55 protein-coding genes and 2 tRNA genes (2 of these 57 only partly in view) are annotated in these 55147 nt (G+C 68.9%); 30 read left to right on the top strand and 27 right to left on the bottom strand.

The window, feature by feature from the left end; translation table 11 throughout:
* Positions 1-913, bottom strand: the 5' portion of a protein-coding gene (locus QZH52_RS13535) for a bifunctional helix-turn-helix transcriptional regulator/GNAT family N-acetyltransferase (protein ID WP_301809668.1). 77 nt of this gene lie to the left of the window's left edge; only the first 913 of its 990 coding nucleotides appear in the window; it begins with the start codon at positions 911-913; the stop codon falls past the left edge of the window.
* A 166-nt stretch (positions 914-1079) separates the two neighbouring features.
* On the opposite strand from QZH52_RS13535, the gene QZH52_RS13540 reads away from it, so the two are divergent.
* Positions 1080-3428 (top strand): YgiQ family radical SAM protein, encoded by a 2349-nt coding sequence (locus QZH52_RS13540; protein ID WP_301809670.1) that lies wholly within the window; start codon positions 1080-1082, stop codon positions 3426-3428.
* 34 nt (positions 3429-3462) lie between these two features.
* The gene (locus QZH52_RS13545) at positions 3463-4380 is read left to right on the top strand and encodes a hypothetical protein (protein WP_301809672.1); all 918 of its coding nucleotides are present in this window, start codon (positions 3463-3465) and stop codon (positions 4378-4380) included.
* 17 nt (positions 4381-4397) lie between these two features.
* Here the strand turns inward: QZH52_RS13545 and QZH52_RS13550 are convergent, their stop codons facing one another.
* Complete coding sequence (locus QZH52_RS13550; protein ID WP_301809673.1) at positions 4398-4844, bottom strand: universal stress protein; 447 nt, start codon at positions 4842-4844, stop codon at positions 4398-4400.
* Between the two features lie 224 nt (positions 4845-5068).
* Between QZH52_RS13550 and QZH52_RS13555 the strand changes: the two genes are divergently transcribed.
* The 3 genes from QZH52_RS13555 to QZH52_RS13565 all read left to right on the top strand — a co-directional run bounded on the left by QZH52_RS13555 (position 5069) and on the right by QZH52_RS13565 (position 8470).
* The gene (locus QZH52_RS13555; protein WP_301809674.1) at positions 5069-5365 is read left to right on the top strand and encodes a type II toxin-antitoxin system RelE/ParE family toxin; all 297 of its coding nucleotides are present in this window, start codon (positions 5069-5071) and stop codon (positions 5363-5365) included.
* Positions 5366-5478: 113 nt separating this feature from the next.
* Positions 5479-7608: an esterase-like activity of phytase family protein gene (locus QZH52_RS13560; RefSeq protein WP_301809677.1), complete on the top strand. Its 2130-nt coding sequence runs from the start codon at positions 5479-5481 to the stop codon at positions 7606-7608.
* A gap of 148 nt (positions 7609-7756) precedes the next feature.
* Positions 7757-8470, top strand: coding sequence for a hemerythrin domain-containing protein (locus QZH52_RS13565; protein ID WP_301809679.1), 714 nt, complete (start codon positions 7757-7759; stop codon positions 8468-8470).
* Here the strand turns inward: QZH52_RS13565 and QZH52_RS13570 are convergent.
* The 3 genes from QZH52_RS13570 to QZH52_RS13580 all read right to left on the bottom strand — a co-directional run bounded on the left by QZH52_RS13570 (position 8467) and on the right by QZH52_RS13580 (position 11398).
* Positions 8467-9825: a GAF domain-containing protein gene (locus QZH52_RS13570; RefSeq protein WP_301809681.1), complete on the bottom strand. Its 1359-nt coding sequence runs from the start codon at positions 9823-9825 to the stop codon at positions 8467-8469. The genes QZH52_RS13565 and QZH52_RS13570 overlap by 4 nt on opposite strands.
* A 6-nt stretch (positions 9826-9831) precedes the next feature.
* The gene (locus tag QZH52_RS13575; RefSeq protein WP_301809684.1) at positions 9832-10326 is read right to left on the bottom strand and encodes a hypothetical protein; all 495 of its coding nucleotides are present in this window, start codon (positions 10324-10326) and stop codon (positions 9832-9834) included.
* A 100-nt stretch (positions 10327-10426) separates the two neighbouring features.
* The gene (locus tag QZH52_RS13580) at positions 10427-11398 is read right to left on the bottom strand and encodes a LysR family transcriptional regulator (protein WP_286524028.1); all 972 of its coding nucleotides are present in this window, start codon (positions 11396-11398) and stop codon (positions 10427-10429) included.
* 157 nt (positions 11399-11555) lie between these two features.
* On the opposite strand from QZH52_RS13580, the gene QZH52_RS13585 reads away from it, so the two are divergent.
* From QZH52_RS13585 to QZH52_RS13600, 4 genes are all read left to right on the top strand, one after another.
* A complete protein-coding gene (locus tag QZH52_RS13585) occupies positions 11556-12542 on the top strand; it encodes a Bug family tripartite tricarboxylate transporter substrate binding protein (protein ID WP_301809689.1) in 987 nt (328 codons plus the stop codon).
* Between the two features lie 78 nt (positions 12543-12620).
* On the top strand, positions 12621-13364 hold the full coding sequence (locus tag QZH52_RS13590; protein ID WP_301809692.1) for an NADPH-dependent F420 reductase: 744 nt from the start codon (positions 12621-12623) through the stop codon (positions 13362-13364).
* Positions 13361-14701, top strand: coding sequence for an NTP/NDP exchange transporter (locus tag QZH52_RS13595; RefSeq protein WP_301809695.1), 1341 nt, complete (start codon positions 13361-13363; stop codon positions 14699-14701). The genes QZH52_RS13590 and QZH52_RS13595 overlap by 4 nt, the downstream gene beginning before the upstream one ends.
* Positions 14698-14955 (top strand): hypothetical protein, encoded by a 258-nt coding sequence (locus QZH52_RS13600; RefSeq protein WP_301809697.1) that lies wholly within the window; start codon positions 14698-14700, stop codon positions 14953-14955. The genes QZH52_RS13595 and QZH52_RS13600 overlap by 4 nt, the downstream gene beginning before the upstream one ends.
* Here QZH52_RS13600 and QZH52_RS13605 read toward each other — a convergent pair.
* Positions 14939-15820, bottom strand: coding sequence for a CoA transferase (locus QZH52_RS13605; RefSeq protein WP_301809699.1), 882 nt, complete (start codon positions 15818-15820; stop codon positions 14939-14941). The two genes, QZH52_RS13600 and QZH52_RS13605, sit on opposite strands and share 17 nt — an antisense overlap.
* Before the next feature lie 116 nt (positions 15821-15936).
* On the opposite strand from QZH52_RS13605, the gene QZH52_RS13610 reads away from it, so the two are divergent.
* A complete protein-coding gene (locus tag QZH52_RS13610; RefSeq protein ID WP_301809702.1) occupies positions 15937-16839 on the top strand; it encodes an SDR family oxidoreductase in 903 nt (300 codons plus the stop codon).
* Here QZH52_RS13610 and QZH52_RS13615 read toward each other — a convergent pair.
* From QZH52_RS13615 to QZH52_RS13635, 5 genes are read right to left on the bottom strand one after another with little or no spacing between them, the layout of a single operon-like run.
* Entirely contained in the window at positions 16836-17771 is a 936-nt protein-coding gene (locus QZH52_RS13615; RefSeq protein ID WP_301809704.1) for an EamA family transporter, read from the bottom strand. The genes QZH52_RS13610 and QZH52_RS13615 overlap by 4 nt on opposite strands.
* Positions 17768-18760 carry an SDR family oxidoreductase gene (locus QZH52_RS13620; RefSeq protein WP_301809707.1) on the bottom strand — a complete coding sequence of 331 codons (993 nt, stop codon included), beginning with the start codon at positions 18758-18760 and terminating at the stop codon, positions 17768-17770. The genes QZH52_RS13615 and QZH52_RS13620 overlap by 4 nt, the downstream gene beginning before the upstream one ends.
* A gap of 5 nt (positions 18761-18765) precedes the next feature.
* Positions 18766-19686 carry a bile acid:sodium symporter family protein gene (locus QZH52_RS13625; RefSeq protein ID WP_301809710.1) on the bottom strand — a complete coding sequence of 307 codons (921 nt, stop codon included), beginning with the start codon at positions 19684-19686 and terminating at the stop codon, positions 18766-18768.
* 11 nt (positions 19687-19697) lie between these two features.
* Positions 19698-21029: a flavin-containing monooxygenase gene (locus QZH52_RS13630; RefSeq protein ID WP_301809712.1), complete on the bottom strand. Its 1332-nt coding sequence runs from the start codon at positions 21027-21029 to the stop codon at positions 19698-19700.
* 34 nt (positions 21030-21063) lie between these two features.
* On the bottom strand, positions 21064-21918 hold the full coding sequence (locus QZH52_RS13635) for an SDR family oxidoreductase (RefSeq protein WP_301809715.1): 855 nt from the start codon (positions 21916-21918) through the stop codon (positions 21064-21066).
* Between the two features lie 93 nt (positions 21919-22011).
* On the opposite strand from QZH52_RS13635, the gene QZH52_RS13640 reads away from it, so the two are divergent.
* A complete protein-coding gene (locus tag QZH52_RS13640) occupies positions 22012-22803 on the top strand; it encodes an IclR family transcriptional regulator (RefSeq protein WP_301809718.1) in 792 nt (263 codons plus the stop codon).
* Between the two features lie 341 nt (positions 22804-23144).
* Positions 23145-24422: an EAL domain-containing response regulator gene (locus tag QZH52_RS13645; protein ID WP_301809722.1), complete on the top strand. Its 1278-nt coding sequence runs from the start codon at positions 23145-23147 to the stop codon at positions 24420-24422.
* Here QZH52_RS13645 and QZH52_RS13650 read toward each other — a convergent pair.
* From QZH52_RS13650 to QZH52_RS13660, 3 genes are read right to left on the bottom strand one after another with little or no spacing between them, the layout of a single operon-like run.
* Positions 24419-25021 carry a hypothetical protein gene (locus tag QZH52_RS13650; RefSeq protein ID WP_301809724.1) on the bottom strand — a complete coding sequence of 201 codons (603 nt, stop codon included), beginning with the start codon at positions 25019-25021 and terminating at the stop codon, positions 24419-24421. The two genes, QZH52_RS13645 and QZH52_RS13650, sit on opposite strands and share 4 nt — an antisense overlap.
* Positions 25022-25025: 4 nt before the next feature.
* The gene (locus QZH52_RS13655) at positions 25026-25424 is read right to left on the bottom strand and encodes a DUF488 domain-containing protein (RefSeq protein WP_286533083.1); all 399 of its coding nucleotides are present in this window, start codon (positions 25422-25424) and stop codon (positions 25026-25028) included.
* 27 nt (positions 25425-25451) lie between these two features.
* Positions 25452-27293 carry a PhoX family protein gene (locus QZH52_RS13660; RefSeq protein ID WP_301809729.1) on the bottom strand — a complete coding sequence of 614 codons (1842 nt, stop codon included), beginning with the start codon at positions 27291-27293 and terminating at the stop codon, positions 25452-25454.
* 87 nt (positions 27294-27380) lie between these two features.
* On the opposite strand from QZH52_RS13660, the gene QZH52_RS13665 reads away from it, so the two are divergent.
* Positions 27381-28217, top strand: a complete 837-nt coding sequence (locus tag QZH52_RS13665) for a crotonase/enoyl-CoA hydratase family protein (protein WP_301809734.1) — start codon at positions 27381-27383, stop codon at positions 28215-28217.
* A 4-nt stretch (positions 28218-28221) separates the two neighbouring features.
* Here the strand turns inward: QZH52_RS13665 and QZH52_RS13670 are convergent, their stop codons facing one another.
* Positions 28222-28893: a nitroreductase gene (locus tag QZH52_RS13670; RefSeq protein WP_301809737.1), complete on the bottom strand. Its 672-nt coding sequence runs from the start codon at positions 28891-28893 to the stop codon at positions 28222-28224.
* 75 nt (positions 28894-28968) lie between these two features.
* Here QZH52_RS13670 and QZH52_RS13675 point away from each other — a divergent pair, with 75 nt between their 5' ends.
* Entirely contained in the window at positions 28969-29187 is a 219-nt protein-coding gene (locus QZH52_RS13675) for a hypothetical protein (protein ID WP_286533089.1), read from the top strand.
* A gap of 63 nt (positions 29188-29250) precedes the next feature.
* On the opposite strand, the gene QZH52_RS13680 is transcribed toward QZH52_RS13675, so the two are convergent.
* Positions 29251-31773, bottom strand: a complete 2523-nt coding sequence (locus QZH52_RS13680) for a hypothetical protein (RefSeq protein ID WP_301809742.1) — start codon at positions 31771-31773, stop codon at positions 29251-29253.
* Between the two features lie 493 nt (positions 31774-32266).
* Here QZH52_RS13680 and QZH52_RS13685 point away from each other — a divergent pair, with 493 nt between their 5' ends.
* The gene (locus QZH52_RS13685; RefSeq protein ID WP_301809743.1) at positions 32267-32755 is read left to right on the top strand and encodes a BON domain-containing protein; all 489 of its coding nucleotides are present in this window, start codon (positions 32267-32269) and stop codon (positions 32753-32755) included.
* A 1-nt stretch (position 32756) separates the two neighbouring features.
* Here QZH52_RS13685 and dkgB read toward each other — a convergent pair whose 3' ends face one another.
* Both dkgB and QZH52_RS13695 read right to left on the bottom strand, forming a co-directional pair.
* On the bottom strand, positions 32757-33566 hold the full coding sequence (dkgB, locus tag QZH52_RS13690; protein WP_436411580.1) for a 2,5-didehydrogluconate reductase DkgB: 810 nt from the start codon (positions 33564-33566) through the stop codon (positions 32757-32759).
* Positions 33563-34777, bottom strand: coding sequence for an MFS transporter (locus tag QZH52_RS13695; RefSeq protein ID WP_301809747.1), 1215 nt, complete (start codon positions 34775-34777; stop codon positions 33563-33565). Before QZH52_RS13695 ends, dkgB begins: the two co-directional genes overlap by 4 nt.
* A 106-nt stretch (positions 34778-34883) precedes the next feature.
* On the opposite strand from QZH52_RS13695, the gene QZH52_RS13700 reads away from it, so the two are divergent.
* The gene (locus QZH52_RS13700) at positions 34884-35768 is read left to right on the top strand and encodes a LysR substrate-binding domain-containing protein (RefSeq protein ID WP_301809749.1); all 885 of its coding nucleotides are present in this window, start codon (positions 34884-34886) and stop codon (positions 35766-35768) included.
* Between the two features lie 180 nt (positions 35769-35948).
* Positions 35949-36188 carry a DNA-directed RNA polymerase subunit alpha C-terminal domain-containing protein gene (locus QZH52_RS13705; protein ID WP_301809752.1) on the top strand — a complete coding sequence of 80 codons (240 nt, stop codon included), beginning with the start codon at positions 35949-35951 and terminating at the stop codon, positions 36186-36188.
* Positions 36189-36212: 24 nt separating this feature from the next.
* Here the strand turns inward: QZH52_RS13705 and QZH52_RS13710 are convergent, their stop codons facing one another.
* On the bottom strand, positions 36213-36410 hold the full coding sequence (locus QZH52_RS13710; RefSeq protein WP_286523989.1) for a hypothetical protein: 198 nt from the start codon (positions 36408-36410) through the stop codon (positions 36213-36215).
* 102 nt (positions 36411-36512) lie between these two features.
* Here QZH52_RS13710 and QZH52_RS13715 point away from each other — a divergent pair, with 102 nt between their 5' ends.
* Entirely contained in the window at positions 36513-37754 is a 1242-nt protein-coding gene (locus QZH52_RS13715) for an NUDIX hydrolase (RefSeq protein ID WP_301809754.1), read from the top strand.
* Positions 37755-37798: 44 nt separating this feature from the next.
* On the opposite strand, the gene QZH52_RS13720 is transcribed toward QZH52_RS13715, so the two are convergent.
* Complete coding sequence (locus QZH52_RS13720; RefSeq protein WP_301809756.1) at positions 37799-38173, bottom strand: VOC family protein; 375 nt, start codon at positions 38171-38173, stop codon at positions 37799-37801.
* A 30-nt stretch (positions 38174-38203) separates the two neighbouring features.
* Positions 38204-38280, bottom strand: a tRNA-Arg gene (locus QZH52_RS13725).
* On the opposite strand from QZH52_RS13725, the gene QZH52_RS13730 reads away from it, so the two are divergent.
* Both QZH52_RS13730 and QZH52_RS13735 read left to right on the top strand, forming a co-directional pair.
* Positions 38266-39246 carry a class I SAM-dependent methyltransferase gene (locus QZH52_RS13730; RefSeq protein WP_301809758.1) on the top strand — a complete coding sequence of 327 codons (981 nt, stop codon included), beginning with the start codon at positions 38266-38268 and terminating at the stop codon, positions 39244-39246. The two genes, QZH52_RS13725 and QZH52_RS13730, sit on opposite strands and share 15 nt — an antisense overlap.
* Positions 39247-39313: 67 nt before the next feature.
* Positions 39314-39673: an SPW repeat protein gene (locus QZH52_RS13735; RefSeq protein WP_286523985.1), complete on the top strand. Its 360-nt coding sequence runs from the start codon at positions 39314-39316 to the stop codon at positions 39671-39673.
* A gap of 120 nt (positions 39674-39793) precedes the next feature.
* Here the strand turns inward: QZH52_RS13735 and QZH52_RS13740 are convergent.
* From QZH52_RS13740 to QZH52_RS13755, 4 genes are all read right to left on the bottom strand, one after another.
* Positions 39794-39870: transfer RNA gene (locus tag QZH52_RS13740), tRNA-Pro, on the bottom strand.
* A gap of 51 nt (positions 39871-39921) precedes the next feature.
* Positions 39922-40626: a glutathione binding-like protein gene (locus QZH52_RS13745; RefSeq protein WP_286532121.1), complete on the bottom strand. Its 705-nt coding sequence runs from the start codon at positions 40624-40626 to the stop codon at positions 39922-39924.
* Positions 40627-40699: 73 nt separating this feature from the next.
* Positions 40700-40960, bottom strand: a complete 261-nt coding sequence (locus QZH52_RS13750; protein WP_301809766.1) for a UBP-type zinc finger domain-containing protein — start codon at positions 40958-40960, stop codon at positions 40700-40702.
* A gap of 28 nt (positions 40961-40988) precedes the next feature.
* Positions 40989-42671, bottom strand: a complete 1683-nt coding sequence (locus QZH52_RS13755; protein ID WP_301809769.1) for an FAD-dependent oxidoreductase — start codon at positions 42669-42671, stop codon at positions 40989-40991.
* Positions 42672-42805: 134 nt separating this feature from the next.
* Here QZH52_RS13755 and QZH52_RS13760 point away from each other — a divergent pair, with 134 nt between their 5' ends.
* The 3 genes from QZH52_RS13760 to QZH52_RS13770 all read left to right on the top strand — a co-directional run bounded on the left by QZH52_RS13760 (position 42806) and on the right by QZH52_RS13770 (position 46393).
* Positions 42806-43669 carry a GNAT family N-acetyltransferase gene (locus QZH52_RS13760; protein ID WP_301809772.1) on the top strand — a complete coding sequence of 288 codons (864 nt, stop codon included), beginning with the start codon at positions 42806-42808 and terminating at the stop codon, positions 43667-43669.
* Between the two features lie 121 nt (positions 43670-43790).
* A complete protein-coding gene (gene ppk1 / locus QZH52_RS13765) occupies positions 43791-45929 on the top strand; it encodes a polyphosphate kinase 1 (RefSeq protein WP_301809775.1) in 2139 nt (712 codons plus the stop codon).
* A gap of 2 nt (positions 45930-45931) precedes the next feature.
* Positions 45932-46393 carry a SixA phosphatase family protein gene (locus QZH52_RS13770; RefSeq protein WP_301809779.1) on the top strand — a complete coding sequence of 154 codons (462 nt, stop codon included), beginning with the start codon at positions 45932-45934 and terminating at the stop codon, positions 46391-46393.
* 10 nt (positions 46394-46403) lie between these two features.
* On the opposite strand, the gene QZH52_RS13775 is transcribed toward QZH52_RS13770, so the two are convergent.
* The gene (locus QZH52_RS13775) at positions 46404-47921 is read right to left on the bottom strand and encodes a Ppx/GppA phosphatase family protein (RefSeq protein WP_301809782.1); all 1518 of its coding nucleotides are present in this window, start codon (positions 47919-47921) and stop codon (positions 46404-46406) included.
* Between the two features lie 212 nt (positions 47922-48133).
* Here QZH52_RS13775 and pstS point away from each other — a divergent pair, with 212 nt between their 5' ends.
* The 7 genes from pstS to phoR all read left to right on the top strand — a co-directional run bounded on the left by pstS (position 48134) and on the right by phoR (position 54802).
* Positions 48134-49171: a phosphate ABC transporter substrate-binding protein PstS gene (gene pstS, locus QZH52_RS13780; protein WP_301809786.1), complete on the top strand. Its 1038-nt coding sequence runs from the start codon at positions 48134-48136 to the stop codon at positions 49169-49171.
* Positions 49172-49189: 18 nt separating this feature from the next.
* Positions 49190-50260: a phosphate ABC transporter permease subunit PstC gene (gene pstC / locus QZH52_RS13785; RefSeq protein ID WP_286532106.1), complete on the top strand. Its 1071-nt coding sequence runs from the start codon at positions 49190-49192 to the stop codon at positions 50258-50260.
* Positions 50257-51141 (top strand): phosphate ABC transporter permease PstA, encoded by an 885-nt coding sequence (gene pstA, locus QZH52_RS13790; protein ID WP_286528685.1) that lies wholly within the window; start codon positions 50257-50259, stop codon positions 51139-51141. Before pstC ends, pstA begins: the two co-directional genes overlap by 4 nt.
* Before the next feature lie 8 nt (positions 51142-51149).
* On the top strand, positions 51150-51932 hold the full coding sequence (gene pstB, locus QZH52_RS13795; RefSeq protein WP_286528688.1) for a phosphate ABC transporter ATP-binding protein PstB: 783 nt from the start codon (positions 51150-51152) through the stop codon (positions 51930-51932).
* Positions 51933-51941: 9 nt separating this feature from the next.
* Positions 51942-52643 carry a phosphate signaling complex protein PhoU gene (gene phoU, locus QZH52_RS13800; protein ID WP_286528690.1) on the top strand — a complete coding sequence of 234 codons (702 nt, stop codon included), beginning with the start codon at positions 51942-51944 and terminating at the stop codon, positions 52641-52643.
* Positions 52644-52661: 18 nt separating this feature from the next.
* Entirely contained in the window at positions 52662-53354 is a 693-nt protein-coding gene (gene phoB / locus QZH52_RS13805) for a phosphate regulon transcriptional regulator PhoB (protein ID WP_286532102.1), read from the top strand.
* Between the two features lie 113 nt (positions 53355-53467).
* Positions 53468-54802, top strand: coding sequence for a phosphate regulon sensor histidine kinase PhoR (gene phoR, locus QZH52_RS13810; RefSeq protein WP_301809807.1), 1335 nt, complete (start codon positions 53468-53470; stop codon positions 54800-54802).
* Here phoR and QZH52_RS13815 read toward each other — a convergent pair.
* Positions 54786-55147: the 3' end of an MATE family efflux transporter gene (locus QZH52_RS13815; protein WP_301809808.1), read on the bottom strand. Its footprint extends 997 nt past the window's final position; only the last 362 of its 1359 coding nucleotides appear in the window; the start codon falls outside the window, past its right edge; it ends in the stop codon at positions 54786-54788. The genes phoR and QZH52_RS13815 overlap by 17 nt on opposite strands.

Consider the following 55147-nt stretch of genomic DNA (forward strand, 5'->3'; position numbering starts at 1 on the left):
AGCCTTCGTAGGCTTCCGACTTGACCAGCTTGAACCCGCGGGCAGCGTAGATGCCGCGCGCCGCCGCGAGGCAGCTGTTGGTCCACAGCACCATCTTCTTGTAGCCCTTGGCGCGGGCGAAGGCGATGCACTCATCGGTCAGGCGGGCACCCAGGCCAAGTCCGCGGGCCTTCGGGCTCAGGATCAGCATGCGCAGCTGCGCGGTCGTGGGCGACTTGCGCACCACGAAGACCGCGCCGACCCGCTCGCCATCGAGCTCTGCGATCCAGCAGCGCTCCCAGCCGGGCTGGAACTTGCGCAGGAACTGGGCCGCGATGTCGGCCACCAGCGCCTCGAACTCGCTGTTCCAGCCGTATTCGCGGGCATAGATCTCGCCGTGCTGCTGCACCACCCAGCCGATGTCGCCCGGCGCCGCATCGCGCAGCACGGCGGCCTGGTGCCGGGCCGGCGGCTGAGCAGCCGGCTCGAGCAGCGCCTGCAGCGTGCCCATCGCATCGATCAGCTGGCGCCGCGCGGCGAGGGGCAGCGGGGCAAGCAGGGCGCGGGCCTCGTCGCGCGACTTCTGCTGCAGCGGCGCGAAAACCGCGTGGCCGGCTTCGGTCAGGGCCAGCAGGCTTTGGCGCGCATCGCGCGGGTGGGGACGGCGCTGCAGCCAGCCCTGCGATTCGAAGCGGCGCAGGATGCGGCTCAGGTAGCCGCCATCGAGTCGCAGGTCGCGGCCGATCTCGCTGGCGACCGGCTCCGCCCGGTGCGCCAGCTCGTAGAGCACGCGGACGTCGGTCAGGGACATCTCGCTGCCCAGATAGGGGTCGAGGATCCCGATCGTGCGGGTATAGAAGCGGTTGAAGCGGCGGATCGCCTTGACCTGGGCGACCTCCGGATCGGGGAGGGTGGCGGCTGACATGGTTGCCATTGTCATTTAATTGATTGACAAAAGCAATCACTTGATAGGCCTCGGCCTGGGTTGCCTTTGCCCTTTAGGGCGACAGATCCAATGGAAAACCCTAAAATCGCGGGTTGCCCACCACGGGCCCACCCGGCCCGCAGGCCTGCGCGGCAAACCTTGTCGCATACCCTCGATGAACGCCCCCGTTGACGTCTCCTTTTTCGCGCGTGCCGCCAAGCCGCTGACCAGCTACCGCAAGTACTGGGCGGCCCGCTTCGGCACGGCGAAGTTCCTGCCGACCACACGCGCCGAGATGGACGCTCTCGGCTGGGACAGCTGCGACATCATCGTGGTCACGGGCGACGCCTATGTCGACCATCCGAGCTTCGGCATGGCCGTGATCGGCCGCATGCTCGAGGCGCAGGGCTTCCGGGTCGGCATCATCGCCCAGCCCGACTGGCAGAGCGCCGACCCGTTCAAGGTGCTCGGCCGCCCGAACCTGTTCTTCGGCGTCACCGCCGGCAACATGGATTCGATGATCAACCGCTACACGGCCGACCGCAAGGTACGCAGCGATGACGCCTACACGCCCGGCGACGTCGGCGGCCGGCGGCCCGACCGGGCGGCCATCGTCTATTCGCAGCGCTGCAAGGAAGCCTGGAGCGATGTGCCGATCGTGCTCGGCGGCATCGAAGGCTCGCTGCGACGCATCGCGCACTACGACTACTGGCAGGACAAGGTGCGCCGCTCGATCGTGGTCGATTCGAAGTGCGACCTGCTGCTGTACGGCAACGCCGAGCGCGCGATCGTCGAGATCGCGCACCGCCTCGCCGCGCGCGAGCCGGTGCACCAGATCACCGACGTGCGCGGCACCGCCTTCGTGCGGCGGGAGACGCCCGAGAGCTGGTTCGAGATCAACTCGACCAGCGTCGACGAACCCGGCCGCGTCGAGGCGCATGTCAACCCGTACTTGATGGTGTCGGAGCAGGCCAAGGCCAACGGCGCGACCTGCGCCAAGGAAGACGAGGCGCAGGCCGTCGCCGCCGCTGCCGAATCCGCCGGATCGGTCAACCCGGCCATCAAGCCGCTGACATTCGTTCCCAATCCGGCCCTGCAAGGCCGCGAGCGAATCAAGGTGCCGCCGCGCGATCGTTCGGTGATCCGGCTGCCCTCCTACGAGCAGGTGCGCGCCGACCCGGTGCTCTATGCCCACGCCAACCGCGTGCTGCACCTCGAGACCAATCCGGGCAATGCGCGCGCGCTGGTGCAGGCGCACGGCGAAGGCACGACCGCGCGCGATGTCTGGATCAACCCGCCGCCGATCCCGCTCACCACGGCCGAGATGGACCATGTGTTCGATCTGCCGTATGCGCGCAGCCCGCATCCACGCTATGCCGACGAAAACGGCAGCCACGACGGCGCGACCAAGATCCCCGCGTGGGAAATGATCCGCTTCAGCGTCAACATCATGCGCGGCTGCTTCGGCGGCTGCACCTTCTGCTCGATCACCGAGCATGAGGGCCGCATCATCCAGAGCCGCTCCGAAGAATCGATCATCAAGGAGGTCGAGGCGATCCGCGACAGCGTGAAGGGCTTCACCGGCACCATCTCCGACCTTGGCGGGCCGACCGCCAACATGTACCGCATCGGCTGCAAGTCGCCCGAGATCGAGTCGGCCTGCCGCAAGCCCAGCTGCGTCTACCCGGGCATCTGCCCGAACCTCAACACCAACCACGATCCGCTGATCAAGATCTACCGCCGGGCGCGCGCGCTGAAGGGCATCAAGAAGATCCTGATCGGCTCCGGCCTGCGCTACGACCTGGCCGTGCAGTCGCCCGAGTACGTCAAGGAACTGGTGCAGCACCACGTCGGCGGCTACCTCAAGATCGCGCCCGAGCACACCGAGCAGGGCCCGCTCACGAAGATGATGAAGCCCGGCATCGGCAGCTACGACAAGTTCAAGCAGATGTTCGAGAAGTACTCGGCCGAGGCGGGCAAGAAGCAGTACCTGATTCCGTACTTCATCGCCGCGCATCCGGGCACCAGCGACGAGGACATGATGAACCTCGCGATCTGGCTCAAGAAGAACGGCTTCCGCGCCGACCAGGTGCAGACCTTCTATCCGTCGCCGATGGCCACCGCGACGACGATGTACCACACCAACAAGAACCCGCTGCGCAAGATCACGCGCGAGAGCGAGACGGTGGACATCGTGCGCGGCGACAAGCGCCGCCGCCTGCACAAGGCCTTCCTGCGCTACCACGACGCCAACAACTGGCCGCTGCTGCGCGAGGCATTGAAGTCGATGGGCCGGGCCGACCTGATCGGCAACGGCAAGCACCACCTGATCCCGACCTGGCAGCCGCTGACCGATGGCAGCTACCAGAGTGCCCGGCGCAAGAATTCGACGGTGGTCGCGGCCAAGCCCGCGGCCCCGGTCAAGGGCCGCATCCTGACCCAGCACACCGGCCTGCCGCCGCGTGACACCGGGGCCGGGCGCGCCAGGCCCGCCGCGGCCAAGCCGATCCGCAAGGGCCGCTGAACTGCCGCTGGCGCGGTCGCTGTATCGTGTCGGCATGAACACACCGCCGGCTGCTCCGTTCCCGTGGTTCCGCATCGGCATCGGCCTCGGGCTGGTGCTCTGGCTGCTGGCCTTCGCCGCCCAGGCCGCGCCGCTGGAGGCCGGTTCGGCGCAGGCCCTGCGCGAGCGGCACCAGAAGCTGGGCGAAGCCCTGGCCCACAGCCCCCTGAAGCGGCCCATCGTGCTGGACTCGCAAGAAACCGAGGGCGGCCTCCAGGGGGACGTCTACGCGGTGGTCAACCATTCGCTGGAAGACGTGCGGCGGTCGCTCGATCAATCGGCGCAGTGGTGCGAGATGCTGCTGCTGCATGTCAACAACCGCCGCTGCCGGGTCGCGCCGGGGGCCGCCGGCGAGACGCTCACGTTGAGCGTGGTGCCGCGCTACGACAAGCCGATCGAACAGGCCTTCGAACTGTCCTTCGTGCGTCGCACCGCGCAGGCCCCGCGCGACTACCTGTTGATCGACCTGACGGCCGATTCGGGGCCCATGGGCACCAGCGGCTACCGGGTGATGGTCGAGGGCATACCGCTCGGCGAGCACCAGTCCTTCCTGCACTTCGCCTATTCCTATGACCACAACATGGTGGCCCGGCTCGCCACCATGGCCTACCTCGCGACTTTCGGCAGCGAGAAAGTCGGCTTCACCGTGGTCGGCAAGAAGTCGAATGGCGATCCCGACTACATCCGCGGCCTGCGCGGCCTGGTGGAACGCAACGCGATGCGCTACTTCCTGGCGCTGGAGGCCTCCCTCGACGGCCTGTCGATGCCGGCGGCGGAGCGCGCCGAGAAGCGCCAGATTCGCTGGTTCGAGGCGGTCGAGCGCTACCCTGTGCAGTTGCACGAGATCGACCTGGCCACGTACCTGGCCGCCAAGCGCGAAGACCGTCAGCGCGACGGTCCCCCGGCCCGCTGAGGCTGGCGGCTCGACCCTCAGCGGAGCACCAGCACCGGCGTGTGCGAATGCGTGAGCACGTGCAGCGTCTCGCTGCCCATCAGCAGGCGCTTGATGCCGCGCCGGCCGTGCGAGGCCATCACGATGAGATCGCAATGGTGGACCCGGGCCGCTTCGATGATCGCCTCCGACACCCCTTCGGCGCGCATGACGATGCCCGTGGTGCGCTTCACGCCCCGGGAGTCGGCCTTGCCCTTGACCGCATCGACCACCCGCTGGGACTCGGCGTCCGCCTCGTCGCGCAGGCGCGAGACCTCCATCTGGCTGAGCAGCAGCGAGCCCTCGAAGTAGCTTGCGGCATGGTGGTGGGAGACCTTGACGGCGAACAGTTCGGACTGCGTGAGCAAGGCGAGGTCGATGGCGGCGGTCACGGCCTGCTCCGACAACTCCGAGCCGTCGGTGGCGACGAGGATGCGTTCGTACATGGCTCGCTCCCGGGCGGGTGGGGCCCGCCCCCGCTTTCAGATTAGTCCGGCCGGTGCATCGTTACAAGGCGCGGCCGATGTTCTAGGCGGGATCACCTAGGCCGGGACCGCATGGTCTTGCAAAATTTGCAATGTGACTAGGGTCGTGCCATGCGCACGATGTACATATCCCTGCCCGATGCGCTCAAGGCCTTCGTGGACTCGTCCCGGGCGAGCAGGCCCACTTGGACGTCGACGAGGTCATCGCGCACCACTTGGCGGAGCACGCCAGGCAGGCCGCCCTGGGATTCATCGAAGCCTTGGAGCGGGCCTACGCGAACATCGGCCGGCATCCCGCCAACGGGTCCTCGCGTTTCGCCCACGAGCTGAACCTGCCCGGTGTTCGCTTCTGGACCCTGACCTGGTATTCCTGTTCGGTGTTCTACGTCGAGCGCGACGACCACATCGACGTCTGGCGCGTGCTGCATGGTCGACGAGACGTCCCCGTCTGGATGGAGGACCCAGCCCAGCGCGCCTCTTAGCGCCATTCGCCCTGGGCGTCGGCCACTCATTCACGCCGCCGTCACAAACATCCGCGCTAATGCCGGGGGCTCGCGCGCGTTGCGCGGGCTTCACTCTGCAGGAACAACCAACAATGAACGAGCGATCGAGGATGACGTGGCTGGCGGCGGTGGGCGCCGGCCTCGTGGTGGCCGCATGCGGCGGCGGGAGCGGCGGCGGGTTCGCGCTGCCGGCGGGAGGCGCGAGCACCGGCGGCACGGGAGGCAGCACGGGCAGCGGCGGCAACGTGACGGCGGGCCAGAGCGTGAGCGGTGTCTTCCTCGATGCCGCGGTAGAGGGCCTGGACTACGTCGCGGGCACGGCCGCCAAGGCCGTCACCTCCGCCAAGGGCGAGTTCGCCTGCAAGGCGGGCGAGACCGTGAGCTTCAGCCTCGGCGCGCTCGCCATCGGCAGCGCCGCCTGCGGCACGTCGATCACCCCGCTGGCGCTCGCCGGCCAGCAGGCCACGGCCGACGGCCTGAAGGCCGACGCCGTCGTCAACCGCCTGGTCGCTCTGCAAAGCTTCGACGAAGACGGCGACCCGAGCAACGGCATCCGCATCACGGACGCAATGAAGAACGCACTGAAGGCCGGCGCGCTCGATTTCTCGGCATCGGCCGCGAGCTTCGACACGGCGCTCAGCACGCTGCTGGCCACGCTGCCCGCGCCCTACGCAACCCGGGTGTCCGACGCCGGCCGACGCGCCCTGGCACGCGAGCATTTCGAGAACACGCTGGCTTCGCAGCTCGGTGCGCCAGTGGTCGAGACCGCGACCCAGACCAACGCGCTGGGCAGCATCGCGGTCAGCGTCACCCGTCATCAACTGCAGGCCGACGCCAAGTTCAACGTGCCCTACGAAGGGGCGAACGACAAGATCCGGGCCGACTTCCCGAACGGCTTCCTGCCGGCCTACGGCTCCGGCCTGGCCTTCAAGGGCACGGCCGCCGACGGCGCGCTGGAGTTCTACGCGATCACCGATCGCGGCCCCAACGGCGACGGTCCGACCGCGCCGGTGCCCGGCGGCGCCGGCACCAGCATCAGCAAGGTGTTCCCGGCCCCCTCGTTCGCGCCGAGCTTCGGCCTGGTCACGATCGGCAAGACCGGTGCCCGGTTGCAGAACAGCGTCGCCCTCAAGGTGGACGCAACGCGCAAGGCCACCGGCCTGCCGCCGCAGTCGGGCGTCGGTGCGACCGGGGAGACGCCGCTGACCGATGCCTATGTCTTCGACGCGGCCAAGGCCAACTTCGACGCCAACGGCCTCGACCCCGAGACCCTGGTGCTCGACAAGGCGCGCAAGGTGCTGTGGAGCAGCGACGAGTACGGTCCCTTCATCGTGCGCATCAACATCGACACCGGCGTGATCGAGAAGAAGTACGCGCCGGGTGCCGGTGCGACGGACCTGCCGGCGGTGCTGGCGCAGCGGCGCCCGAACCGCGGCATGGAAGGCCTGACGCTCGATGTCGCCAGCGGCCGGCTGCATGGCTTCCTGCAGAGTCCGATCGATCCGCGCGACGGCGCCGGCAAGTCGCTCAAGGCCAAGCCGCCCGGCGGCAGCAACACCGACGTGCGGCACATCGCCAAGTTCACGCGCTGGCTCGAGTTCGATCCGGGCACCGAGCACTCGAAGCTCTATGCCTATCCGATCGATGGCAGCCAGTACGACAAGGACCGCACCGGCAACGCCAAGCTCGGCGACGTCGTGAGCCTGGGCAACGGCCGCTTCATCGTGATCGAGCAAGGGGCGCGCAAAAGCGATGCGAAGGTGTTCAACAAGCTGATGCTGGTCGAGATCCCGGCCAATGCGACCGACATCGCGGCGCTGGACCACAACCTCGAGATCAGCAGCATCACGCAGGCGGTGTCGAACGGCGCCGACTGGTCGGGCGTGGTGACGATGAAGAAGACCGAACTGCTCGACCTCAACGCGCTCGGCTGGATGGCGGAGAAGGCCGAAGGCCTCACGCTGGTGGACGACCACACGCTGGCCCTGGTCAACGACAACGACTTCGGGCTGTCCACCATGCTGCTGGACGCCAGTGGCCAGCGGGTGGCAGGCAGCATCGAGGACTGCTCCGTCGACGCCGCCGGCGCGATCCTGAGCGGATGCCCGGCGGGCGTTGTGGTCGCCCGCCTCACGCGCGGCAGCGACACCGAACGGCCGACGCGCCTGTGGCTGCTGCGCTTCGACCGGCAACTGACCGCGCTGACGCTGCCCGCCTCCTGAGGCGGCGGCCGCCGCGGGCGAAATTTAAGGTTCCGTGAGGGATTGCTTAAGCAATTCTTAGCAGCGCCCGCGGGCTTCGATTCCTAGACTTCTTTCCAGCAGGCGGGCGCACGGTGCGCCGGCCGCTGAACCCGGAAGGAAGGACCCCATGAACATCGATCAGCGCGAACTGCGCCTTGTCGCGGAGGCCGCAGCGCCCCGCGTCGACATGTATGCCGGCATCCACAAGGCGCTGCGCGCGCTGATGGCCGACACCCTGCTGGCCGTCGGCCGGATGGACAGCGAGGACGCGCTGGAGCGTGCGCAGGTGACGCAGCGCGTGCTCGAGCTGCTCGACTTCTGCCGCGCGCACCTGCAGCACGAGAACGACTTCATCCACCCGGCGCTGGAGGCCCGCGCACCCGGCGCCAGCGGCAGGATCGCGCACGAGCACGAGGAGCACCTGCATGCCATCGTCGCGCTGGCCGAACAGACCACGGCGCTGCTGCAATGCGAACCGGCGGGTCGCCCGGCCGCCGCGCTGGCGCTGTACCGCGCGCTGTCGCTGTTCATCGCCCACAACTTCGAGCACATGCACGTCGAGGAGACGGCGCACAACGCGGTACTGTGGGCGCGCTACACCGATGCCGAGCTGATCGAGATCCACGACGCGCTGGTGGCGTCGATCCCGCCCGACGAGATGATGTACGTGCTGCGCTGGATGGTGCCCTTCATGAACCCCATCGAGCGCGCCGCGATGCTGGGCGACATGCGCGCCCATGCACCGGCGCCGGCCTTCGCTGCCGCGCTGGACGTGGTGCGACCGCACCTGAGCGAGCGCGAGTGGGCCAAGCTCTGCCAGAGCCTGGGGTTGGCGGCCTAGGCAATCTCCTGCAGCGCGACCGGCCGCTCGACCCGCAGCAGGAAGCGCCCGCGGCCGGTCTTCTCGATCCGGATGTGCGGGCTGTTCTCCTGCAGCCGGCGCTGCAGCAGCACCAGTCGTGCCTCCAGGTTGTCCGACAGGTCGGGCAGGCGCAGCGCAGGGTCGAGCCGCAGCTCGCGGTTGCTGAATTCGCTGCGGCCCTGCTGCGTGTGCTCGCGCAGCAGCTTGCCGAGGATGGCGCCTGCGACGCCCTTGATGAGGTAGCTGTCGCCGATGAAGATGCTGCTGTTGGCGAGGTAGTGGCGCACCGCGATCGGCGCGCCGGAGGGCGGCGGCGCTCGGGCGGGTGCTTCGGCCGCGGCCGCCGCCACCGCCTCGTCGCCGGTGCGCAGCAGCTCCAGCGCGGCGCCTAGGTGGCCGGCGATGGCGACCAGCGCGTCCTCGTCCTCGAAACCGAAGCGCATGTCGATCGGACTCTCGACGAACAGTGCGCCCAGCAGGCGGTCGCTGGAGACGATCGGCACCGCCAGCTGGCTGCGAGGCTCGGCCAGGCCCGGAAACGGGATCTCGGTGTCGAGCACCAGGCCGGGCTCGATCTCGCGCATGCTGCTGCGCACCGCATGACTGTAGTTCGCCGCGTTCGTCATGTGACTGATGCGGACCGGCGTGCGCTCGCGCGCGGCGACCCCGATCACGCCATGGCCGATCTCGATCTCGGAGCCGACGCCCGAGGTGGCGTAGCCGCAGCTCGCCACGGTGTAGAGGCGCTCGGTCGCGCCGTCGCGCATCAGCACCATCGCATGGTGGATGTCGAGCTGGTCGTTGAGCACGGCCAGCACGCCCTGCAGCAACTCGTCGGTGGCGCAGCAGGCGGCCAGCCGCTCGGCCGAGCGGCGCACGCCGGCCAGCAGGCCGTGGCGCGGCGGCGGCGGCGCGAGCCGTTCGCCTTCGACGGCCTCGATCGCCTCGACCTCGTAGATGTCGGCGCCGAGCAGCCGGAACACGGCCGCCATGCCGCTGTGCGAGGCGATGCCGGCCAGCTGCGCCTTCATGCCTTCGAAGCGCGGCCCTTCGGTCTCGGTGCGCAGGTAGCGCAGCTCGAGGCGGTACATGGCGGCGACCGTCGGGTCCAGCACCAGCACCGTCGCGTACGGGTTGGCCAGGATGTTCTTGCGGGTCTTGTTGAAGAACTGAAAGGACAGCGCCACGTGCCGCTCGTCGACGTAGTAGACCTGCGAGATGTAGGCGACGTTGGGCGTGCCGTCTTCCGAGCAGGTCGCCATCACTGCCGGGATGGCGCCCTCGAAGCAGGCGCGGATCGCGTGCAGCGACGGCGACGGCTGGCGTGCGTTCATGAGGGGTCAGGCGGCCGGCAGCGCGCTGCCAGCCTTGGGGCCGGGCGTCTGGTCGTAGGCTTCGCTCGGTCGGAAGCGGATCGCCACCACGTCGTCCAGCCGGCAGGCCAGCATCGCCTGCACGAAGTCAGCGCTCAAGCCGACGTTGCCGATCTCGTGCTCCATCGAGCGCAGGTAGCGCTGCAGGACGGGTGCGTCGCCGTCGACGGCGCTGCGCAGTTCGACTTCGCCCGCCTTGACCTGCACGGTGCGATGGCTCAGCGGTTCGCTGAAGACCACCGCGACCTGGCCGGTCGCCGCGACGTCCTGCAGCAACTGGCGCGACCGGCTGCGCGCGAGATAGACCGTGACCTCGCCGCCGTCGGGCGCGATGGCGGCGCCGACCGCGCGCATCAGGCTCGGCCGATGCGCGGCATTGCGCGAGGCGACGATGGTCGAGACGCCCTTGTCGATCATCGCGATGTGCTCGGGGTTCAGCAGCGGGTGGGGCAGGGCGGGCATGGGGACCGGGTGTGGGTCTGGACCCGGCATTTTGATTCAAAGTCTCGCCGCCGACCGTTTTCCGGACGGCCTACGCCAAGCGGCCGACGTGGCCTGCGATTCAGGCCGCGAGGCGGACTTCCGAAGGCGGCGCGCTGACGCGCAGGTGGCGGGTCGCGCTGGCCGTGCGCATCACGGCCGACAGCAGCGAGCGGAACCAGATGTGGCCCGGCGCATGCTGGTTGCGGCCATGCCAGAGCTGGTAGAAGCGCATCGGCGGGAAGTCGATCGGCGCCGGCACCACGGCCAGCGGCAGCATCGCGGCGAAGTGCAGCGCGAAATGCCGGCTGGTAGTGAAGATCAGGTCGGTGCCGGGCAGCAGGTGCGGCGCCATCGAGAAGAAGGGCACCGTGACGGTCGGCGTGCGGGTCAGCCGCTGGGCCGCCAGGTGGGTCTCGACCACGCCGCGCTGCAGCCCGCTGTAGAGCAGCGGCACCACGTGCGAGCCCTGGAGGTAGTCGGTGGCGCGCATGCCGCTGGCGCCGGGGTGGTCGCGGTCGACCAGGCAGACGATCTCGTCCTCCAGCAGCAAGGTGGTGCGCAGGTGCTCGGGCGGCTGCGGCCAGTTGCCGATCACGACGTCGATCTCGCCGTCGGCCAGGGCGCCGTCGTAGTCGTAGTCGGGCCCGAGCGGCTGCAGCAGCATTCGCGCCCCGGGCGCGGTGGTGCGCAGGTACTGCACCACGGCCGCCATCAGCGGCGGCGCCAGGTAGTCGGGCGTGCCGATGCGGAAGGTCTGGCGGGTGGTGGCCGGGTCGAAGACGTCGCCGGGCGAGAGCAGGGCGTCGATCTCGCCGAGCACCACGCGGACCGAGGCCTCGAGCTGCAGGGCGCGCTCGGTCGGCACCATGCGCTGCTTGTCCTTGATGAGGAGCGGGTCGTCGAAGATCTCGCGCAGCCGCTTCAGCGCCGTGCTGACCGCGGGCTGCGACTGGTTCAGGCGCGTCGCAGCGCGCGAGACGCTGCGCTCGTTCATCAGGATGCTGAAGACGCGCAGCAGGTAGGTGTCGAATGGGTCGTTGGCGCGTGACATGGCGTGTCTCCTGCACAGCTTTGGTGCCCCGGGGCACCAGCGCCAGTCGCCGGCGGGCTCCGGGGCGGCACTTTGCTATGCCGCTGATTGCTGCCTAGCGATTGGCGTGCCATGCCGGCGTTCCTACAGTCGGGCATCACTTTTGCTGCACCACCGCATGACCATCCCGACCTCCACCACACGTCGCGGCGCCCTCCAACTGCTGGCTGCCGGCGCCGCCTCGCTGGCGCTGCCGGCGCTGGCGCTGGCGCAGTGGCCCGACAAGCCGATCAAGATCATCGTCACCTTCCCGCCCGGCGGATCGAGCGACATCCTGGCGCGCGTGCTGGCCGAGCAGTTGGGCAAGAAGCTCGGCCAGGCGGTGGTGGTCGACAACAAGCCCGGCGCCGGCGGCACCATCGGCGGCGCCCAGGTGGCGGCCGCGGCGCCCGACGGCTACACCTTCATGCTGTCGAACTCGACCCCGCTCGCGCTCGGCCCGTTCACGCTCGAGAAGCAGCCCTACGACCCGGTGGCCGCGTTCACCCACATCGTCTCCCTGGGCTCCGCCCCGCTGGTGGTCATGGCCAGCAAGCCCTCGGGCATCACGAGCTTCGCCGAGCTGGAGGCGCGGGCCCGCAAGGACGGCCGGCTGGACTTCGGCTCCGGCGGCCCGGGATCGATCGGCCACATCCACGGCGAGCTGATCCGCAAGACCACCGGCGCCAACCTCGTGCACGTGCCCTACCGCGGCGGCGCGCCGATGACCACCGACCTGCTGGCCAACGTGATCCCGGTCGGCATCGACGTCATCACCGCCTACGTGCCCTTCTTCAAGAACGGCCAGCTGGTACCGCTGGCCGTGACCGGCAGCGCGCGATCGCCGCTGATGCCCGAGGTGCCGACCATCGTCGAGGTCGGCCAGCCGAAGCTGGTGCTGGAGAACTTCTTCGGCCTGAGCGGCCCGGCCAGGCTGCCGCCCGAGATGGTGGTGCGCCTGCACGACGCCTGCAACGAGGTGCTGGTGATGCCGGAGGTCCAGAAGAAGCTGATCGAGCTGGGGATCGTCGCCAAGCCCGAGAGTACGGCGCGGTTCGAAGCGATCGTGAAGGAGCAGGTGGGGGTGCTCGGCCCGACGGTCAAGGCGGCCGGCATCAAGCTCTGACCCTGGCCGGGCGCGCCCGGGCGCCTTGCGCGGCCCTGCCGGGCGGCGGATGATGGCCCGGAACTGCAGGAGGTTTCGATGCCGCAACATCATCCCTTCGATCGCGCCCGGCGCGGCCTGCTCGCCGCGGGCGGCAGCTGGCTTGTGCTCGCGGCGCTTGGCCCGCAGGGCGTCTGGGCGCAGCCGGCGGGCGGCATGCGCATCGGCATCATCGGCGCCGGCCGCATCGGCGGCACCATCGGCGGACTGTGGGTCAAGGCCGGCCATCCGGTGATGTTGTCGTCGCGCCATCCGGAAGAGCTCAAGGACCTGGTGGCCAGCCTCGGGCCGCTCGCCAGTGCCGGCACGGTCGCGCAGGCGATCGCGTTCGGCGATGCGCTGTTCATCGCGGTGCCCTATGGCGCACTGCCCCAGATCGGCCAAGACCACGGAGCCGCCCTCAAGGGCAAGGTCCTGCTCGACGCCTGCAACGCGGTGGCCTCGCGCGACGGCACCGTGGCCGACGAGGTCGAGCAGGAGGGCATCGGCGTCGTCTCGCAGAAATACCTTTCAGGCGCACGGCTGGTGCGGGCGTTCAACACGATGTCCTACACGATCTTCGCGCGGGAAGCCAACCGGCCCGCGCCCAGGCTGGCGATCCCGATCGCCGGCGACGATCCCGAGGCCGTCCGGGTCGCGGCGAGGCTGGTCGGCGATGCCGGCTTCGACCCCGTGGTGGTCGGCAAGCTGGCCGATGCCCGGCGCTTCCAGCGCGGCGGTCCCGGCTACGGGCAGGCGGTGAGCGCCGCCGAACTCAGGCAGAAGCTGTCGCTGGCGCCATGACGGCGTTGCGGCGCTGGCTGCGCCGTGCCGTTCCGGCGACGCCGCAGGAGTTGGCGGCGGCGTGGTGGTCTTTCGGTTATTTCTTCGCGCTCCTGGCGGGCTACTACGTGCTGCGGCCGCTGCGCGACCAGATGGGCATCGCCGGCGGGACGCGGGCGCTGCCGTGGCTGTTCACCGCGACCTTCGTGACGCTGCTGGCCGCGCAGCCGGTCTTCGGCGCGCTGGTGGCGAGGCTGCCGCGGGCCCGGTTCATCCCGGTGGTCTACCACTTCTTCGTCCTCAACCTCGCGCTGTTCTGGGTGCTGCTGGCGCTCGGCATCGCGCCGGTGATCGTGGCGCGGGTGTTCTTCGTCTGGGTCAGTGTCTTCAACCTGTTCGCGGTCGCGGTGTTCTGGTCGTTCATGGCCGATCTGTTCACCAGCGAGCAGGGCAAGCGGCTGTTCGGCTTCATCGGTGCCGGCGGCACCGCGGGCGCGCTGCTGGGGCCGGTGATCACGATCGCGCTGTCTGTGCCGCTCGGGCCGCACAACCTGCTGATCGTGGCCATCGTCTTCCTCGAAGCGGCGGTGTTCTGTGCCCATCGGCTCGAACGCAGCGTGGGCGCGACCGGCGCAGGCCCTCGGCGCGGCATCGAGGGCCGGGTGGGGGGCGGCGCCTTCGCCGGACTGTCGGGGCTGCTGCGCTCCCCTTACCTGCTCGGCGTCGGCGCCTGGGTCAGCTTGCTGTCCTTTGGCGCCACGATGCTCTACTTCATGCAGGCCAACGTGGTGGCCGCGGCGGTGCAGGGCGCGGGCGCGCAGACCCGGATCTTCGCCAGCATCGACCTGGCCGTGGGCCTGCTGACGCTGGCGACCCAGGTGTTCGCCACCGGCCGCCTGCTCCAGCGTTTCGGTACCGGCATGGCGGCGGCCGCGCTGCCGGCAGTCTATGTCGTCGGCTTCCTGTGCCTGGCGATGGCGCCGACCCTCGCGGTGGTGCTGGTGTTCCAGGTGGTCCAGCGGTGGATGAACTTCGCCATCGCCAATCCGGCACGGCAGGTGTTCTTCACGGTGGTCGGGCGCGAGGAGAAGTACAAGGCGAAAAACCTCATCGACGTCGTGATCTACCGGGGCTCCGATGCGCTCTACGGCTGGGTCTACGACATGCTGCACCTGATCGGACTCAAGATCGGCGCCATCGCACTGTGCGCGCTGCCGGTGGCGCTCGCCTGGGTCGTCCTGTCGGCGACGCTGGGACGCATGCAGGAGCGCCGCGCGTCCTCGCCCGTGGCCCGGGCGCCTGAACTCCCTGTCGCCGGCCGAAGTCCAACACCGACTTCCGGCGGAGGTGCTCCATGAAGAGATTCGCATTGGCCCTCGCGATGACGGCCGCCCTGGCGGGCGGCGCGACGACGAGCCTGGCCTTCAACGGCAACGGCATGCAAGGAGGCAGCCCCGGCGGCGTGAATCGTGCGTTGCGCACGACGCCCGGGGTCGGGCGCGTCGCCGTGCCGGTGCTCTGGTACTGCCAGAACCCGATCGGCTATTTCCCGACCATCCAGGCCTGCCCGGTGGGTTGGATCCAGGTGACTCGGATCAGCCGACCAGCGTGAGCAGCGGCAGGTCGCGCTCGCGGGCGATGGCGTCGAGTTCGGCCCGGCTGCGGCGGGCGAACCATTGCGCCAGCTCCTCGTGGGTCGCCGGCGACAGCATGTCGCCCGCCGGCAACCCTGCGGCTTCGCACAGCCTGACAGCGAAATGCGGTTCGAGCGCTGCGACCGCCGCCCGGCCATCGGCGCACGGATAGACCCGGTACCCCGCGTGGGCACCGCCGACCGCGCCCTGCGGTTGCGTCAGCCCCCAACTGCGCGGCAGCGCGAGCCAGTCGGCGGCGGCGTTCAACGCCACTTCGCGGTAGATGCCGGCGGTGTGCGAGGCGCCGGTGCGCAGGGCCGCCTGCAGCACCGCTTCGCTGGCCAGCAAGGCGCCGCCCATGTCGGCGAAGAGCGTGGGCGGCAATGCGGTGCCGGTGACCAGCCCGCTTTCCGCCAGGTAGGTGAGGTCGTGCCCGGGCTCCTCGGCGCGCTCGCCGGGTGCGCCGACGATCGCGACCTGCGACAGTCTCGGGTGGCGGGCCTGCAGCGCCGCCCAGTCGAGCCCGAGCTTGGCCAGCGCCGAGGGCCGGAACGAGGTCAGCAGCACGTCGGTGGCGTCCAGCGCCTCGTGCAGCCTGTCACGGCCGGCCTCGGCCTTCAGGTCGACCACTTCCACCGTCACGCCCTCGTGCAGCGCGGCGTAGGCGGGCCGGTTGTAGTGGCCCATCGGGTCGCCCGCCGGCGGTTCGAACTTGAGGCAGGCGGCGCCCATGGCGCGGCAGCGCATCAGCGCGGCGGGTCCGGGCAGGTTGAGCGCCAGGCTCAGGATGCGCACGCCGGCCAGCGGCATGAAGGGGGCTTCGGCGGGGACAGAGGTCGGCATCGGCGGGCGTCCTTGAGAAAAGAAAAGTGGCGGCGAGATAGAGCTTACCGGCTCGGCGCAGGCGCTCTACGATGCGCCTTGCAACCGCCCGATCCACACAAGACAAGGAGACCTTCATGTTCCAGAACGATCTCATGGCCGGCCAGCGCATTCTCGTGACCGGCGGCGGCACCGGACTCGGCCGCTCGATGGCCGAGCGATTCCTCGCCCTCGGCGCCGACGTCGCGATCTGCGGCCGCCGTCAAAGCGTCTGCGAAGAGACGGCGGCCCAATGGCGCAGCCAGTTTCCGGAGCGCCGCATCGACACCTTCGGCGTCGACATCCGCAATGCGCAGGCGGTGGACGAGATGGCCGACAGCCTGTGGCATTCGGGCGGGCTGACGGGGCTCGTCAACAACGCGGCCGGCAACTTCGTCTCGCCGACCGAGGCGCTGTCGCCGCGCGCCTTCGACGCGGTCGCCAACATCGTCTTCCACGGCAGCTTCTATGTCACGCAGGCCGTGGGCAAGCGTTGGGTGGCCGAGGCGAAGCAGGGCAAGTGGAAGGCCGGCGACCCGTACCGCAGCGTCATGAGCATCATCGTGACCTGGGTCGACAACGGCAGCCCCTACGTGGTGCCGTCGGCGATGAGCAAGGCCGGCATCGAGGTGATGACCAAGTCGCTGGCGATCGAGTGGGCGCGCTACGGCATCCGCCTGAATGCGGTCGGACCGGGCGAGATTCCGACCGAGGGCATGAGCAAGCGGCTCAACCCCGGCGAGGAGCCCGGCGCCCGCAGCAAGGCCAACAACCCGATGGCGCGCACCGGGATGATGAGCGAACTGCAGAACCTCGCGGCCTTCCTGATGGCGCGAGGGCAGTGCGATTGGCTCACGGGGCAGAGCATCATGATGGACGGCGGCAATGCGATGGCCACCGGCGGCAACTTCTACGAACTGCGCCAGTGGAGCGACGCCGACTGGCTGGCCGCGCGCGAACGCATCGAGGCCCAGAACCAGAAGGACAAGGCGCAGCGCTAGACGGCGGCCGGCCGGCGCCGCTTCCACCAGTCCCGCAGGCGCCCCGCCATGCCCTGGTTGATCACCAGCCCTGCCAGCACCGCGGCGGTACCGAGCCATTGCGCCGGGCTCGGGCGTTCGCCAAAGGCCAGCGCCGCGGCGGCGAGGCCGACCACCGGCACCAGCAGCGAGAACGGCACCACGCGGCCGGCCGGGTGGCGCTGCAGCAGGCGCGTCCAGAGCGTGTAGGCGAGCAGGGTCGCGAACCAGGCCAGGAACAGCACCGCCAGCAGCGCCCGCAGATCGAGCCCGCCGAGCTGGCGCAGCACCTGCGCGGATCCGTCCATCGCCACCGCGAGCAGGAGGAAGGGCAGCACCGGCACCACGCTGCTCCAGACGATGAAGCCGAAGGGGTCGTAGCCCGGCGTCGTCCGTACCGCGAAGCGCACCACGACGTTGGAGGCGGCCCACATGAACGCGGCCGACAGCGTGAGGATGAAGCCGATCAAGGTCATCTGGCCGGGACCATTGCCGTGCGCGGTGGCAATCACCAGCAGGCCCGCGAGCGCCACGGCGAGGCCGAGCCACTGGTCACGCCGCGCGCGTTCGCCGAGCAGCGGCCCGGCCAGCAGCAGCGTGAAGAAGGCCTGGGTCTGCATCACGACCGAGGCCATGCCCGCGGTCATCCCGAGCTGGAGGCCGAGAAACAGCAGGCCGAACTGGCCCACCCCCTGCGCCAACCCATAGGCTGCGAAATAGCGCCAGGGCAGCGGCGGCCGGGGCACGAACAGCAGCAGCGGCAGCGACGCGGCGGCGAAGCGCAGCGCACCCAGCAGCATCGGACTCAGGTCCTGCAGCCCGAGCTTCATGGCGACGAAATTCAGGCCCCAGATCAGCACCACGCACAGGGCGCGGGCGAGGTCGCCGCGGCTGAGGGCAGGCGTGCTGCTCATGGCGTGCTGGGGCCGCGCGCCGCACGCGCGGCCTTGAACGCCATGAAGGCCTCCAGGCTGGTCTTCTTCGGCACGTAGCCGAACTCGGTCTTGAGCCGCTTGTTGCACAGCACCGGGCGGTAGCGCAGGAAATCGAGCTGTTCGGGGCCATAGCGGCTGACGCCGAGCCGCGAGCCAACGGTCAGCGCGAGCTTGAGCAGCGAGGCCGGCAGCGACAGCAGCGGCTTGCGCAGCAGCGCGGCGATCTGCGGCAGGGTCAGCGCACCATCGCCCGCGACATTGAAGCAGCCGGTGCGCCCGGAGGTGATCGCGTGCACCACGCAGCCGGTCACGTCCTCGTCCCAGATGAAGACGAAGGGGCTGTCGCAGCCGCGGATCGCGAGGATGCGCGGCTTCTCGAACAGGGCCGTGATCTGGTTGTGCACCTGCGTGCCCAGGATGGTGCCGATGCGCAGCACCGTCTGCTGCAGCGCCGGATGGTCGACGCGCCAGGCGGCCAGCATTTCCTCGACCAGCCGCTTGTGGTCGGCGTAGGCGAAGGCGGCGTTGCCGCGCAGCGCGTCGTCCTCGTCGATCCAGGCCGGGTTGTCGGCGTGGTAGCCGTAGGCGGCGCCGCTCGACGAGACCACGATGTGGCGCACGCCTTGTGCGACGCAGGCCTCGAGCACGTTGCGGGTGCCGAGCACGTCGACCGAATATTCGAACTCGCGCGTGCTGCCGGGGCCGGGCGTGACGATCGACGCCAGGTGCACCACGGCATCGATCGCGTGCTGCTTCAGCGTGGTGCTGAGCCCGGCATCGCGCACGTCCTGCACGGCATAGGTGACGCCGGGCACGCGGCGCATGGCCGGCACCTCGCGGACGTCGAGTGCGACCACGCAGTCGATGTCGGGCAGGGCGGCGAGGGCGGCCACCACCGTGCGGCCGAGAAAACCGTCGGCGCCGGTGACGAGCACGCGGCGTGCCGCGATGGGCAGAACTGCATCCATGGGAATCAGGCCGAACGCGCGGCCGGTGAAGACAGGGGGCGGCGCGCCCACCAGGCGGCGAGCCCGAGGCCCGCGACGATGTCCCAGAAGCCCCAGACGCCGGCGACCACCGCCATGCCGCCGAGGCCGCCGAAGAAACTGAAGATCAGCACCAGCCCGAGGCCGGCGTTGCGGATGCCCACTTCGAAGCTGACCGCGCGGCGGTCGTACTCCGCCAGCCCGGTGGCCGTGGCGCAGGCATAGCCGGTGGCGAAGGCCAGCGCGTCATGCAGCACCACCGCCAGCAGCACCAGGCTCACGTAGTCGAGGAAGTAGCGCCAGTTGCCGGCGATCGCCGCCAGGATGAAGCCGATCAGGCACACGAAGCTCAGGATGCGCGCCGGCTTCTTGATGCGCTCGGTGAGCCGCGGCAGCCAGTGCGAGCAGGCCAGCCCGATGACGAAGGGCGCGCCGATGATGGCGACGATGTGCAGCACCATCTCGGCCGGATCGAGCGCGATGGTCTTGAGCAGCGCGGACGCGGTCGGGTGCAGCCCGCCCCAGAAGGCGAAATTGAGCGGCATCACGACGATCGAGATCAGGTTCGAGATCGCGGTCATCGACACCGACAGCGCCACGTTGCCGCCGGCGCGATGGGTCAGGATGTTCGACACGTTGCCCGGCGGGCAGCAGGCCACCAGGATCATGCCCAGCGCGATGCTCGGCGCCGGATTCAGCAGCAGCGTCAGGCAGAAAGTGACCGCCGGCAGCACGATGAACTGCGCCGCGATGCCGACCGCCATCGCCACCGGCATCCGTGCCACGCGCTTGAAGTCGGCGATGCGGGTGTCCAGCGCGATGCCGAACATCAGGAAGCCGAGCACCGCGTTGAGCGCGATCAGCGAGGCCGGGTTGAAGTTGAGGCGGACCTCGTCGACAGGCAGCATGTGCGGCTTTCTCAGGCCAGCGCCGCGGCGGCTTCACGCACAGCGCGGCGATAGGCGTCCTTGTTGACGTAGTAGGCCATGCGTTCGAGCTTCAGGTAGCTGTAGCCGCCCGACAGGTCGGGCGTCGGGCCGGCCTTGGCCTGCTTCATCGCGGCTGCCTGCGGCCGGCCTTCGGACTGCGCCTTGAAGTAGCGCGCGACCAGTTCGGCCTGCTCGTAGCGGCCCTGCCAGCCGATGCCGCTGGCCTCGATCATGCCGAGCACCGCCAGGTTGTCGAAGCCTGGCGCGAAGATGTTGAGGTAGAGCTTGGGCGCCATGCCTTGCCAGTTGAGCCAGGTGCGGTCGATGAACGGATAGTGCAGCTTGTAGCCGGTGGCGCACAGGATGAGGTCGTAGTCGCGCGCGCTGCCGTCCTTGAAGCGCACCGTGCGGCCATCGAGCCGGGCGATGTCGGCGCGCACGCCGATGTCGCCATGGCCGATGTGGTGCAGCACCAGCGAGTTCACCACCGGATGCGACTCGTACATGCGGTAGTCCGGCTTCGGGAAGCCGAAGCGCACCGGGTCGCCGGTGAACCACTTGAGCACCTTGGCGTCGAGCCGCTGCTTGATCCAGGCCGGCAGCGGCCGCTTGCCGCCGAGCGTGTCGGCCGGCTTGCCGAAGATGTACTTCGGCACGAAGTAGTAGCCGCGCCGCACCGAGATGTCGACGCTCTTCGCGTAGTGCACCGCATCGACCGCGATGTCGCAGCCGCTGTTGCCGGCGCCGACCACCAGCACGCGCTTGTCCTCGAACAGCCGCGCATGCTTGTAGGCCGAGGTGTGCAGCAGCTCGCCGTCGAAGCGGCCTTCGAAGCGCGGCATGCTGGGCTCGGACAGGGTGCCGTTGGCGATGATCACGCCCTTGTACTCGGCGCTCTCGACGCGGCCGTCGCCGGCGTCCACGCTCACGCGCCAGAGCGTCGACGCGCTCTCGGTCACCGGTTCGACGCGGATCACCCGGGCGCCGAAGCGGAAGTGGCGGCGCAGGTCGAAATGGTCGGCGAAGTCGCTGAAGTAGCGGCTCAGTTCGGTATGGCTCGGATAGTCGGCCACGCTTTCGGCCATCGGGAACTCGGCGAACTCGGTGGTGCGCTTGGACGAGATCAGGTGGGCCGACTGGTAGACCGTGCTGCGCGGATTGCCGATGTTCCAGAGCCCGCCGACGTCGTCGTAGGCCTCGAAGCCCTGGAAGGGAATGCCCAGCTTCTGCAGGTTGCGCGCGCCCGCCAGTCCCGAGGGGCCGGCGCCGATCAGGGCGATTTGCTGGTGCGAGGGCACGGGTGCGGACACAGGTTGGCTCACGAAAGAAGACTCCGGCGAAATGGGAAACGGGCGCTCAGCGGGCGCTGGGTTCGGTGGGGGATGCGGGCGCGCGCGGCGCTGCGTCGGCGGACAAGCCCGGAATCGGCGTGGCACCCGGCTCGCCGGCGCGCGGCTTGCGCGGCTGGCGCAGCAGCAGCGCATCGTGCCATGCATCGGGCAGCAGGCCGAGCGCATTCGACAACCAGCCCAGACGGCGCGGCAGCACGAGCTGGGCCCGCCCCCGGCCGAGCGTGCCCAGGATCGCGCGGGCCGCGGCCTCGGGCGCCATCAGCCCGGGCATCGCGAATCGGTTGCCTGCCGTCAGCGCGGTGCGCAGGTAGCCCGGGCTCACGGTGCAGACCCGCACGCCGCTCGCGCGCAGCTCGGCGCGCAAGCTCTCCAGGTAACGAATCAGGCCGCCCTTGCTGGCGCAGTAGGCGCCGTTGCCGGGCAGGCCGCGGCGGCCCGCCAGGCTGGCGATTCCGGCCAGCGTGCCGTGGCCGCGCTTGCGCATCGCGGCCACGAAGGGCTGGAAGGTGGTGGCGACGCCGAGCAAGTTGATTTCGAGGATGCGGCGAAACACCGCCAGGTCCGAGGCCTGCGCGGTGTCGTAGCCGCCCGCCACGCCGGCGTTGGCGATCACGGCGTCAGGCGTGCCGAAGCGGCGGGTCCAGTCCGCGGCCATCGCCTGCATCGCGCCACTGTCGCTGACGTCCGGGGTATAGACCGCGCACCGGCCCGGGGCCGTGGCGGCCAGCGCATCGAGCGTGGCGCGGTCGAGCCCGACCAGCGCGACCCGGGCGCCGCGGCCCAGGGCTTCGGCCGCCAAGGCGCGGCCCAGGCCGCCGCAGGCGCCCGTGATGACCAGGTTGTCGAGGGAAATATTCATTGAGATCGGAATGTCACTGCTGGGTACTTTATCGAATTTGCTGCAAAATCTCGGAATTATTCTTTAATTAGTCTCGATTTTCGAGATTTGCAGATGAGTTCTTCCGAATCCCCGGCCTTGCCCAACGAGGCCGAACAGGCTGCGACGCCCGGGCTCCGCCTGCTCCAGTTGCTGGAGCTGGTGTGCGCCGCGCCCGAGCCGCAGACCCTGGTCGACGTGGTGCGCCTGAGCGGCCAGCCCAAGCCCTCGGTGCACCGGATGCTGCAGCAGCTCGAGGCTGGCGGCCTGCTGGCGCGCGGCGGCGACGGCCGCCGCTATGCGATCACGCCGCGCCTGATGCGCTTTGCCGAGACCGTGCTTCGCGGCAGCACGTCGACCGGCGTGCGGCACGCGGTGCTGCGCCAACTGGTGGCCGACGTGGGCGAGACCTGCAACCTGACGGCGCTGTCGGGCGCCGAGGTGATCTACCTCGACCGGGTCGAGACGGCCTTCCCGCTGCGGCTCGAGCTTGGGCCCGGCTCGCGTGTCCCGCTGCACTGCTCGGCCAGCGGCAAGTTGTTCCTGGCCCATCTGCCGAAGGCCCAGCGCGAGCGCCTGCTCGACGGGCTCCAGTACCAGCGCTACACCGCCCACACCCTGCGTTCGCGCGAAGCGCTGGAAGCCGAGCTCGACCAGATCCGGCGTGACGGCCATTCGGTCGACGCGGAGGAGTTCATCGACGGGCTGGTGTGCGTCGCGGTGCCGGTGCGTGACGAGCCGCAGGGCCCGGTGCGCTGTGCAGTGGCCTTGCAGGCGCCGGCGGTGCGGATGCCGCTTCAGGCTGCGCTGCAGCAACTGGACACGCTGCGCACGGCGGCCCGGGGGATCGCGCGGGCGATGCGCTGAGGCGGCTGCTGCGCTGGCGCCGGGTCAGTGGTCTGGCGCAAGATTGAGCACCACCTGAAGCCAACGTGGTTATGCGGAAGGCCTTCGGCAAAGGCCTAGGGTTTACCCCAAAATCGAGGCCTCTTGACCCCTGGAATGCCTGTATGTTGACTCTCCTGTTCGTTCTCGGCGCGGCCGGTGCCCTGGTTGTTCACGGCGTCCGGACGTCGAAGGTGGTCGACGAATCGAACTGACCGCCCCGCATGTCTCCTCCGCTGTCGTCCTGGCAGCGGCCTCAGGCCTCGTACATCCTTGTACGGGGCCTTTTTGCTTTTGGGGACCTTGCAGTAGCCTCGGCAGTCATGACGAATTCAGGTGATCCGGGCGATTCCCCGCCTTGCCGACTCGAGGGCGGCGAGGTCGATGCCGGGCAGCCGGGCATCCTGCTGGTCGACGACCATCCCCTGATGCTCGCCACCCTGGCCCGCCTGCTGGCTGGCATGAGGTATCGGCGCGTCGGCACCGCGATCAGCGCCGAGGCCGCCCTGGACCTGATGCGTTCCGATCCTGGCGCCGTCGATGTGCTCATCTGCGACTTGAACATGCCCGGCATGGACGGCATCGAGTTGCTCCGGATCCTCGACCAGCAGGGCTTCGGCGGCGGCGTGATCCTGTTGAGCGGCGAGGGGACCCGCGTGCTGCAGACCGTGCAGCGCCTGCTGGGCCGGAGTCGGCTGGTCCTGCTCGGGGCGCTTGAGAAGCCGGCCAGCCGCGAGGGACTGCGAGGGCTGCTTGACGACTGGAAATCCCGAACCGCTTCGCGCCCGGCGGCGAGGGTGCAGCCCCCCGTCACCGAGGACGACCTGCGAACGGCACACAGGCTGGGCCAGTGGGTGCTGCACTACCAGCCCAAGGTGGACCTGGGCAATGGATCGCTGGCCAGCCTGGAGGCGTTGATTCGCTGGCAGCACCCCGCGCAGGGACTGGTGATGCCGGACCGCTTCATCGACCTGGCAGAGGCCAGCGGACTGATCGACCCCATGACCGAGTGGGCCCTGCGCGAGGCCCTGGCGCAGATCGCCCGCTGGCGCATCGCCGGCCTCGGCACGCGGGTGGCGGTGAACGTGTCGATGGCCAGCCTGGGCGCGCCCGACTTCGCCAACCGGGTGATCGCGATCGTCAACGAGATGGGCATGCAGCCCGGGGACCTTATCCTGGAGGTCACCGAGAGCCGGTTGGGCGCCTCGTCGACGACGCCGCTCGAGAATCTGGTGCGGCTGCGCGTGCAGCGCTTCGGGCTGTCGATCGATGACTTCGGCACCGGGCACTCGTCGCTGGCGCAGTTGCGCGACATCCCGTTCACCGAACTGAAGGTCGACCGCGGCTTCGTGCGCGGTGCGCGCACCAACGCGGTCATTCGCCCGATCCTGGAAGGGAGCATCGAGATGGCCAGGCGCCTCGGGATGCAGTCTGTGGCCGAGGGCGTCGAGACGGAGGACGACTGGCGGCTGCTCCAGGAGGTGGGCTGCCACCTGGCCCAGGGCTATTTCATCGCCCGCCCGATGCCGGCGGAGCAGGTCGTCGATTGGCTGGCGGCCTGGACGGCCCGGCGCCCGGCCCTGGTCGCGAACCCCGGCTAGCGGCGTTCGCGCGTGCAGAACGCGGCCGCCGTGGTGGCGATCGGGTCGGCGCAGAAGGCCTCCACGTAGCGCTTGTCCGTGGCCTGGTTGTAGACCACGCCCTTCGAGATGTTGAGCAGGTCCTGGAACTCGAACTCGCCGTCATAGTCGAGGCCCATGAGGTCGCTGCGCCAGAACTCCACGGCGAGCACGCGTTCGCTGGTCACGAACCGTTCGATGCCCGTCGCCGGCATCCTGGCGACGAATCGGATGGTCGTGCCCTTTCCTTCGGAAAAGTACATCTGCAAGCCGCGCGAAATCACGAGCGCGCTCTTTGCCAGGTCGGTCAGGGCGCTGGCATCGTAGGTCGGCGTCGGCTGGTCCAGCACGATCTCCAGCGTGCCGGCGTCCTCGGCCAGCCCTTCCACCCGCCCGATGTGCGTGCTCAGGTCGCGGATGGACTGGGGATTCGAGACGCGCATCCGGCCGTCGTCGGGCATCCGAAAAACGACGACGCACGCCAGGAAGATGGCGGCCAGGGCCGCGGTGATCACGAGGTCGGTGCGCCAAGCCGGTGCCTTTGGGAGGGGCGTCTTCGCGATTTCTTTCGATTTCTTCACGCCTTCAATCCGCCACATCCGCCCCGCGTTCCAACAGCAACGCCCGCAGGAAGGACCGATGGCAACGCGCCTCGTCCTCGCAGTAGCAGCCGATCGACAACGCCGTCTGGTGCGACAGCGCCGCCAGCAGGTCCAGGCTGCGGCTGGCGTCCGCCTCGGCCATCTCGCTCTTGTACTTGCGCCCGAAGGCGGCCCATTGGGCGGGCACGCCCGAAGCCTGGGCGGCCTGGGCCTGCTTCATCGTCTCGACCGACGGCGCCAGGTTGGGATACCAGACGTCATACCAGTTCTGCGACGCGAATTCGGTTTTGGGGACGCCGCGCGGCGGCCGGCGCACGGTGCCGATGCGCAGCCCCTCGCCCGGTGCGCGGTCGCTGCCAAGGCGAACAATGCGAATGGCCATGGTGTCGTTCCTCTCCTTTTGTCGTTGTCAGGTGCCGACGATACCGCCATCGCGCCGTCGCACGACGACGGTGGCCGAACGCGGCCGCGCGCTGCCGGGCAGCGTGCCATCGGGCCAGGCGCTGTTCGGCGAGCCGCTGCCGTCGGCGCGTGTTTCGCCCGGATGCTGGATGTTGACGAACAGGCTGCGGCAGTCCGGGGTCAGCGCGCAGCCGGTGATCTCGCAGCCGCCCGGGCCGACCAGGAAACGCTTGATTCGGCCGCTGGTCGGATCGGCGCAGAGCATCTGGTTGTTGCCCAGGGCGGCCATCGGTCCCTTGCCGATGGCACTGCCGCTCATGTCGGTCTGGATCCAGAGCAGGCCGGCGCTGTCGAAATGCAGGCCGTCGGGGCAGCCGAAGGCATCGGCTTCGGCGTTCGGATAGCGCGCGCCGGACCCCGGCACCGCGGGGTCGCCGGCCAGCACGAAGTGGTCCCAGGCGAAGCCGTTGCTGGCTGCGTCGCCCGCGTCTTCACGCCAGCGCAGGATGCCGCCGAAGATGTTGCCGGCCCGCGGGTTGGCGGCGTCGACCGGCGGCATGCCCGGCTGTCCGCGCAGGCTGTTGTGGGTCAGCGCGACATGGACCGCGCCGCTCGCCGGATCGACCGCGATCCATTCGGGCCGGTCCATCCGGGTCGCGCCCACGATGTCGGCCGCCTGCCGCGCATGGATCAGCACCTCGGCCTGGCTGGCGAAACCGCTGGCGGCGTCGATCCCGCCGTGGCCGTGCCGCAGCGCGAGCCATTGCCCGCGGCCGTCGGCGTCGAAGCGCGCCACGTGCAGCGTACCCTCGTCGAGCAGGTCGCGGTTGGCTGCGCGCGCCGCCGCGTCATTGCCGGGCCGGACCTTGTCCCGGCTGACGAACTTGTAGACGTATTCGAAGTTCGAGTCGTCCCCCATGTAGATCGCGAGCCGGCCGTCCCGGGTCAGCGTGCAGGTTGCGCTTTCCTGGTGCTTGCGGCCGAGCGCCGTGCGCTTGACCGGCATGGACGCGGGATCGAAGGGGTCGATCTCGACCACCCAGCCGAAGCGGTTTGATTCGTTCGGGTGCTTTGCGATGTCGAAGCGCTCGTCGACGCGCCAGTAGTCGACCCAGGCGTCGGCGCCCAGTCCGTAGCGGCGCTGTGCGGGCGTCGGCGACATCTTCGGGGCACCGAAATAGACATGGAAATTCTCTTCGCAAGTGAGGTAGGTACCCCAGGGCGTGACACCCATCGCGCAATTGGCGAAGGTCCCGGCGACCCGCTCGCCGGCCGGGTCGCCGGCGGTGCGCATCAGCGGGCTGCCGCTCGCCGGGCCCGCGATGCGGATCGGCGTCTGGCCATGGATGCGCCTGGCGAAGCGCGAGGGCAGCACCTGGCGCCAGCCGGCCGGCGTCAGCGCGATCTCGATCACCGACACGCCCATCGCATGCAATGATTTCTGCGCCTTGACGGCGGTCATGGGCCTGGCGCCGTCGGGATGCAGCAGTTGCTCGTCGGTGTACTCGTGGTTCATCACCAGCAGGCCGCGATCGGCGCTGCCGTCGAGCGGCAGGAAATGCATGCCGTCGTGATGCATGCCGGCCTGCACCGCCTGGTCGGCGGCGCTGTTCGAGGCGTCCGGCGCAAAGGCCGGCATCGCGCCGGCGATGCCGGTCGGACTGCCCCAGGGATAGAGCACCTGCGCCTCGTAGCCGGGCGGCACCGTGACCGCGTCGCGCAAGGTGGCCGGCACCGCGCTGAAGCCGAGGCGGTCGGCACCGGCGGGCCGCGCGCGCGTCTCGCCCATCAGGGCGACCACCGCGACGGTGGCTGCGGATCGGAGGAACTGGCGGCGGGCAAGCGGCAAGGCGGGAGCTTTCTCTTTGTTGACTGGGCGACATCGCCATCATCGCCGAGCATCGATACTCGCTCCCACCGAACACCAGGAGACACCGTGAACGATCGCATCGAATCCATCCGCCACGCCGACGGCGTGGTCGAACTCCACATGACGCGCGCCGACAAGATGAATGCGCTCGATCCGGCGATGTTCGACGCCTTGATCGAGGCCGGCGAGCGCCTGCGCGACGCGCCGGACGTGCGTGCGGTGGTGTTGACCGGTCGCGGCAAGGCCTTCTGCGCCGGCCTCGACATGAAGTCCTTCGAACGCATGGGGGAGGGCGCCGCTTCCTCCGTGATCGGCGAAGGCGCCGCCAGCACCGACATCATGGTGCGCACCCACGGCATCGCCAATGCGGCGCAGCAGGTGGCGATGGTCTGGCGCCAGGTGCCGGTGCCGGTCATCGCCGCGGTGCATGGCGTGGCCTTCGGCGGCGGTTTCCAGGTGGCGCTCGGCGCCGACGTGCGGCTGGTCGCGCCGGACACGAAGATGTCGGTGATGGAGATCAAGTGGGGGCTGGTGCCCGACATGGGCGGCATCGTCCTGATGCGCGAACTGGCGCGCGACGACGTGGTGCGCGAGCTGACGTTCACCGGGCGCATCTTTTCCGGCGAGGAAGCGCTGGCGCTCGGTTTCGCGACCCGCCTGGCGGCCGATCCGCTGGCCGAGGCGCTGGCGATGGCGCACGGGATCGCGCAGAAAAGCCCCGACGCGATCCGCGCCGGCAAGCGGCTGCTCAATGCGGCGATGGCGGCCGGCGCGGCCGAACTGCTGCTGGCCGAGTCGCTCGAGCAGAAGGCGTTGATCGGCAGTCCCAACCAGACGGAGGCGGTGCGCGCCAATGTCGAGCGGCGGACGCCGCGTTTCAGCGACGTTCAGCCGGCGGGCTGAACGCTCAGGCGTCCCTGAAGCGAAGCCATTCATCCACCGGCGCGCGGTCGCTCACCAGGGCGTTGACGGCATGGGCCGGATCGCGGTGGCCGATCGCCATGCCGCAGAACAGCATGCGCTCGGGCGGCAGTTCGATCGCGGCGGCGACGGTGGCCGGGTAGATCGCCCAGCATTCCTGGGCGCAGCTGTCGAGGCCCTCGCCGCGCAGCAGGAGCATCACGGTCTGCAGGTACATGCCCAGGTCCGACCACTGCGGCGGGCCCATGCTGCGATCGACTGAGCAGAACAGCGCCATCGGGGCGCCGAAGAAATCGAAGTTGCGCGAGAACCAGCGGCGGCGCGCCGCCTTGTCCTCGCGCGGAATGCCCAGGCGCGCGTACATCGCCTCGCCGACCTGGAAGCGCCGGTCGCGCCAGGGCGCACGCAGCGCAGCGGGGTAGATGTCGTAGTCGGTCGGCTCGGGTTCGCCGCCCTGGGCCAGCCGCTCGCGCATGGTGGCCCGCAGCGCCGCCAGCGCGTCGCCCGTCAGGACGTCGATGTGCCAGGGCTGGAGGTTGCCGCCCGAGGCCGCGCGCGCGGCCAGGGTCAGCACCCGGCGGATGGTGTCGCTTTCGACCGGGGTCGGCAGGAAGGCCCGGATGGACTGGCGGCTGGTGACGGCTTCCTGGATCTGCATGGCGCTGTGCTTGAAGTGGGTCGGGCGAGTTTAAGCAGCCGGCCGGGACGCACGCGGCATACTGTGGCCGTGGCCATGTACCTACTTCATCGTTTGGCAGCCGAAGAGCTGCCCGTCGCCGTCGCTGGCGGCGCTGACATCGACGCCTTGCGCGTGCTCAGCATGGCCGGGCACGTCAAGGCGGCGATTCCCAAGCCGATGCGCACGCTGGACGGCTATGCGCAGCCGCCGGCAATGGTCAACGAGATCACCTCGCTCGGCCGCACCATGCTGAGGCGCTTCCCGATGCGCTAGAAAAAAACGGCCCGCTTGAAGCGGGCCGTTCGTGGCGTTGGCCGATGGGCCAGGCTGTGCCGATCAGGGCACGTTGCTGGTCTTCACTTGGAAGGGCTTGCCCTCGAAGGCCATCGCGCCGCCGTACTCGATCGCCACGCTGCCCGTGGGTGTCACGGGGCAGCTGCTGGCGTTCGGGCAGGCCTTGCCGTCGGTGAAGATGATCGGGCCGTAGCGGTAGTTGCGCAGCGCCTTGCCGGCATAGTCGGCCACGCTCACGACGTAGCCCATGGTGGCGAAGTTGTCGGCGTCCTCGATCGCGATCGGGTCGGCCAGGCGTGTGTCCTGCAGCGTTCGCACGATGCTGCCGCTGTTGCCGTTGGTCGCGAAGCGCACCCACGAGACCTTGCGGTCGGTGCGCGAATTCACCAGCACCTGGGTCTGCTTGTTGCCGCTCGGCTCGCCCTTGGAGTTGGCGATCGAGGTCGGATTGCGGCCGATGCCCGTCACCGTGCCCACCTCCGTCAGGGCGTTCGCCGCCGGTGCCGGCGCCGAGCCGCCGTTGGCGTAGCCGTCCAGGCTGTAGATGTGCAGCGTGCCGTCCTGCGTCGCGACCCAGGCCCGGCTCGGGCTATCGAACACGGTGGTCTTCACCGCGGTGGGCCGCTGGGGCAGCGAGATCGTCTTCACCACCGTCGGAACCTGCGAAGGCTGCTGCGTGAAGGTGTAGGGCCACTGGTTGTCCGCCTGCCCCAGGCTTGCCATCCGTGAATTGAAGGTCGCCTGGTCGCCGCCGAAGTAGACGCTGTTGACGTAGGTGAACAACGGCTTCAGGTCGATGAAGGCCACCTTCTGCTCCGACTTGGAAATCACCACCGCCATGCCGCCCTTGGCGTAGCTGTTGTAGTAGCTGCCGCCGCTCAGGAAGCGTTGGCGGTTGGTCTGGCTGGTCAGCGGCGTGTTCCAGCCGATCCCGAGGGCGGTGCTCTGGTCCAGCGTGGCCCATTGGTTCAGGCCGGTCGTGACGGCGATCTCGGTCGGCGCGTTCATCCCTGGCAGGTCGACGTAGCCCAGGATCTTCATGAAGGCGATGTCGCCCCGGTTGAACAGGCCTGGGTAGGCGGCGCCCCACTCCTCCCACCACTTGTAGATGCCCGAACTCGAGTACGGATCGCAGCCATTGCACAGGCCGGCCAGCGCAACCACCGCGACCTGGCCCTTGAGCGCGGTCGTGTCCCACACCGTCACCAGCGCGAACTCGTTGTCGTTGGTGATGGCGATGCTGGTCGGCACCTTGTTGGCAGGCAGCTTGGTCGTCGTCTTGTTGTTGGCGGTGTTGTTGCCGGCAGTGCCGATCACGCCGTTCTGGTAGGCCACCAGCGACTGGTTGCAAAAGCCGGTCTGGCCTTCGCAGCGTCCGATCGCCACCGGGTCGCCGCTGACGATGCCGGCCTGCTTGTAGGTCACGGCGTTGATGCTGTCGATCTTGCCGCCGACAGTGCCACCCATCGTCCAACTCAATTGGGGGGTCTGGGCGAAAGTGTTGTACTGGTAGCCGGTCACCTGCAGGTCGGTGACGCCCATGCGAAGCGCAGGGTTGTCGGCAACGTACGTCAAGTTGGCCGAACTGGTGGAATAAAGGCCCGCGTCGGACGTCAAAGGCCCACCGACCTGCCAGGTGCCGGGCAACGAGCCGCGACCCGGGACGTTGAGCGGATTGGCCGGATCGCGCGCGTAGAGCGTCGGAATGCCGCTGTTGCCGACCGCCGTATCCCCGGAGCCATAGCGGTAGGCGATGCCGGCGTCCTTGCTCAGCTGAGCCGCCATGGACCGATAAGAGGCGGCGATGACGTTCTTCGACGAATCCACGACGTCGCCCGAGATGGGGGCGGGAGCCGGGGCCGGGGCGGGAGCCGGGGCCGGGGCAGCCGGGGCGGGAGCCGGAGCCGGTGCCGGTGCAGGCGCCGGAGCGGGTGAAGGCGCCGGTGTTCCCGCCGTCAATGCTTCACAGGTACGCGGCGCGGCAACGCCAGGATCGCCGAAAATCTGTGCGCCGCAATAGACGGCCATGTTCGCGGGCGCATAGGTGGTGGTCCAGGACGTCCCCTTGCCGAAGCGCACGAGCGTGGTGGTCGGCATCGTGAAGACTTGGCCCTCGTTCGCGACGAATGTCGCGACTTGACCTGCCGGGGCCGGGGCCGGAGCCGGTGCGGGAGCCGGAGCCGGAGCCGGAGCCGGAGCCGGAGCCGGGGCCGGAGCCGGGGCCGGGGCCGGAGCCGGGGCCGGCGTTCCAGCAGCCGTCAACGCTTCGCAGACGCGCGGCGCAGCGACGCCGGGATTGCCGAAGATTTGTGCGCCACAATAGACGGCCATGTTCGCGGGTGCGTAGGTCGTGACCCAGGACGAGTCCTTGCCGAAGCGGACCAGCGTGGTTTTCGGCATCGTGAAGACTTCACCCTCGTTGGCGACGTGCGTCGCCACCTGGCCGGCCGGCGCAGGGTAGGTGACCACCGCCGTGACCGCGGCAAGTACGGCACCGTCCTTTTTGGCGGTCGGCGCGGCCTCTGACGCGTTCGCGTCGGCGATCAGCGTGCCGGTTCCATCCACGGTGGATGCGGACTCGATCTTGTCGATGCTGCCCGGCGCGGCGACACCCAGTCCACCGCTGCTACCCCCACCCCCACAACCTGCCAATGTCCCTGCTGCAATAAGAAGCAGAAGAGAACTTTTATCTAATGTTTTCAACAAAAAGACCTCGAAATTAAGACGAATACCGGTTTGTACGTGGGAAGGGTCCTACGCAGCAAGTCTTCTTTCAATTCTTTTCGTTATGTGTATTAACTGCTTGGGCGCTGTTACAAACGTATTGGCCAGTGACGATTTTTGCGACAACTGCCTGCTATCCGCTGGAAAATGCATGTAAGCGCAGGCAACATTCTGTCAATTGATTTCATCATGCGAGATTAATAAATTCGTATTCAGCCTACAGCGAATTGAGGAGCCTTCCGTCGCCGCTTTGGCGGGGTCGCCGAACAGAATTCGCGGACGCGAGAAGCCCTTGAGTCGGCTCTCGCGCCAACCGTGAATAGGAGAGTCTTCAATGAGCAAGAGGTGGATCAGCCGCCTGGCAGCGGCGAGTTGCATTCTTGGGCTGATCGCGTGCACGGAGCGGGCCGGAGATTCGACAGGCAAGCGCGCCGACGCCGTCGGCCAGGCGGAGAAGGCGGCGGCCGCCGCGGGCAACAAGGCGGCCGAAATGGCGGAGCTGGCGCGCGACAAGACCCGCGCCTTCATCACCTCGCCCGAGGTCAGGCAGGACGCCGCGGCGGTCGGAAGCGCGATCAAGAACGCCGGCAACGCAGCCGTGAGCACCGTTGACGACGCCGCCATCACCGCATCGGTGTCCCGGGTCCTGGCCAAGGATCCGGCGCTGGACGCGGGCCGGATCGAGGTCGAGACCCGCGCTGGCGTCGTGCATCTGGCGGGCCACGCCCCCAGCGCGGCCGCCAAGGCGCGGGCGGGCGAACTGGCCGGCGGCGTGCAGGGCGTGAGCGCCGTCGACAACGCGCTCGAAGTCCAGGCCCTGTGATTCAGTCCCAGGCCGGCGCCAGGCCTTCGGGACTGGTGAGCCGGCCGTTGCAGTCCAGCGCGGCGATCTGTGCCATCTCGGATTCGCTGAGGCGCAGTTCGCGCGCCAGCAGGTTGCTTTCCAGGTTGGCGCGCCGGGTCGACGACGGGATCACCGCGTAGCCCAGTTGCATGGCCCAGGCCAGCGTGACCTGGGCCGGGGTCGCCTGCCGCGCCGCCGCGATCTCGCCGATAACCGGGTCCTTGAGCACCGCACCGTAGCCCAGCGTCATGTAGGACGTGATCGGGATGCCTTGCCCGAGGGCGAAAGCCACCGACTTGCGGTTCTGCAGGTAGGGATGCAATTCGATCTGGTGGGTCGCGATCTCGCCGGCGCCGACCGCCGCGATGGCTTGCCGCATCAGTTCGATGTTGAAGTTCGAGACGCCGATCTGCTTCGCGAGGCCCCGCGCCTTGGCGTCGGCCAGTGCGCCCATGAACTCGGCCACCGGCACGGCGCCTCCGGGCGACGGCCAATGGATCAGCACCAGGTCCGCGTGGTCGGTGCGCAGCTTGGCGAGGCTGTCCTTCAGGCTCGGGACCAGCTTGTCGGCCGCGTAGTTGTCGGTCCAGATCTTGGTGGTCAGGAACAGCGCGTCGCGGGCCACGCCGCTGGCGGCGATGGCTTGCCCTACCTCGGCCTCGTTGCCGTAGATCTGGGCCGTGTCGATGGCGCGGTAGCCGAGTTCCAGGCCGGTCGCGACCGAATCGATGGCGGACTGGCCCTGGAGGCGGAAGGTGCCGAGGCCGAAGGGGGGAAGGGTGGGGATCATGAGGAGGTCCTTGGTTGACGGAGGTCGAGGGAGGGAGTGGAGGGAGTGGCCGGGCGGGCGAGGTCGAGCCGGCCGCTCCAGGCCGTGAGCGCCAGCGCGACCAGCACCACCAATGCGCCGATCCAGCCCGTGTGGACCAGTCCCAGGTGCGCGACCACCAGGCCGCCGGCCCAGGCCGCGCCGGCGATGCCGAGGTTGAAGGCCGCGATGTTGAGGCCCGAGGCGACGTCGACCGCCTCTGGCGCGTGGCGCTCGGCCTGCTGCACCACGTAGACCTGCAGGCCGGGCACGTTGCCGAAGGCCACGGCACCCCACATCAGCACGGTGGCGAGGGCGAGCCACTTGTGCGGCGCCGTGAAGCTCAGCGTCAGCAGCACCGCCGCCAGCAGGGCGAAGATGATCTTGAGCGCCGGCACCGGCCCCAGCCGGTCTGCCAGCTTGCCGCCCCAGAGGTTGCCGGCTGCCACCGACAGCCCGTAAACCAGCATCACGCCGCCGACGGCGCCGGGACTGAAACCCGACACCTCGGTGAGGATCGGTGCCAGGAAGGTGAAGGGAATGAACGAGCCCCCGTAGCCGATCGCGGTCTTGGCATAGACCAGCAGCAGGCGCGGCTCGGCCAGCACCCGGAATTGCTGCCCCAGCGAGGCGGGCTGGCGGTGGCGGATGTCGTTGGGCACGAACAGCGCACTGCCGATGAAGGCGATCACGCCGAGCGCCGCGACGGCGAGAAAGGTCTCGCGCCAGCCGAAGTGCTGGCCGACGAAGGTGCCCAGCGGCACGCCGGTGACCAGTGCCACCGTCAGGCCGGTGAACATGATGGCGATCGCGCTGGCGGCCTTTTCCTTCGGCACCAGGCCGGTGGCGATGGTCGAGCCGATCGAGAAGAACACGCCGTGGGCGAGCCCGGTCAGGATGCGCGCGGCGATCAGCGTCTCATAGCCCGGCGCCTTCCAGGCCAGCAGGTTGCCGAGCGTGAAGAACGCCATCAGGCCGAGCAGCAGGGCCTTGCGCGGCAGCTTGCCGGTCAGCGCGGTAAGCACCGGCGCGCCAATGGCGACACCCAGCGCGTAGAGGCTGACCAGCAGCCCGGCGGAGGGCAGGCCGATCTGAAGGTCGGCCGCGATGGTGGGGATCAGGCCGACGATCACGAATTCGGTCGTCCCGATGGCGAAGGCGCTGATCGTCAGCGCCAGCAAAGCAATGGGCATGAATGCACTCCTTGGAATCAGGGTGCGAGTGTGGCGGCTTGACCTTTGCAGAATAAGGGGGTTGGAAGCACAATATATTTGACTTGAAATCAACAATAGGACAACGGTGAAGACCACTGTCGAGGAATTGCAGGCCTTTGTCGCGGTGGTCGATGGCGGCTCCATCACCGCGGCTGCCGACCAACTCGGCCAGACGGTCTCGGGCATCAGCCGTGCGCTCGGCCGGCTCGAGCGCAAGCTGGCCACCACGCTGCTGCGCCGGACCACGCGCCGGCTCGAACTCACCGAGGAGGGGCGGGCCTTCCTGACGCGGGCGCGCGCGATCCTGATCGCGATCGACGAGGCCGAGGAGCAGATGGCGGCGCGGCGCCAGCAGCCCGCCGGGCGGCTGCGGGTCAATGCGGCGTCGCCGTTCATGCTGCATGCCATCGTGCCGCTGGTGCCGGCGTTCCGGATGGCCTATCCGCAGATCGAGCTCGAACTCGACAGCGACGAACTCAACATCGACCTGCTGGAGCGTCGCACCGACATCGCCATCCGCATCGGCGCGCTGCGCGACTCGACGCTGCATGCGCGCCCGCTCGCCACCAGCCGGCTGCGGGTGCTGGCGAGTCCGGCCTACCTCGCCGAGCACGGCCGACCGAAGAACGTGGCGGGCCTCTCCCGCCACACGCTGCTCGGGTTCACGCAGCCCGAGTCGCTCAACCGCTGGCCGCTGCGCGGGCCGCATGGCGACGAATGGCCGATCGCGCCGGCGCTCACGGCATCGAGCGGCGAGACCCTGCGCCAACTCGCGCTCGCCGGGGCGGGCATCGTCTGCCTGGCCGACTTCATGACCGCGGCCGATTGCGCCCGGGGCGACCTGGTGCAACTGCTGGCGCGCGACACCGTCGAGGTGCGCCAGCCGATCAACGCGGTCTACTACCGGAACACGCAGCTGTCGGCTCGGATCACGTGCTTCCTCGACTTCGTCGGCGAGCGCCTGGGTTGAGGAGAAGGGTCCTGGAAAACCCTGTATAAAAAATAGTCAACCGTCTGAAAAAAGAACAATCAGAATGTTCTCTATTCAGTCGAAACGGTTGATTCTCCAGTGAAAATCCCTGAAAGGCGGGGGTCCCTGGCTTGGCATGAACTGTGCAAGTTCCAGTCATCGTTTTCAGGAGGCTTCGCCATGGATCCACGCCACCCCGCCCGCGCCGCCACGCCGGACCCGATTCTCGACGCCGACATCGCCGTCCTTCGGCTGTGCGACCGAACCACCAACCTGCTGCGCGTCAACGAACTCAACACGGTCCGCGACCTGGTCCGGCTGCCAGCCCGCAAGCTGTTCGCGCTCTCGCGGCTGGGCCGCAATTCGCTGCGCGAGATAGTCGACAGCATCGACCGCCAGGGCCTGCGGCTGGCGGAATGAACCGGTGACCCGGCGATCGCGGTCTCAGCGCCCCTGGTTCAGGCGTTCGCGACCCTGTTCGGTCAGGAACTTGCCGCCTTGCCGGTCGCAGCCGACCAGGCCGTTCGACAGCAGGCGCTCCGACACGCTGATTGCCTCGGTCGGCGAGCGACGCGTATGGGCCTCGTGCAGGGCTTGCAGCGTGCGCCATTGTTCGTCATTGAGCTGAATCTTCTTGACCAAGTAAAACCTCCGTCGACGCGCGGGAGTGTGGCGCAATCGGCGGCTTGCTTCCTCCCCCCTACAGACGAGGCGCGAAGCTGGTAAAACGGCAGCCGACCTCGAATGAAACCAGCTTCTCACTCCCCCCTGTTGGCGCCCACGCGCCCGATCCGTTTCGCGGCCACGCTGATCGTCTTGCGCGATGGCGCCGCCGGCCTCGAGGTGCTGATGCTGCGCCGCGCCGAGAAGGAGGGCGACCAGAACAGTGGCGCCAGCGTCTTCCCCGGTGGCGGTGTCGACCCCCAGGACCGCCTGCTCCATGCCTGCTGCGACGCGCTCGACGATGCCGCGGCGAGCCACCGCCTGGCGTTGCCGGCGGGGGGCCTCGATTTCTACGTGGCCGCGATCCGCGAGTGTTTCGAAGAGGCCGGCCTGCTGTTCGCCAGCGAGGCCGAGGGCCGCCCGGTCGCCCTCGAAGCGCTCTCCGATGCCGAAGTCGCGGCGCTGCGGGCCACCACGGAAGAGGGCGCAGCCTCGCTGCGCGGGCTGTGCGCCGAGCGCGGCTGGCGACTTGCCGTCGATCGGCTGGCCTACTTCGCCCACTGGCTCACGCCGCCGGGCATGCCGCGGCGCTTCGACACCCGCTTCTTCGTCGCGCTCGCGCCGGAGGGGCAGCAGGCCCGCCCCGACGGCCGCGAAACGGTGGAGCATTTCTGGTTGCGTCCGGCCGAGGCCCTCGATCCGGCCCGCGGGCTGCGGCTCATGAACGTGCAGCGCCGTGTGCTGCAGCAATTGGCGGCCTTCGGGCGTGCCGAGGCTTGCGTGGCGCACGCCCGCGGGTTGCCGCAGATCCCGCTGGTCATGCCGCGCCGTGCCTTGGCGGCGGACGGGCTGCGCGCCGTGAACCCGGACGAGGCCGCCTACGCCGAGATCGCCCGCATCGATCCGGAGGGCGAGGGCCACGGCCGCTGCGAACTGGACGACGGCCTGGTCATGTCCCTGTCGCCGCGCGTGCTGCGGGTGACCGTGCGCCGTGCCGGCGTGCTGGTCAATGGCTATCTGGTCGGCGGCGCCCGCAACGAGTGGGCGCTGATCGACGTCGACGGCGGCGACGAGCGGCATCGGGCCTTGCTGCTGTCGTCGGCGCCCGGGCCGGTGCGCTGGGTCCTGTCGGCGCAAGACATGCCGATCGCCTTGGGCGAGCGCATCGACCTCGGCGGCTGCGGGCTGCGCGTGCTGCGCCAAGGCTGGCTGCTGGAAGAAGAGCGGATGCTGTTCGCCGCCGAGGCGCCCTCGGTGCCGGCCCTGCCCGTCGGCGAGGTCGAGTGGCTGGCCTTGCGCAGCGGCTTCCTGCTGCGCCTCTGAGATGCTTGCGGGACAGACCAGGAAACTGTCCAGTGGTCTTGCCGTCAGAGGCTCTGGATCACCGCCATGATGTTGCCTTCGCTGTCCTTGAACCACGCAGCCCTGGCGCCGCCCTCGGTCACGATGCCGCTGGCGTCCTGGCCCGGCATGCCGTAGGTCTCGAACACCACGCCGCGCGCCTTCAGGTCGGCCACTTCGCGCTCGATGTCCGCCACCTGCCAGAACGCCTGGCTGGCCTGCGAGGTGCCTGCGTTGGGGGTCGGATAGAGAAAGCATCCGGTGCCGCCGGCGAATGCGTAGTGCACGCCACCGGCGGTCTCGGCCGCGGGCGTGAAGCCCAGCTTGTCTTCGTAGAAGCGGCGCGCCCGCGCCATGTCGCGGGCGGGGATGTAGGCGTACATGGGGGACTGCTGCAGCATCGATGTCTCCTGGGCGGGAATCACGTGCAATGGCGCGGCGGACAGGAATCGAACCCGTAACCCCCAGCTTAGAAGGCTGGTGCTCTATCCGGTTGAGCTACCGCCGCGCAGAGAAACTGAAAAAAAGCCGCGACCGGGCATGCCGGGGGCAGCGGGTGCGCGACCGCGATTCTACGGTGGCCGCGGTCGTTGGCGACGGCGAGGTGGCCGGCGATACTGGCGGGCGGCACGAACGCCACAAGCAGGAGGCCTTCATGGACACACCCGGTTCCGACGCGATGTTCGCAGGCTCGATTCCGGAGCTCTACGACAAGCACCTGGTGCCCCTCATCTTCGAACCCTACGCGATCGAGCTTGCGCGCCGGGCGGCGGCGCTGGCGCCGGGCCGCGTGCTCGAGACGGCGGCCGGCACGGGCGTCGTCACGCGCGCGTTGGCAAGAACGCTCCCGGCGCAGGTCGAGCTGGTGGCCACCGACCTGAACCCGCCGATGCTGGCGCGCGCGGCCGCCGTCGGCACTGCGCGGCCGGTGACGTGGCAGCCGGCCGATGCCATGCAGCTGCCGTTCGTGTCGGCGGCGTTCGACCTGGTGGTTTGCCAGTTCGGCGTCATGTTCTTTCCCGACAGGGCCGCCGCCTTCGGCGAGGCGCGGCGGGTGCTTCGGCCTGGCGGCGCATTGCTGTTCAACGCCTGGGACCGCATCGAGGAGAACGAATTCGCGGACGTGATCACCGCCGCGCTTGCTGCGCTCTATCCCGACGATCCCCCCCGTTTCATGGCGCGCACGCCGCACGGCTATTTCGACCGCGAACTGATCGCGCGGGACCTGGCCGCCGCGGGATTCGAAACGGCCCCGTTGATCGAGACCGTGACGGCGCGCAGCCGCGGCCCGTCGGCCCAGGCGGTGGCCCTTGCCTACTGCCAGGGCACACCGCTGCGCAACGAGATCGAAGCACGCTCGGCGGATGGATTGGCGAGCGCCACCAGCGCCTGTGCAGAGGCCCTGGAAGCGCGCTTCGGCAGCGGCGCTGTGGACGGGCGGATCCAGGCCCAAGTGGTCTTGGCAAGGAACTGAACCTTCGAGCCGTGGTTGAAGTCGAACCAGGGTCGCCGCAATCATGCGACGACAGGAGGTTAGAACCATGAAGCACGTCAAGCACTGGCAGGACCCGCTGAACGCGGCGCTCGGTGTCTGGTTGATTCTGTCGCCCTGGGTCGTGGGCTTCCAGGACCAGGCCACGCCATCCATGAACGCGGTGGCCGTGGGCATCTTGCTGGGCGCCACGGCGCTGGGCGCCACCTTCGTTCCCCGCGCATGGGAAGAATGGACCGAAGGCGCTCTGGGGCTCTGGATGGTCATCTCTCCGTGGGCGCTGGGCTTCGCCGCGGTGCGCGACCCCAAGATGACCGCCGTGGTCACGGGCGTCGCTGTCGTCGTCCTGGCGCTCTGGGTGCTGGCGACCGACAAGGACTACATCCACAGGGGCAAGCCGGCGCACTGAGCAGATGAAGGCGGAGCCCGAGCACGCGGAAGCTGCGGCAGGCCGCGCGTGAACGGGACTGCCTTGCGAAAAGCAAAACGCCTGCAAGAACCTAAGTCCTTGCAGGCGTTCACTTTTTGATGGTCGGGGCGAAAGGATTCGAACCTTCGACCCTCTGGTCCCAAACCAGATGCGCTACCAGGCTGCGCTACACCCCGACTAGCCTTCGATTCTAACCCGGGAATCGGGGCCAGGCCGGGCAGCGCGCCTCAATGACGCTGATACTGCGTGCTGCCGAACAGGATTTCGCGTTCCTTGTCGCCCGTGAGCGGCTGCCGCAGGTCGGCCAGCACCTTGACGCCGCGCTGCACCGCGGGCCGGGCGGCGATGCCCTCGAACCACTTCTTCAGGTGCGGGTAGTCGGCCAGCACGATGCCCTGGTTCTCCCAGCTGCGCAGCCACGGGAAGATCGCGATGTCGGCGATCGAATAGCTGTCGCCGGCGATGAACGGGTGGCTCGACAGCTGCTTGTCGATCACGCCGTAGAGCCGCTTGGCCTCGTTGCTGTAGCGCTCGATCGCATAGCCGATCTTCTCGGGCGCATAGAGACGGAAATGATGGGCCTGGCCAAGCATCGGGCCCACACCCCCCATCTGGAACATCAGCCACTGAAGCACTTCGTAGCGCTCGCGGTCGCCCGTCGGCAAAAACTTGCCGGTCTTGCCGGCCAGATAGACCAGGATCGCACCGGACTCGAAGAGCGAGATCGGCTGGCCGTCGGGTCCGAGGGGATCGGTGATGGCTGGAATCTTGTTGTTCGGGCTGATCTTCAGGAAACCGGGGTCGAACTGGTCGCCCTTGCCGATGTGGATCGGGTGCGCGCGGTAGGGGAGGCCGCACTCCTCCAGCATGATGTGGACCTTGTGGCCGTTGGGCGTGGCCCAGGAATAGACGTCGATGGGGGCTTGGGTCATTGTTGCGTCGGGATGAAAAGCCGGCCAGCATAGCCCCGGCCGGGATTTCTTGCCGGCCGCGCCCCGGGTTCGCCTACCCGACCTGGCTCCCATGCGCATAGCACCACATCCAGTCCTCGTCCGGCTCCAGCGACGCGACGACGGCATGCCCGGTGGCGTGGAAGTGCCGCGTCGCGTGCTGGTTCTTCGACGAATCGCAGCAGCCTACGTGGCCGCAGTGGACGCACAGCCGCAGGTGGACCCAGCCGTCGCCGAGCGCAAGGCATTCCTCGCAGCCGGCCGACGACGGCGGCACGATGACGTTCGGCACGTGGGAGCAGGGGTAGACGGACATCGCGGGGACTCCTTTGTCGTCGGCCGCGTCAGGCCGCCGTCGCGGCTGCGGCAGCCAGATGCTGATGGATCAGGGCGACCACAGCGGCGCCTTCGCCGATGGCGCCGCCGACCCGCTTGACCGAGCCCGAGCGCACGTCGCCGACCGCGAACACGCCCGGAACGCTCGATTCGAGTGCCGCCGCGGTCTTGGCCGGAAAGCCGCCGCGCGCCACCTGGCCCGTGAGCACGAAGCCGTGCTTGTCGAGCGCCACGCCGCAGCCCTGGAGCCAGTCGGTCTCGGGCAGGGCGCCGATGAATAGGAAGATGTTGCGCGCCGGGCAGTCTTCCTGCAGGCCGTTGCGGCGGTCGCGCCAGGTGGCGCCGTTCAGGCCGCTGGCCGGCTCGCCATGGAGCGCCACCAGCTCGGTGTGCGGGTGCAGCTCGATGTTGTCGCTGGCCTCGATGCGATCGATCAGGTAGCGCGACATGGTGGCGGCCAGCGAAGGCCCGCGCACCAGCACGTTGACCTTGGCCGCATGCTGCGACAGGAACACCGCCGCCTGGCCGGCCGAGTTGCCGCCGCCGACCAGCGCGACCTCCTGCTTGGCGCAGAGCTTGGCTTCGAGTGCCGACGCCCAGTACCAGATCCCCCGGCCCTCGAAATCGGCCAGCCGCGGTACCTCGGGCCGACGGTAGCGCGCGCCGCTCGCGATCACCAGGGTCTTCGACCTCAGCCGCCTGCCATCGGCCAGGTGGACCGAGACTTCGCCGCGCGTTTCGGCGGCGCTGCAATCGAGCGATTCGACCTGGGCCGGGATCAGCATCTCGACGCCGAACTTCTGCGCCTGCACATAGGCGCGCCCGGCCAGCGCGCCGCCCGAGATGCCGGTCGGGAAGCCGAGGTAGTTTTCGATCCGGGCACTGGCGCCGGCCTGGCCGCCGAAGGAGCGGCAGTCGACCACGATCACGCGCAGGCCTTCGGAGGCGGCGTAGACCGCGGTGGCGAGCCCGGCCGGTCCCGCGCCGACCACCAGCACGTCGAACAGGTCGTCGTGGTCGATGCTGTCGACCATGCCGAGGCAGCGGGCCAGCGCGTGCTCGGTCGGGTTGGGCATCACGCTGCCGTCGGGGCAGACGGCCAGCAGTTCGGCTTCTCCGTATTGCTCGAGCAGCGCGGCCGCGTCGGCGTCCTGGGTCACATCGACCACGTGGTACGGATAGCCGTTGCGGCCCAGGAAGTTCTGCAGCCGCAGCACGCCGGCCGACTGCGGCGGCCCGATCAGCACCGGCCCGCTGGCGCCGGACTCGATCAGCGCGACCCGGCGCAGGATCATCGCGCGCACCAGCCGCTCGCCCAGGTCGGCCTCGGCGATGATCAGCGCCCGCAACTGGTCCGGGGGCACCAGCAGGGTCTCGACGTCTGCTTCGGCGTGGCCATCGACCAGGGCGGGACGCCCCGACAGCTGGGCGATCTCGGCCAGGAAATGCCCCGGGCCCTGGTGTTCGATCGGCACCACCCGGCCGAGGCCGTCGCGCTGCGTGATCGCCACCACGCCTTCGAGCACGACGAACATCCCGGGCCCGGGCTCGCCGGCCCGGAACAGGCAGTCGCCGCGCGCATAGCGCCGCACGCTGCCGAAGCGCCGGATGCGCCCGATGTCCTGCGCGCTCAGGACCGGAAACATCTGGTGGCGGCGGGTCTCGACTTCGATTCTTGATTCGGTGGCCATCGGCTCTCCATGGAACGAATTTGCGGAATTAAACGCTGAAGCGGCCTGCAGCGCCGGCCGTCATCGAATTGCCTTCGAACGGACATGCTTGTTTCACCGCGGATGCCGAGACTGCCTTCGCAGAAAGGGTCCCCATGAAAGAACTGCCCACGCCCACCTTCCCGTTTTCGCAGCTGGGTCTGCGCGGCGCCCTGTGGCCCGCGCCAGAACCGGCACGCCCTGCCGATGCAATTGCCGTGCCCCGCGCCCGGCCCGTGGCCGCCGACAGCGCCGCCGGCATCAGCGTGAGCTGGGCCCGCCACCAGGACGAGGTCCGTGCCGCCCAGCGGTTGCGCTACGCGGTGTTCGCCGGCGAAATGGGCGCGCGGCTGACGACGCCGGTCGCCGGCCATGACATCGACCTGTTCGACGACTTCTGCGAGCACCTGCTGGTGCGGGACGACGCCAGCGGCCAGGTGATCGGCACCTACCGGGTGCTGACGCCGGCCCAGGCCCGCCGCGTCGGCAGCACCTACAGCGACATCGAGTTCGACCTGACCCGGCTGCGCGACCTGCGCGAGCGCATGGTCGAGCTGGGCCGCAGCTGCGTCCATGCCGAGCATCGCCAGGGCGGCGTGATCCTGGCGCTTTGGGGCGCCCTGGCGGGCTTCATGAGCCGCAACAAGCTGGACACGATGATCGGCTGCGCCAGCATCCCGATGTGGCATCACGGCGTGACCAGCGGCGATGCCGCGGCCAGCATCTGGCGCCAGCTCTCGGCCACCCACATGGCGCCGATCCAGTACCAGGTGCAGCCGCGCCTGCCGCTGCCGGTGCAGCGCCTGGACGGCGCACTCGACGTCGAGCCGCCGGCCCTCATCAAGGGCTACCTGCGCCTTGGCGCCAAGGTGCTGGGCCCGCCGGCCTGGGATCCGGATTTCAACACCGCCGACCTGCCGATGCTGATGCGCATCGACGATCTGCCGGCGCGCTACAAGCGTCACTTCCAGGGCCGGTGAGCAACGCCGGCGCCGCGGGAACTTGTCATGTGACAGTCACAAAATTGTCATGTTCGGCCTCGACACTGGCGAGCTGCAACCACTTAGCATTTCTGCGGCGGTTGTTACAGAATCCTTCTTCATGTCGCCAGCCACTCTCGACACCACGCCCGCCATCGCCGAACCCGCCCTGACCCTGCTCGATCGGGACCATGCCATCCTGGCCTTCAACGAGCGCGTGCTCGACTGGGCCTACCGCGCCGAAGTGCCGTTGATCGAGCGGCTGCGCTATCTGTGCATCGTTTCCTCGAACCTCGACGAATTCTTCGAGGTCCGCGCCGCGCCTCATCTGGCGGCCGGCGTCGCCGGCGAGCAGAAGGGCAACTACACGGTCGAGAGCTTCGAGCGGCTGGCCGCGGCGGCGCATTCGCTGGTGGGGCGCCAGTACGGGCTCTACAACGAAGCCCTGATCCCGGCCTTCGCGGCGCAGGGCATCCACATCATCTCGCACGGCGAGCGCAACCCGGCCCAGCGCAAATGGGTGCACGAGTACTTCGAGCGCGAGGTGCGCCCGCTGCTGATCCCGGTCGGGCTCGATCCGGCCCATCCGTTCCCGCAGGTCGCCAACAAGTCGCTCAACTTCATCGTCCGGCTCGGCGGCAAGGACGCCTTCGGCCGCGAGAACCCGATCGCCATCCTCAAGGTGCCGCGCGTGCTGCCGCGGGTGATCCGGCTGCCGGCCAAGCTGTCGGGCGGCAAGACGCTCTTCATCGCTTTGTCGAGCGTGGTGCGGGCCCACCTGTCGAGCATGTTCCCGGGCCGCGAGGTCGGCGAGTTCTCGCAGTTCCGCGTCACGCGGCATTCCGATCTCGCGGTCGACGAAGAGGACGTGCGCAACCTGCGCACCGCGCTGCGCCAGGGGCTGCAGCATCGCCACTACGGCCAGGCCGTGCGGTTGGAGGTCTCGTCCAGCTGCGCCGAGGCGCTGGCGAGCTTCCTGCTGGCGCAGTTCAACCTGCCGGCGCCGGCGCTCTACCGGGTCCACGGGCCGGTGAACCTGGCACGCCTGACCCAGCTGATCGACCTGCTCGAGGAGCCGCAGCTGCGCTTCCCGCCCTATCAGGCGTCCTATCCGATCACGCTGTCGCCGGGCCAGTCCTTCTTCGACCGTCTCCAGCGCGGCGACGTGCTGATCCACCAGCCCTTCGAGAGTTTCGGCGGCGTGCTGGCCTTCCTGCGCGAGTCGGTGCAGGACCCGCAGGTGCTGGCGATCAAGCAGACCATCTACCGCACCGGCACCGACTCCGAGCTGATGGACCTGCTGCGCGAGGCCGTTCGGCGCGGCAAGGAGGTGACCGTGGTGGTCGAACTCAAGGCGCGCTTCGACGAGGAGGCCAACATCAACTGGGCCGAGATGCTCGAGTCGATCGGTGCCCAGGTGGTCTACGGCGTAGTCGGACTCAAGACCCACGCCAAGATGCTGCTCGTGACCCGTCGCGAGGGCAAGAAAATGCAGCGCTACGGCCATCTGTCGACCGGCAACTACAACCCGCGCACCGCCGCGCTCTACACCGACATCAGCCATCTCACGGCCGACCCGTTGCTGACTGCCGACATGGAGGCGGTGTTCGTGCACATGGCCAGCCAGAGCCGGCTGCCGAAGCTGCACCGGATGTGGCTGGCGCCGTTCGACCTGCATCGCAACCTGATCGCCCGCATCGATGCGCTCGGCGCTGCGGCCGCGGCCGGCGAAGCCACGCGCATCGTCGCCAAGATGAACGCACTGACCGACGAGGCGCTGATCACCGCGCTGATCAACGCGGGGCAGCAAGGCACCAAGATCGACCTCATCGTGCGCGGCGCCTGCACCTTGCCCGCGCAGGTGCCCGGCCTGACCGACAACATCCGGGTGCGTTCGGTGATCGGCCGATTCCTGGAGCATTCGCGGGTGTTCTATTTCCGCCAGGGCCAGGACGAGTCGCTCTACTTGTCGAGCGCCGACTGGATGAACCGCAACATGATGCGGCGCATCGAGCTGGCCTGGCCGGTGACTGATCCGGGGCTGCGCCAGCGGCTCATCGACGAGTGTCTGGTGGCCTACCTGCACGACGGCCGCGATGCGTGGGACCTGGGCGCCGACGGGGCCTACCATCGGGTCTACGAAGACACCCATGCGGGCGAGGAGGGCGCCTCGCGGGCCATCGAGGCCCATGGCGCCCAGACCGCGCTCATGAACCGCTACGGATCGCGCGGACGCAGCCGCGCAGCATCAAGGGACTGATCATGGACCTCATTTTCTGGCGCCACGCCGAGGCCGAAGACTGGGTGGAAGGCTGCGACGACATGCAGCGCTCGCTGACCGCGCGCGGCGAGAAGCAGGCCAAGCGCATGGCCGCCTGGCTCGACCGCCAGCTGCCCGAGGGCACCCGGATCATCTGCAGCCCGGCACGCCGCTGCGAACAGACCGCGCTGGCGCTCGGGCGCAAGTTCAAGATGCGCACCGAGCTCGCGCCCGACACCACCCCCGATGCGCTGCTGGCGGCCGCCGGCTGGCCGAACGGCAAGTCGGTGGTGCTGCTGGTCGGCCACCAGCCTTCGCTGGGGCAGGCGATCTCGCTGCTGCTGGGGCTTCAGCAGGACAGCTGCCCGGTGCGCAAAGGGGCGGTCTGGTGGATTCGCACGCGCGAGCGCGACGGCGACGTCCAGACCGTGGTGGTGACCGTCCAGGCGCCTGAACTGCTGTAGCGGGTGCGCCTCAGGCGCCCGCGAGCTCGACCCGCCAGGGCGTCTTCTGCCAGGCCAGGACTTCCTCGCGCAGCAGGTGGGCGGACTGCGGGAACAGCGCCGACCAGCCGGGACGGCAGCCGACGATGAAGCGCCGCCCCTCGGGACGCTCCAGCGTCAGCCCCTGCAGGTCGGGGTCGCGGCGCGCATGGCACAGGATCACGGCCAGCCGCAAGGCGATCAGCTGCGAGACGAAGGCCTCGTCGTCGAGCGCGCTTTCGAGCTTGCGCAGCTTGCCGCGATGCCCGAGCACCAGCTGGCTCAGAGCATGCATCTCGTTGACGGCGAAGCCGGGTGCGTCGGCGTTGTCCAGGATGTAGGCGCCGTGCTTGTGGTATTCGCTGTGGGAGATCTGGGCCCCGATCTCGTGCAGTTGCGCGGCCCAGCCGAGCTTGCGCAGCGCCCGGCCGGCCCGGCTGGTGGTGCTGCCGCCGCGCGCCGCGGGGTTCAGCTGCACATACAGGGAGGCCGCGGTCTCGCCCACCCGCTTGACCTGGGCCCGGTCGACCGGGAAACGGGCCGCGAGCCGGGCCACGGTGGCGGTGCGGAGGTCGGCGACCACGTCGTCGCGCTCCAGCAGTTCGTACAGCACGCCATGGCGCAAGGCCCCCTGGGCGACCCGCATCTCCTCGATCTCGAGCAGGTCGAACACGGCCCGCAGCACGCTGACGCCGCCGCCGATCACCGGCTTTCGGTCTTCGCGCATGGCATCGATGCGCAGCCGGTCGGCACTGCCGGCCCGCAGCAGCCGGTCGACCAGCCAGTCGAGGCCTTCGCGGGTGACCAGGCCCGGCTCGTAGCCGGCCGCGGCCAGTACGTCGCCGACGGCACCGATGGTGCCCGAGGCGCCATACACCACGTCCCAGCGGTCGGGAAAATAGGTGCCCAGCGCATCGTCGAGCACGGCCTTGGCCGCCACTTCCGCGGCCTGGAAGGCTGCCGGGGTGAACAGGCCCTGCGCGAAGTGCTTCATCGACCAGGCCACGCTGCCGACCCGGTACGACTCCATGACTTCGGCTTCGTGCGCCTGGCCGATGATCATCTCGGTGGAGCGGCCTCCGATGTCGATCACCAGACGGCGTTCGCGGTTGGTGGCGTCGGTGTGGGGCAGGGTGTGGGCGACGCCCTGGTAGATCAGCCGGGCTTCTTCGCGCCCCGTGATGACGTCGATGCCGAAACCGAGCACGGTGCGCGCGCGCAGCAGGAATTCGTCGCGGTTGCGCGCCTCGCGCAGGGTCTGGGTGGCGACGGCGCGGACCTGGGAGCGGTCGAAGCCGGCCAGGCGTTCGCCGAACCGGGCCAGGGCGTCCCAGCCGCGCTGCATCGCCTCGGGCGTCAGGTTGCGGGCGTCGTCGAGGCCGTTGCCCTGGCGCACGGTCTCCTTGAGGTACTCGGTGCGGTGGATCTGGCCATGATCGACCTGGCCGATCTCGAGCCGGTAGCTGTTCGAACCGAGATCGACCGCGGCGAGGCGGGTTCCGTTTTTCATGATGAGGTGGAGAGGTCGGGGCCTGATCGTAGCCCGGCGGGCCTCCGAGGCTAGGCGGGCTGTGTGACGAATATGTGACAGCGACACATGGATAGGCATCACCAAAGGCGATTTTCCCTCTGTGGGAGGGTGTCACGACGCTGTCACACAAGCTTTCTAGAGTCGCTGCCAAGCCCTCCAAGGGGGTTCTCTTGCAGCTCAAAGGAAGCACCATGAAAACGACGTTCAAATTTGCAGCCGCCGGCCTGATCGCCGCCGCTTTCGCCCAAATCCCGGCCTTCGCCCAGGAAGCCACCGGCGCCGGCGCCAGCTTCCCCGCGCCGCTCTATTCCAAGTGGGCCGCCGATTTCAACAAGGCCACCGGCGCCAAAATCAACTACCAGTCGGTCGGCTCGGGCGCCGGCATCAAGCAGATCGATGCCAAGACGGTGGATTTCGGCGCTTCCGACATGCCCCTGTCCGACGAAGAACTCAAGGCCAAGGGCCTGATGCAGTTCCCGACCGTCATCGGCGGCGTGATCCCGGTGGTCAACATCCAGGGCATCAAGCCGGGCGAACTCAAGCTCAGCGGCCCGGTCCTGGGCGACATCTACCTGGGCAAGATCACCAAGTGGAACGATGCCGCCATCAAGGCGCTGAACCCTTCGCTGAACCTGCCGGACGCCACGATCGCCCCGGTGCGCCGCGCCGATGGTTCGGGCACCACCTTCCTGTTCACCAACTACCTGAGCAAGGTCAACCCGGACTGGAAGGCCAAGGTCGGCGACGGCACGGCCGTGAACTGGCCCACGGGCGCCGGCGGCAAGGGCAACGAAGGCGTCGCCGCCTTCGTGAACCGGCTGCCGAACTCGATCGGCTACGTCGAATACGCCTACGTCAAGCAGAACAAGATGACCTACGCGCAGATGCAGAACGCGGCCGGCCAATTCGTCTCGCCGGACGACGACGCCTTCAAGGCGGCGGCCGCGGGCGCCGACTGGTCGAAGAGCTTCTACCAGGTGCTGACCGACCAGCAGGGCAAGGATTCGTGGCCGATCACCGGCGCGACCTTCATCCTGATGCACAAGTCGCAGGAAAAGCCCGCCCAGGCCACCACCACGCTCAAGTTCTTCGACTGGGCCTACAAGAACGGCGACAAGACCGCCGGCGACCTGGACTACGTGCCGATGCCCGACAAGGTGAAGGGCGCCATCGCCACCGCCTGGGGTGACATCAAGGACGCGTCGGGCAAGCCCGTCGCGATCAAGTAAGACCACCCCCCGGCGCGCATGAGCACACCGCTTGACCGCGCGCCGGCTTCGGAGCGACCTGTGTCATCCACATTCCCCGCCGGCGCCGGCCCGCTCGACCTCCCGGCCGAGCGCGCCCGTGCCAAAGTCACTCCGCCGCCGGCCAAGCGGCCGCGCAGCGGCCCCGCCACCGACCGCCTGTTCGGCTGGGCCGCCAAGGGCGCCGCTCTGCTGACCCTGGCGATGCTGATCGGCATCCTGCTGTCGCTGCTGTACGGCGCCTGGCCCGCGATCGCGAAGTTCGGCCTCGGCTTCCTCACCAGCAGCGTCTGGGATCCGGTGCAGGACCAGTACGGCGGCCTGGTGATGATCTACGGCACGCTGGCGACCTCGCTGATCGCGCTGCTGATCGCGGTGCCGGTGAGCTTCGGCATCGCGCTGTTCCTGACCGAAATGTCGCCGGCCTGGCTCAAGCGGCCGCTCGGCACGGCGATCGAACTGCTGGCCGCGGTGCCGTCGATCGTCTACGGCATGTGGGGCTTGCTGGTGTTCGGCCCGATCCTGTCGACCTATGTGCAGCAGCCGCTGCAGAAGCTGTTCGAGGGCGTGCCCTACCTGGGTGCGCTGGTGTCGGGGCCGCCGGTCGGCATCGGCATCCTGTCGGCCGGCATCATCCTGGCGATCATGATCATCCCGTTCATCGCCTCGGTGATGCGCGACGTCTTCGAGGTCACGCCGCCGCTGCTCAAGGAGTCGGCCTACGGCCTCGGCTCCACCACCTGGGAAGTGGTCTCCAAGGTGGTGCTGCCCTATACCAAGGCCGGCGTCATCGGCGGCATCATGCTCGGCCTCGGCCGGGCGCTGGGCGAGACGATGGCGGTCACCTTCGTGATCGGCAACACCAACCAGCTCAACTCCCTGTCGGTCTTCGAGCCTGCCAACAGCATCACCTCGGTGCTGGCCAACGAGTTCGCCGAAGCCGGCGCCGGGCTGCACCAGGCTTCGCTGATGTACCTCGGCCTGGTGCTGTTCTTCATCACCTTCGTGGTGCTGTCGCTGTCCAAGCTGCTGCTGGCGCAGATGAAGAAGAGCGAGGGCACCAAATCATGACCACCGCGGAACGCCTCCTGAACGCCAAGACGCTGGAGGAGACGCGCGCGGCGCGCTTCGCCGGCCGCAAGCGCGTCAACTTCGTCGCCCTGACCCTGTCGCTGGCGGCGATGGCCTTCGGCGTCTTCTGGCTGGTGTGGATCCTCTGGGAAACGCTGCGCCTTGGCGTCGGCGGCCTGGCCCTGAGCACGCTGACCGAAATGACGCCGCCGCCGAACGAGGCCGGCGGCATCGCCAACGCGATCTTCGGCTCGCTGGTGATGGTGCTGATGGCGACCTTCGTCGGCACGCCGATCGGCATCATGGCCGGCATCTACCTGGCCGAGTACAACCCCAAGGGCTGGCTGTCGACCATCGTGCGATTCGTCAACGACATCCTGCTCTCGGCGCCGTCGATCGTGATCGGCCTGTTCGTCTACGCCGTGGTGGTGGCCTACTTCAAGTCCTTCTCGGGCCTGGCCGGCGCGCTGTCGCTGGCGCTGATCGTGATCCCGGTCGTGATCCGCACCACCGAGAACATGCTGCAGCTGGTGCCCCCGGGCCTGCGCGAAGCGGCCTATGCGCTCGGCACGCCGAAGTGGAAGGTGATCCTCAGCATCACGCTGCGCGCGGCCCGTGCCGGTGTGGTGACAGGCATCCTGCTGGCAGTGGCGCGCATCGCCGGCGAGACCGCGCCGCTGCTCTTCACCGCGCTCAGCAACCAGTTCTGGACCTCCGACGTGACGCAGCCGATGGCCAGCCTCCCGGTGACCATCTTCAAGTTCGCGATGAGCCCGTACGAGAACTGGCAGCAGCTGGCCTGGGCCGGCGTGTTCCTGATCACCGTCGCGGTGCTGGCGCTCAACATCCTCGCGCGGGTCCTTACGCGCAACAAGCTCTAAGAAAAACCATGCCTACCACCACCCTCGCACAGCCGACGCGCTCGAAGATCTCGGTCAAGGACCTGAACTTCTACTACGGCAAGTTTCACGCGCTCAAGGGCATCAACCTCGAGATTCCCGAGAACAAGGTCACGGCCTTCATCGGCCCCTCGGGCTGCGGCAAGTCGACCCTGCTGCGCACCTTCAACCGCATGTTCGAGCTCTATCCCGAGCAGCGCGCCGAGGGCACGATCGCCCTCGACGGCGAGAACCTGCTGACCTCCAAGCAGGACGTGGCGCTGATCCGCGCCAAGGTCGGCATGGTGTTCCAGAAGCCGACGCCGTTCCCGATGTCGATCTACGACAACATCGCCTTCGGCGTGAAGCTGTTCGAGAACCTCAGCGCCTCCGAGATGGACGACCGGGTCGAATGGGCGCTCAAGAAGGCGGCCCTGTGGACCGAGGTGCGCGACAAGCTGCAGCAGAGCGGCTCGGGCCTCTCGGGCGGCCAGCAGCAGCGCCTGTGCATCGCCCGCGGCATCGCGATCAAGCCCGAGGTGCTCCTGCTCGATGAACCCTGCTCGGCACTCGATCCGATCTCCACGGCGAAAATCGAGGAGTTGATCGCCGAGCTCAAAAGCGAGTACACCGTGGTCATTGTGACCCACAACATGCAGCAGGCGGCGCGCTGCAGCGACTACACCGCCTACATGTACCTGGGCGACCTGATCGAGTTCGGCGCCACCGAGGAACTGTTCTTCAAGCCGAAGCGCAAGGAGACCGAGGACTACATCACAGGCCGTTTCGGCTAAGGGGACGACATGACCGAGAAGCATCTTTCCAGCCAGTTCGACAGCGAACTCAACACGGTTTCGTCGCGCGTGATGGAGCTCGGCGGCATGGTCGAGGCCCAGATCCACCAGGCGGTCTACGCGCTGCAGGAGTTCGACGCCGAGGCGGCCGAGCGGGTCGCCGAGACCGAGCACCGCGTGAACGCGATGGAGATCGAGATCGACCGCGAGCTGTCGTCGATCATCGCCCGCCGCCAGCCGACCGCGCGCGACCTGCGCCTGCTCATCGCGATCTCGAAGACCACCGCCAACCTCGAGCGCGTGGGCGACGAAGCCAACAAGATCGCCCGCATGGTCAAGTCGATCATCGAGAGCGGATCGGCCCGCGCGTTGCCCTCGACCGAGCTGCGCATCGCCGCCGACCTGGCCTCCGGCCTGCTGCGCAAGGCGCTCGACGCCTTCGCGCGCCTGGACACCGCGGCGGCGCTGTCGATCCTCAAGGACGACGACCTGATCGACAAGGAGTTCGACGGCTTCGTGCGCAAGCTGGTCACCTACATGATGGAAGACCCGCGCAAGATCTCCGCCAGCCTCGACCTGCTGTTCCTGGCCAAGGCGATCGAGCGCATCGGCGACCACGCCAAGAACATCGCCGAGTTCATCATCTACATCGTCAAGGGCGCCGATGTGCGGCACACTTCGATGGAAGCCATCGAGTCGGCCTTGCAGTGACCGGCAGACATTGAATTCATGAAGAAACCAAGGATCCTGATCGTCGAAGACGAGTCGTCGATCGCCGAGCTGATCGCCGTCAACCTGCGCCACAACGGCTTCGAGCCGATCTGGGCCGAGGACGGTGCCGCCGCCCAGCGCGAGATCGACGCCTTCCTGCCCGACCTGGTGCTGCTCGACTGGATGCTGCCTGGCCAGAGCGGCCTGCAGCTGGCGCGCCAGTGGCGCAAGGACCCGCGCACCAAGACCATCCCGATCCTCATGCTGACCGCGCGTGGCGACGAGCCCGACAAGGTGGCCGGGCTGGATGCCGGCGCCGACGACTACATCACCAAGCCTTTCTCGACCCAGGAGATGCTGGCGCGCATCCGCGCCGTGCTGCGCCGCCGAGCGCCCGAGGCCGTGGCCGAGCGGGTCGAGATCGGCGAGCTGGTGCTCGACACCGCCACCCACCGCGTCACCTGGCAGGGGGCGCCGCTGAAGGTCGGACCGACCGAGTTCAAGCTGCTGGGTTTCCTGATGCAGCACGCCGAGCGCGTCCACAGCCGGGCCCAACTGCTCGACAAGGTGTGGGGCGACCACGTCTACATCGAGGAGCGCACGGTCGACGTGCACGTCAAGCGCCTGCGCGAGTCGCTCGGTGCGGCCGCGCCGATGGTCGAGACCGTGCGCGGCGCCGGCTACCGGCTCACCGCCCAGGCGACAGTCTGAGACCTTGCGGGACAGACCAAGAAACTGCAAAGCAGTTTTTGCTCTGTCCTCGACCGATTAGCTTTCCTGCAAGAGGCCCTGCCGGTTCCGGCCGGGCGGGATAATTGCCCGGCATGCCGTTTCGTATCGCTACCTTCCTCACGGCGTCCGCGCTTGGCGGTGCCCTGGCCACGGCCTTGCTGAACTGGCACCACGCCTGGCTCGGCGCCTGGCTGGGCGCGGTGCTGTGGCTGGTGCTCGACGCCTGGCGCGCCCAGCGGCTGCTGAACGTGCTGCGCCGCGATGCGGCCGGGCTGCCTTCGCGCGGCGCGGGCGTCTGGGGCGAACTGTCCGAGCGCATCCGCAAGCTTCTGCGCGAGCGCGAACAGCAGACCCGCCAGGCCGAAGACCGGCTGCAGGAATTCCTGGCCGCCATCCAGGCCTCGCCGAACGGTGTCGTGCTGCTCGACGAGCAGGGCCGCATCGAATGGTGCAACCAGACGGCCGCCGGCCAGTTCGGCATCGATGCCGAACGCGACCTGCTGCAGCACATGGCGAACCTGGTGCGCGACCCGGCGTTCGTCGCCTACCTGGCGTCCTGGAACTACAGCCGCGACGTCGTGATCGATGCCCAGGGGCCGCAGCAGCGCAGCCATCCGGCCCGCCTGTCGGTGCAGGTGCACCCCTATGCCGGCAACCGCCGCATGCTGCTGACGCGTGACATCACCTCGCTCGAGCAGGCCGAGGCGATGCGGCGCGACTTCGTCGCCAACGTCTCGCACGAGATCCGCACCCCGCTCACGGTGCTGGCCGGTTTCGTCGAAACGCTGCAGAACCTGCCGCTCGACGCCGAGGAGCGGGCCCGCTACCTGGGCCTGATGGCGCAGCAGTCACACCGCATGGAGACGCTGGTCAACGACCTGCTGACCCTGTCGCGCCTGGAGGGCAGCGCGGCCCCGCCGGCGACCCGCTGGACCCGCATGCGGGCCTTGATGGCGCAGTGCGAGGACGAGGGCCGGGGCTTGTCGAGCCGGCTGAGCTCGCACGGGCATCGCCTGTCGTTCTCGATGGAAGCCGACTCCGAGATCGCCGGCGCGCCGACCGAGCTGCAGAGCGCCATGTCCAACCTGCTGAGCAACGCGATCCGCTACACGCCCGGCGGCGGCGAGGTCGCCGTCAGCTGGCGCCTGCTGCCCGACGGTCGTGGCGAGTACGCGGTGCGCGACAGCGGTCCGGGCATCGCGGCCGAGCACCTGCCGCGGCTGACCGAGCGCTTCTACCGCATCGACCGCAGCCGCTCGCGCGAGACCGGCGGTACTGGCCTCGGGCTGGCGATCGTCAAGCACATCGCCCAGCGCCACGGCGCCGAGCTGCGCATCGAGAGCACGCTTGGCAAGGGCTCGCGCTTCGCGCTGGTGTTTCCGCCGGCCCGGCTGCGGCAGGCGACGCCCCTCAGCGCCGTCGCCTGAGCGTCGCCAGCAGCAGTGCGACGAACAGGCCGGCCGTGAGCGCCAGGGCCGCCGCGCCCATGAGCCAGAAGGCGAGCGGTGACGCCATCGCGACCCACGGGCCGATGCCGCGGTAGGCCAGCAGGTAGCCGCCGCCCAGTCCCATGCCCCACAGCAGCGCGCAGTACAGCGCGAGCGGCATCACCGTGACGTGGTAGCAGCGCAGGACGAAGACGCACAGCGTCTGCAGCGCGTCCGCGAAGTGATAGAGCGCGGTGGCCAGCAGCAGCGTGGCGCCGAGCGCGATCACCGCCGGGTTGGCCGAATAGACGGCGGCCAGCTGCCAGCGCAGCGCCGCCATCGCCC

Source organism: Variovorax ginsengisoli, from assembly GCF_030486595.1.
Lineage (GTDB): Bacteria > Pseudomonadota > Gammaproteobacteria > Burkholderiales > Burkholderiaceae_C > Variovorax > Variovorax ginsengisoli_B.

Bases quoted from the DNA above. Each gene is read 5' to 3' on its own strand.
- QZH52_RS13760 (WP_301809772.1), top strand. From the start codon at position 42,806: ATGAAAGAACTGCCCACGCCCACCTTCCCGTTTTCGCAGCTGGGTCTG.
- QZH52_RS13575 (WP_301809684.1), bottom strand. From the start codon at position 10,326: ATGCCCGCCCTGCCCCACCCGCTGCTGAACCCCGAGCACATCGCGATG.
- QZH52_RS13600 (WP_301809697.1), top strand. From the start codon at position 14,698: ATGAAGAGATTCGCATTGGCCCTCGCGATGACGGCCGCCCTGGCGGGC.
- QZH52_RS13775 (WP_301809782.1), bottom strand. From the start codon at position 47,921: ATGAAAAACGGAACCCGCCTCGCCGCGGTCGATCTCGGTTCGAACAGC.
- QZH52_RS13715 (WP_301809754.1), top strand. From the start codon at position 36,513: ATGAAACCAGCTTCTCACTCCCCCCTGTTGGCGCCCACGCGCCCGATC.
- QZH52_RS13620 (WP_301809707.1), bottom strand. From the start codon at position 18,760: ATGGATGCAGTTCTGCCCATCGCGGCACGCCGCGTGCTCGTCACCGGC.
- QZH52_RS13735 (WP_286523985.1), top strand. From the start codon at position 39,314: ATGAAGCACGTCAAGCACTGGCAGGACCCGCTGAACGCGGCGCTCGGT.
- QZH52_RS13560 (WP_301809677.1), top strand. From the start codon at position 5,479: ATGAACGAGCGATCGAGGATGACGTGGCTGGCGGCGGTGGGCGCCGGC.
- phoB (WP_286532102.1), top strand. From the start codon at position 52,662: ATGAAGAAACCAAGGATCCTGATCGTCGAAGACGAGTCGTCGATCGCC.
- QZH52_RS13685 (WP_301809743.1), top strand. From the start codon at position 32,267: ATGAGCAAGAGGTGGATCAGCCGCCTGGCAGCGGCGAGTTGCATTCTT.
- QZH52_RS13655 (WP_286533083.1), bottom strand. From the start codon at position 25,424: ATGGCCATTCGCATTGTTCGCCTTGGCAGCGACCGCGCACCGGGCGAG.
- QZH52_RS13750 (WP_301809766.1), bottom strand. From the start codon at position 40,960: ATGTCCGTCTACCCCTGCTCCCACGTGCCGAACGTCATCGTGCCGCCG.
- QZH52_RS13635 (WP_301809715.1), bottom strand. From the start codon at position 21,918: ATGAATATTTCCCTCGACAACCTGGTCATCACGGGCGCCTGCGGCGGC.
- QZH52_RS13540 (WP_301809670.1), top strand. From the start codon at position 1,080: ATGAACGCCCCCGTTGACGTCTCCTTTTTCGCGCGTGCCGCCAAGCCG.
- dkgB (WP_436411580.1), bottom strand. From the start codon at position 33,566: ATGATCCCCACCCTTCCCCCCTTCGGCCTCGGCACCTTCCGCCTCCAG.
- QZH52_RS13610 (WP_301809702.1), top strand. From the start codon at position 15,937: ATGTTCCAGAACGATCTCATGGCCGGCCAGCGCATTCTCGTGACCGGC.
- QZH52_RS13585 (WP_301809689.1), top strand. From the start codon at position 11,556: ATGACCATCCCGACCTCCACCACACGTCGCGGCGCCCTCCAACTGCTG.
- pstC (WP_286532106.1), top strand. From the start codon at position 49,190: ATGAGCACACCGCTTGACCGCGCGCCGGCTTCGGAGCGACCTGTGTCA.
- QZH52_RS13550 (WP_301809673.1), bottom strand. From the start codon at position 4,844: ATGTACGAACGCATCCTCGTCGCCACCGACGGCTCGGAGTTGTCGGAG.
- QZH52_RS13745 (WP_286532121.1), bottom strand. From the start codon at position 40,626: ATGACCCAAGCCCCCATCGACGTCTATTCCTGGGCCACGCCCAACGGC.
- pstB (WP_286528688.1), top strand. From the start codon at position 51,150: ATGCCTACCACCACCCTCGCACAGCCGACGCGCTCGAAGATCTCGGTC.
- QZH52_RS13755 (WP_301809769.1), bottom strand. From the start codon at position 42,671: ATGGCCACCGAATCAAGAATCGAAGTCGAGACCCGCCGCCACCAGATG.
- QZH52_RS13615 (WP_301809704.1), bottom strand. From the start codon at position 17,771: ATGAGCAGCACGCCTGCCCTCAGCCGCGGCGACCTCGCCCGCGCCCTG.
- QZH52_RS13595 (WP_301809695.1), top strand. From the start codon at position 13,361: ATGACGGCGTTGCGGCGCTGGCTGCGCCGTGCCGTTCCGGCGACGCCG.
- QZH52_RS13590 (WP_301809692.1), top strand. From the start codon at position 12,621: ATGCCGCAACATCATCCCTTCGATCGCGCCCGGCGCGGCCTGCTCGCC.
- QZH52_RS13770 (WP_301809779.1), top strand. From the start codon at position 45,932: ATGGACCTCATTTTCTGGCGCCACGCCGAGGCCGAAGACTGGGTGGAA.
- QZH52_RS13645 (WP_301809722.1), top strand. From the start codon at position 23,145: ATGACGAATTCAGGTGATCCGGGCGATTCCCCGCCTTGCCGACTCGAG.
- phoR (WP_301809807.1), top strand. From the start codon at position 53,468: ATGCCGTTTCGTATCGCTACCTTCCTCACGGCGTCCGCGCTTGGCGGT.
- QZH52_RS13720 (WP_301809756.1), bottom strand. From the start codon at position 38,173: ATGCTGCAGCAGTCCCCCATGTACGCCTACATCCCCGCCCGCGACATG.
- QZH52_RS13695 (WP_301809747.1), bottom strand. From the start codon at position 34,777: ATGCCCATTGCTTTGCTGGCGCTGACGATCAGCGCCTTCGCCATCGGG.
- pstA (WP_286528685.1), top strand. From the start codon at position 50,257: ATGACCACCGCGGAACGCCTCCTGAACGCCAAGACGCTGGAGGAGACG.
- QZH52_RS13670 (WP_301809737.1), bottom strand. From the start codon at position 28,893: ATGCAGATCCAGGAAGCCGTCACCAGCCGCCAGTCCATCCGGGCCTTC.
- QZH52_RS13640 (WP_301809718.1), top strand. From the start codon at position 22,012: ATGAGTTCTTCCGAATCCCCGGCCTTGCCCAACGAGGCCGAACAGGCT.
- QZH52_RS13605 (WP_301809699.1), bottom strand. From the start codon at position 15,820: ATGCCGACCTCTGTCCCCGCCGAAGCCCCCTTCATGCCGCTGGCCGGC.
- ppk1 (WP_301809775.1), top strand. From the start codon at position 43,791: ATGTCGCCAGCCACTCTCGACACCACGCCCGCCATCGCCGAACCCGCC.
- QZH52_RS13565 (WP_301809679.1), top strand. From the start codon at position 7,757: ATGAACATCGATCAGCGCGAACTGCGCCTTGTCGCGGAGGCCGCAGCG.
- QZH52_RS13545 (WP_301809672.1), top strand. From the start codon at position 3,463: ATGAACACACCGCCGGCTGCTCCGTTCCCGTGGTTCCGCATCGGCATC.
- QZH52_RS13675 (WP_286533089.1), top strand. From the start codon at position 28,969: ATGTACCTACTTCATCGTTTGGCAGCCGAAGAGCTGCCCGTCGCCGTC.
- QZH52_RS13580 (WP_286524028.1), bottom strand. From the start codon at position 11,398: ATGTCACGCGCCAACGACCCATTCGACACCTACCTGCTGCGCGTCTTC.
- phoU (WP_286528690.1), top strand. From the start codon at position 51,942: ATGACCGAGAAGCATCTTTCCAGCCAGTTCGACAGCGAACTCAACACG.
- QZH52_RS13625 (WP_301809710.1), bottom strand. From the start codon at position 19,686: ATGCTGCCTGTCGACGAGGTCCGCCTCAACTTCAACCCGGCCTCGCTG.
- QZH52_RS13705 (WP_301809752.1), top strand. From the start codon at position 35,949: ATGGATCCACGCCACCCCGCCCGCGCCGCCACGCCGGACCCGATTCTC.
- QZH52_RS13570 (WP_301809681.1), bottom strand. From the start codon at position 9,825: ATGAACGCACGCCAGCCGTCGCCGTCGCTGCACGCGATCCGCGCCTGC.
- pstS (WP_301809786.1), top strand. From the start codon at position 48,134: ATGAAAACGACGTTCAAATTTGCAGCCGCCGGCCTGATCGCCGCCGCT.